64 protein-coding genes, 1 tRNA gene, 2 pseudogenes and 1 riboswitch (1 of these 68 only partly in view) are annotated in these 56,748 nt (G+C 42.6%); of the genes and pseudogenes, 56 read left to right on the forward strand and 11 right to left on the reverse strand.

Annotated elements, in window-relative coordinates; genetic code table 11:
* Positions 1-230 precede the first annotated feature (230 nt).
* The 7 genes from J2S25_RS09105 to J2S25_RS09135 all read left to right on the forward strand — a co-directional run bounded on the left by J2S25_RS09105 (position 231) and on the right by J2S25_RS09135 (position 5,677).
* On the forward strand, positions 231-863 hold the full coding sequence (locus J2S25_RS09105) for a hypothetical protein (protein ID WP_307191744.1): 633 nt from the start codon (positions 231-233) through the stop codon (positions 861-863).
* A gap of 56 nt (positions 864-919) precedes the next feature.
* On the forward strand, positions 920-1,069 hold the full coding sequence (rpmG, locus tag J2S25_RS09110; RefSeq protein WP_084221782.1) for a 50S ribosomal protein L33: 150 nt from the start codon (positions 920-922) through the stop codon (positions 1,067-1,069).
* 188 nt (positions 1,070-1,257) lie between these two features.
* Complete coding sequence (locus J2S25_RS09115; RefSeq protein ID WP_307191745.1) at positions 1,258-1,827, forward strand: 5-formyltetrahydrofolate cyclo-ligase; 570 nt, start codon at positions 1,258-1,260, stop codon at positions 1,825-1,827.
* Positions 1,817-2,605, forward strand: coding sequence for a DUF92 domain-containing protein (locus J2S25_RS09120; RefSeq protein ID WP_307191746.1), 789 nt, complete (start codon positions 1,817-1,819; stop codon positions 2,603-2,605). Before J2S25_RS09115 ends, J2S25_RS09120 begins: the two co-directional genes overlap by 11 nt.
* A 129-nt stretch (positions 2,606-2,734) precedes the next feature.
* Entirely contained in the window at positions 2,735-3,682 is a 948-nt protein-coding gene (locus J2S25_RS09125; RefSeq protein WP_044393106.1) for an L-lactate dehydrogenase, read from the forward strand.
* 113 nt (positions 3,683-3,795) lie between these two features.
* Positions 3,796-3,993, forward strand: coding sequence for a protein YqgO (gene yqgO, locus J2S25_RS09130; protein WP_044393105.1), 198 nt, complete (start codon positions 3,796-3,798; stop codon positions 3,991-3,993).
* Positions 3,994-4,132: 139 nt separating this feature from the next.
* Complete coding sequence (locus J2S25_RS09135; protein ID WP_307191747.1) at positions 4,133-5,677, forward strand: rhomboid family intramembrane serine protease; 1,545 nt, start codon at positions 4,133-4,135, stop codon at positions 5,675-5,677.
* Here J2S25_RS09135 and J2S25_RS09140 read toward each other — a convergent pair.
* Positions 5,661-6,530 (reverse strand): hypothetical protein, encoded by an 870-nt coding sequence (locus J2S25_RS09140; protein ID WP_307191748.1) that lies wholly within the window; start codon positions 6,528-6,530, stop codon positions 5,661-5,663. The two genes, J2S25_RS09135 and J2S25_RS09140, sit on opposite strands and share 17 nt — an antisense overlap.
* Positions 6,531-6,696: 166 nt before the next feature.
* Here J2S25_RS09140 and J2S25_RS09145 point away from each other — a divergent pair, with 166 nt between their 5' ends.
* The 5 genes from J2S25_RS09145 (at position 6,697) to J2S25_RS09165 (ending at position 13,123) form a co-directional block, all read left to right on the forward strand.
* Entirely contained in the window at positions 6,697-8,157 is a 1,461-nt protein-coding gene (locus J2S25_RS09145; RefSeq protein ID WP_307191749.1) for a spore germination protein, read from the forward strand.
* A gap of 365 nt (positions 8,158-8,522) precedes the next feature.
* A complete protein-coding gene (locus J2S25_RS09150) occupies positions 8,523-8,738 on the forward strand; it encodes a YqgQ family protein (RefSeq protein ID WP_044393139.1) in 216 nt (71 codons plus the stop codon).
* Positions 8,739-8,744: 6 nt separating this feature from the next.
* Positions 8,745-9,719 (forward strand): ROK family glucokinase, encoded by a 975-nt coding sequence (locus J2S25_RS09155; protein WP_044393100.1) that lies wholly within the window; start codon positions 8,745-8,747, stop codon positions 9,717-9,719.
* A 239-nt stretch (positions 9,720-9,958) separates the two neighbouring features.
* A complete protein-coding gene (locus tag J2S25_RS09160; protein WP_307191750.1) occupies positions 9,959-11,833 on the forward strand; it encodes an LTA synthase family protein in 1,875 nt (624 codons plus the stop codon).
* 138 nt (positions 11,834-11,971) lie between these two features.
* Positions 11,972-13,123, forward strand: a complete 1,152-nt coding sequence (locus J2S25_RS09165) for a YqgU-like beta propeller domain-containing protein (RefSeq protein WP_307191751.1) — start codon at positions 11,972-11,974, stop codon at positions 13,121-13,123.
* Positions 13,124-13,183: 60 nt separating this feature from the next.
* Here the strand turns inward: J2S25_RS09165 and J2S25_RS09170 are convergent, their stop codons facing one another.
* The gene (locus tag J2S25_RS09170; RefSeq protein WP_044393094.1) at positions 13,184-13,357 is read right to left on the reverse strand and encodes a DUF2759 domain-containing protein; all 174 of its coding nucleotides are present in this window, start codon (positions 13,355-13,357) and stop codon (positions 13,184-13,186) included.
* A 266-nt stretch (positions 13,358-13,623) separates the two neighbouring features.
* Between J2S25_RS09170 and J2S25_RS09175 the strand changes: the two genes are divergently transcribed.
* Both J2S25_RS09175 and J2S25_RS09180 read left to right on the forward strand, forming a co-directional pair.
* Entirely contained in the window at positions 13,624-14,259 is a 636-nt protein-coding gene (locus tag J2S25_RS09175) for an MBL fold metallo-hydrolase (protein ID WP_307191752.1), read from the forward strand.
* A 180-nt stretch (positions 14,260-14,439) separates the two neighbouring features.
* Positions 14,440-15,531 carry a class I SAM-dependent methyltransferase gene (locus J2S25_RS09180; protein WP_044393090.1) on the forward strand — a complete coding sequence of 364 codons (1,092 nt, stop codon included), beginning with the start codon at positions 14,440-14,442 and terminating at the stop codon, positions 15,529-15,531.
* Positions 15,532-15,591: 60 nt separating this feature from the next.
* Here J2S25_RS09180 and J2S25_RS09185 read toward each other — a convergent pair whose 3' ends face one another.
* The 3 genes from J2S25_RS09185 to J2S25_RS09195 form a co-directional block, all read right to left on the reverse strand.
* Entirely contained in the window at positions 15,592-15,837 is a 246-nt protein-coding gene (locus J2S25_RS09185; protein WP_044393088.1) for a DUF2626 domain-containing protein, read from the reverse strand.
* 78 nt (positions 15,838-15,915) lie between these two features.
* Positions 15,916-16,617, reverse strand: coding sequence for a helix-turn-helix transcriptional regulator (locus tag J2S25_RS09190; RefSeq protein WP_044393086.1), 702 nt, complete (start codon positions 16,615-16,617; stop codon positions 15,916-15,918).
* A 212-nt stretch (positions 16,618-16,829) separates the two neighbouring features.
* Positions 16,830-16,901, reverse strand: a tRNA-Gln gene (locus J2S25_RS09195).
* 130 nt (positions 16,902-17,031) lie between these two features.
* Between J2S25_RS09195 and comGA the strand changes: the two genes are divergently transcribed.
* From comGA to J2S25_RS09240, 9 genes are read left to right on the forward strand one after another with little or no spacing between them, the layout of a single operon-like run.
* Positions 17,032-18,102: a competence type IV pilus ATPase ComGA gene (gene comGA / locus J2S25_RS09200; RefSeq protein ID WP_128721564.1), complete on the forward strand. Its 1,071-nt coding sequence runs from the start codon at positions 17,032-17,034 to the stop codon at positions 18,100-18,102.
* A complete protein-coding gene (gene comGB, locus J2S25_RS09205) occupies positions 18,089-19,120 on the forward strand; it encodes a competence type IV pilus assembly protein ComGB (protein WP_307191753.1) in 1,032 nt (343 codons plus the stop codon). The genes comGA and comGB overlap by 14 nt, the downstream gene beginning before the upstream one ends.
* Before the next feature lie 34 nt (positions 19,121-19,154).
* Positions 19,155-19,460 (forward strand): competence type IV pilus major pilin ComGC, encoded by a 306-nt coding sequence (gene comGC / locus J2S25_RS09210; protein ID WP_307191754.1) that lies wholly within the window; start codon positions 19,155-19,157, stop codon positions 19,458-19,460.
* Positions 19,457-19,909 (forward strand): competence type IV pilus minor pilin ComGD, encoded by a 453-nt coding sequence (gene comGD, locus J2S25_RS09215; protein ID WP_044395247.1) that lies wholly within the window; start codon positions 19,457-19,459, stop codon positions 19,907-19,909. The genes comGC and comGD overlap by 4 nt, the downstream gene beginning before the upstream one ends.
* Positions 19,910-19,922: 13 nt before the next feature.
* Positions 19,923-20,228 (forward strand): hypothetical protein, encoded by a 306-nt coding sequence (locus J2S25_RS09220; protein ID WP_307191755.1) that lies wholly within the window; start codon positions 19,923-19,925, stop codon positions 20,226-20,228.
* On the forward strand, positions 20,182-20,655 hold the full coding sequence (gene comGF / locus J2S25_RS09225; protein ID WP_307191756.1) for a competence type IV pilus minor pilin ComGF: 474 nt from the start codon (positions 20,182-20,184) through the stop codon (positions 20,653-20,655). The genes J2S25_RS09220 and comGF overlap by 47 nt, the downstream gene beginning before the upstream one ends.
* A gap of 59 nt (positions 20,656-20,714) precedes the next feature.
* Positions 20,715-21,026 (forward strand): competence type IV pilus minor pilin ComGG, encoded by a 312-nt coding sequence (gene comGG / locus J2S25_RS09230; RefSeq protein WP_157841634.1) that lies wholly within the window; start codon positions 20,715-20,717, stop codon positions 21,024-21,026.
* A 16-nt stretch (positions 21,027-21,042) separates the two neighbouring features.
* Positions 21,043-21,543: a shikimate kinase gene (locus J2S25_RS09235; protein ID WP_307191757.1), complete on the forward strand. Its 501-nt coding sequence runs from the start codon at positions 21,043-21,045 to the stop codon at positions 21,541-21,543.
* A 38-nt stretch (positions 21,544-21,581) separates the two neighbouring features.
* Entirely contained in the window at positions 21,582-21,767 is a 186-nt protein-coding gene (locus J2S25_RS09240; RefSeq protein ID WP_044395238.1) for a YqzE family protein, read from the forward strand.
* 50 nt (positions 21,768-21,817) lie between these two features.
* Here J2S25_RS09240 and J2S25_RS09245 read toward each other — a convergent pair whose 3' ends face one another.
* The gene (locus J2S25_RS09245) at positions 21,818-22,609 is read right to left on the reverse strand and encodes a YqhG family protein (RefSeq protein ID WP_044395236.1); all 792 of its coding nucleotides are present in this window, start codon (positions 22,607-22,609) and stop codon (positions 21,818-21,820) included.
* The gene (locus J2S25_RS09250) at positions 22,587-24,275 is read right to left on the reverse strand and encodes a DEAD/DEAH box helicase (protein WP_307191758.1); all 1,689 of its coding nucleotides are present in this window, start codon (positions 24,273-24,275) and stop codon (positions 22,587-22,589) included. The genes J2S25_RS09245 and J2S25_RS09250 overlap by 23 nt, the downstream gene beginning before the upstream one ends.
* Before the next feature lie 170 nt (positions 24,276-24,445).
* Positions 24,446-24,533, forward strand: a riboswitch (glycine riboswitch).
* A gap of 183 nt (positions 24,534-24,716) precedes the next feature.
* Between J2S25_RS09250 and gcvT the strand changes: the two genes are divergently transcribed.
* The 3 genes from gcvT to gcvPB are packed head-to-tail and all read left to right on the forward strand — an operon-like array spanning position 24,717 to position 28,647.
* A complete protein-coding gene (gene gcvT / locus J2S25_RS09255; protein ID WP_307191759.1) occupies positions 24,717-25,823 on the forward strand; it encodes a glycine cleavage system aminomethyltransferase GcvT in 1,107 nt (368 codons plus the stop codon).
* 21 nt (positions 25,824-25,844) lie between these two features.
* Positions 25,845-27,191, forward strand: a complete 1,347-nt coding sequence (gene gcvPA / locus J2S25_RS09260) for an aminomethyl-transferring glycine dehydrogenase subunit GcvPA (protein ID WP_307191760.1) — start codon at positions 25,845-25,847, stop codon at positions 27,189-27,191.
* The gene (gcvPB, locus tag J2S25_RS09265) at positions 27,184-28,647 is read left to right on the forward strand and encodes an aminomethyl-transferring glycine dehydrogenase subunit GcvPB (RefSeq protein WP_044395227.1); all 1,464 of its coding nucleotides are present in this window, start codon (positions 27,184-27,186) and stop codon (positions 28,645-28,647) included. Before gcvPA ends, gcvPB begins: the two co-directional genes overlap by 8 nt.
* Before the next feature lie 126 nt (positions 28,648-28,773).
* Here the strand turns inward: gcvPB and J2S25_RS09270 are convergent, their stop codons facing one another.
* Positions 28,774-29,091: a rhodanese-like domain-containing protein gene (locus J2S25_RS09270; protein ID WP_084221868.1), complete on the reverse strand. Its 318-nt coding sequence runs from the start codon at positions 29,089-29,091 to the stop codon at positions 28,774-28,776.
* A gap of 226 nt (positions 29,092-29,317) precedes the next feature.
* Here J2S25_RS09270 and J2S25_RS09275 point away from each other — a divergent pair, with 226 nt between their 5' ends.
* The 6 genes and pseudogenes from J2S25_RS09275 (at position 29,318) to J2S25_RS09300 (ending at position 36,650) form a co-directional block, all read left to right on the forward strand.
* On the forward strand, positions 29,318-30,154 hold the full coding sequence (locus J2S25_RS09275; RefSeq protein ID WP_307191761.1) for a lipoate--protein ligase family protein: 837 nt from the start codon (positions 29,318-29,320) through the stop codon (positions 30,152-30,154).
* A 582-nt stretch (positions 30,155-30,736) separates the two neighbouring features.
* A pseudogene (locus J2S25_RS09280) lies at positions 30,737-32,176 on the forward strand (vitamin B12-dependent ribonucleotide reductase); the annotation flags it as partial.
* Positions 32,177-32,367: 191 nt separating this feature from the next.
* Entirely contained in the window at positions 32,368-33,303 is a 936-nt protein-coding gene (locus J2S25_RS09285) for a PDDEXK family nuclease (protein ID WP_044393713.1), read from the forward strand.
* A 58-nt stretch (positions 33,304-33,361) separates the two neighbouring features.
* Positions 33,362-34,480, forward strand: a pseudogene (locus J2S25_RS09290) (ribonucleotide reductase barrel domain-containing protein); the annotation flags it as partial.
* Positions 34,481-34,633: 153 nt separating this feature from the next.
* Entirely contained in the window at positions 34,634-35,644 is a 1,011-nt protein-coding gene (locus tag J2S25_RS09295) for a DUF1646 family protein (protein ID WP_307191762.1), read from the forward strand.
* A gap of 121 nt (positions 35,645-35,765) precedes the next feature.
* Positions 35,766-36,650 carry a patatin-like phospholipase family protein gene (locus tag J2S25_RS09300; protein ID WP_307191763.1) on the forward strand — a complete coding sequence of 295 codons (885 nt, stop codon included), beginning with the start codon at positions 35,766-35,768 and terminating at the stop codon, positions 36,648-36,650.
* A 28-nt stretch (positions 36,651-36,678) separates the two neighbouring features.
* Here J2S25_RS09300 and J2S25_RS09305 read toward each other — a convergent pair whose 3' ends face one another.
* Entirely contained in the window at positions 36,679-37,044 is a 366-nt protein-coding gene (locus J2S25_RS09305) for an SA1362 family protein (RefSeq protein WP_044393716.1), read from the reverse strand.
* Positions 37,045-37,356: 312 nt separating this feature from the next.
* Between J2S25_RS09305 and J2S25_RS09310 the strand changes: the two genes are divergently transcribed.
* From J2S25_RS09310 to efp, 4 genes are all read left to right on the forward strand, one after another.
* Positions 37,357-37,872 (forward strand): YqhR family membrane protein, encoded by a 516-nt coding sequence (locus tag J2S25_RS09310; RefSeq protein WP_044393718.1) that lies wholly within the window; start codon positions 37,357-37,359, stop codon positions 37,870-37,872.
* A 78-nt stretch (positions 37,873-37,950) separates the two neighbouring features.
* The gene (aroQ, locus tag J2S25_RS09315; protein WP_044393720.1) at positions 37,951-38,400 is read left to right on the forward strand and encodes a type II 3-dehydroquinate dehydratase; all 450 of its coding nucleotides are present in this window, start codon (positions 37,951-37,953) and stop codon (positions 38,398-38,400) included.
* Between the two features lie 3 nt (positions 38,401-38,403).
* Positions 38,404-39,465 (forward strand): M24 family metallopeptidase, encoded by a 1,062-nt coding sequence (locus J2S25_RS09320; protein ID WP_044393721.1) that lies wholly within the window; start codon positions 38,404-38,406, stop codon positions 39,463-39,465.
* A gap of 21 nt (positions 39,466-39,486) precedes the next feature.
* On the forward strand, positions 39,487-40,044 hold the full coding sequence (efp, locus tag J2S25_RS09325) for an elongation factor P (protein WP_044393722.1): 558 nt from the start codon (positions 39,487-39,489) through the stop codon (positions 40,042-40,044).
* Positions 40,045-40,267: 223 nt separating this feature from the next.
* On the opposite strand, the gene J2S25_RS09330 is transcribed toward efp, so the two are convergent.
* Together J2S25_RS09330 and J2S25_RS09335 are read right to left on the reverse strand one after the other, a co-directional pair.
* On the reverse strand, positions 40,268-40,933 hold the full coding sequence (locus J2S25_RS09330; protein WP_307191764.1) for an SIMPL domain-containing protein: 666 nt from the start codon (positions 40,931-40,933) through the stop codon (positions 40,268-40,270).
* A 94-nt stretch (positions 40,934-41,027) separates the two neighbouring features.
* A complete protein-coding gene (locus J2S25_RS09335; RefSeq protein ID WP_157841624.1) occupies positions 41,028-41,180 on the reverse strand; it encodes a hypothetical protein in 153 nt (50 codons plus the stop codon).
* A 164-nt stretch (positions 41,181-41,344) separates the two neighbouring features.
* Here J2S25_RS09335 and spoIIIAA point away from each other — a divergent pair, with 164 nt between their 5' ends.
* From spoIIIAA to recN, 20 genes are all read left to right on the forward strand, one after another.
* Positions 41,345-42,268, forward strand: coding sequence for a stage III sporulation protein AA (spoIIIAA, locus tag J2S25_RS09340; RefSeq protein ID WP_044393725.1), 924 nt, complete (start codon positions 41,345-41,347; stop codon positions 42,266-42,268).
* A complete protein-coding gene (spoIIIAB, locus tag J2S25_RS09345) occupies positions 42,269-42,784 on the forward strand; it encodes a stage III sporulation protein SpoIIIAB (RefSeq protein ID WP_044393727.1) in 516 nt (171 codons plus the stop codon).
* Positions 42,785-42,802: 18 nt separating this feature from the next.
* Complete coding sequence (gene spoIIIAC, locus J2S25_RS09350; protein WP_044393729.1) at positions 42,803-43,009, forward strand: stage III sporulation protein AC; 207 nt, start codon at positions 42,803-42,805, stop codon at positions 43,007-43,009.
* A 14-nt stretch (positions 43,010-43,023) separates the two neighbouring features.
* Positions 43,024-43,413, forward strand: coding sequence for a stage III sporulation protein AD (spoIIIAD, locus tag J2S25_RS09355; RefSeq protein ID WP_128721531.1), 390 nt, complete (start codon positions 43,024-43,026; stop codon positions 43,411-43,413).
* A gap of 27 nt (positions 43,414-43,440) precedes the next feature.
* Positions 43,441-44,640: a stage III sporulation protein AE gene (gene spoIIIAE, locus J2S25_RS09360; RefSeq protein ID WP_307191765.1), complete on the forward strand. Its 1,200-nt coding sequence runs from the start codon at positions 43,441-43,443 to the stop codon at positions 44,638-44,640.
* 12 nt (positions 44,641-44,652) lie between these two features.
* Positions 44,653-45,282 (forward strand): stage III sporulation protein AF, encoded by a 630-nt coding sequence (gene spoIIIAF / locus J2S25_RS09365; RefSeq protein WP_044393734.1) that lies wholly within the window; start codon positions 44,653-44,655, stop codon positions 45,280-45,282.
* Positions 45,272-45,931 carry a stage III sporulation protein AG gene (gene spoIIIAG, locus J2S25_RS09370; RefSeq protein WP_044393735.1) on the forward strand — a complete coding sequence of 220 codons (660 nt, stop codon included), beginning with the start codon at positions 45,272-45,274 and terminating at the stop codon, positions 45,929-45,931. The genes spoIIIAF and spoIIIAG overlap by 11 nt, the downstream gene beginning before the upstream one ends.
* A 3-nt stretch (positions 45,932-45,934) precedes the next feature.
* The gene (locus tag J2S25_RS09375) at positions 45,935-46,480 is read left to right on the forward strand and encodes a SpoIIIAH-like family protein (protein ID WP_044393736.1); all 546 of its coding nucleotides are present in this window, start codon (positions 45,935-45,937) and stop codon (positions 46,478-46,480) included.
* Between the two features lie 204 nt (positions 46,481-46,684).
* Entirely contained in the window at positions 46,685-47,188 is a 504-nt protein-coding gene (gene accB, locus J2S25_RS09380; RefSeq protein ID WP_307191780.1) for an acetyl-CoA carboxylase biotin carboxyl carrier protein, read from the forward strand.
* 12 nt (positions 47,189-47,200) lie between these two features.
* Entirely contained in the window at positions 47,201-48,556 is a 1,356-nt protein-coding gene (gene accC, locus J2S25_RS09385) for an acetyl-CoA carboxylase biotin carboxylase subunit (protein WP_044393738.1), read from the forward strand.
* A gap of 15 nt (positions 48,557-48,571) precedes the next feature.
* The gene (locus J2S25_RS09390) at positions 48,572-48,982 is read left to right on the forward strand and encodes an Asp23/Gls24 family envelope stress response protein (protein WP_044393740.1); all 411 of its coding nucleotides are present in this window, start codon (positions 48,572-48,574) and stop codon (positions 48,980-48,982) included.
* A gap of 226 nt (positions 48,983-49,208) precedes the next feature.
* A complete protein-coding gene (nusB, locus tag J2S25_RS09395) occupies positions 49,209-49,601 on the forward strand; it encodes a transcription antitermination factor NusB (protein ID WP_044393742.1) in 393 nt (130 codons plus the stop codon).
* Between the two features lie 54 nt (positions 49,602-49,655).
* On the forward strand, positions 49,656-50,528 hold the full coding sequence (gene folD, locus J2S25_RS09400) for a bifunctional methylenetetrahydrofolate dehydrogenase/methenyltetrahydrofolate cyclohydrolase FolD (protein ID WP_044393743.1): 873 nt from the start codon (positions 49,656-49,658) through the stop codon (positions 50,526-50,528).
* A 129-nt stretch (positions 50,529-50,657) separates the two neighbouring features.
* A complete protein-coding gene (gene xseA, locus J2S25_RS09405) occupies positions 50,658-52,013 on the forward strand; it encodes an exodeoxyribonuclease VII large subunit (protein WP_044393744.1) in 1,356 nt (451 codons plus the stop codon).
* On the forward strand, positions 52,006-52,239 hold the full coding sequence (locus J2S25_RS09410; RefSeq protein ID WP_044393746.1) for an exodeoxyribonuclease VII small subunit: 234 nt from the start codon (positions 52,006-52,008) through the stop codon (positions 52,237-52,239). The genes xseA and J2S25_RS09410 overlap by 8 nt, the downstream gene beginning before the upstream one ends.
* A 2-nt stretch (positions 52,240-52,241) precedes the next feature.
* Positions 52,242-53,135 (forward strand): polyprenyl synthetase family protein, encoded by an 894-nt coding sequence (locus J2S25_RS09415; protein WP_044393748.1) that lies wholly within the window; start codon positions 52,242-52,244, stop codon positions 53,133-53,135.
* Between the two features lie 292 nt (positions 53,136-53,427).
* On the forward strand, positions 53,428-55,320 hold the full coding sequence (dxs, locus tag J2S25_RS09420) for a 1-deoxy-D-xylulose-5-phosphate synthase (RefSeq protein ID WP_307191766.1): 1,893 nt from the start codon (positions 53,428-53,430) through the stop codon (positions 55,318-55,320).
* A gap of 3 nt (positions 55,321-55,323) precedes the next feature.
* The gene (locus tag J2S25_RS09425) at positions 55,324-56,172 is read left to right on the forward strand and encodes a TlyA family RNA methyltransferase (RefSeq protein ID WP_044393752.1); all 849 of its coding nucleotides are present in this window, start codon (positions 55,324-55,326) and stop codon (positions 56,170-56,172) included.
* 102 nt (positions 56,173-56,274) lie between these two features.
* A complete protein-coding gene (gene ahrC, locus J2S25_RS09430) occupies positions 56,275-56,724 on the forward strand; it encodes a transcriptional regulator AhrC/ArgR (RefSeq protein ID WP_044393793.1) in 450 nt (149 codons plus the stop codon).
* A gap of 17 nt (positions 56,725-56,741) precedes the next feature.
* Positions 56,742-56,748: the 5' portion of a DNA repair protein RecN gene (gene recN / locus J2S25_RS09435; RefSeq protein WP_044393753.1), read on the forward strand. It continues 1,685 nt past the right edge of the window; only the first 7 of its 1,692 coding nucleotides appear in the window; the start codon lies at positions 56,742-56,744; its stop codon lies beyond the right edge, outside the window.

The following is a 56,748-nucleotide window of genomic DNA, read 5'->3' on the forward strand; positions in this document are numbered from 1 at the left end:
TATTATAATGTATAACGATGTAAAAGTCAACAAAAAAACGCTGAATCTATTGGTATTTCAACGTTTTTAGGATATATAATCGTTATACATCTCGGGAATCCAGGTTGTAGCTGTCATGAGAACATGCTAACATTAATTATATAAATTCCGTCTTCCCAATCGTGCAAGCAGCAACAGCAAATTTCAAAGTAAAAGCGGGCAATCGAACCATCACCGAAGGAGGGAATTGAATGAAGATGAATGCTTATCTCCAAATAGACAATGAAGCGAAATGTGAACCAGTTAGGAAACCGTGGATTTTCAATCCTGGTATATGGGTCGATGGGAAAGTTTACTGGCTAGGAAATAGAACAGAAAAACTTTTGCCACAGGAAGAATTGTCGGTAAAAATCAAACAAGCTAATGTTCATTCGAGAATTGAATTTTTTGACATTTATGTAACGAATCATTCAAAAAATCAAAAAAAAGCGAAGTTGATTCTGATGCAGCTATTTGCTGATGGTGCCAAGGAACAATTCAGTTTTGTGTCGCCAAATGAAACTGCCATTTATCATTTTGTTGATAAAAAAATCTATCTTGTCAACGGACTAAATAACAACAGCTTAATGAAGCAATGTACCGTTCAGCCAATTTGGAATGTAAGCACGGAACGTCTATGGAATTCCATGGACACAGGGAGGCTAAGTTACCAGCCAATGGCGAAAGGAGCAGCAGCCAGCCTATTCTCGCTTGATTTAACAATGTACCCAAGGGAAACCCGAAAAAGCAGCTGTTGGATCATTGAAGGAACGGAAAAAAATGCTGTAGAATATTTGAATAAGCTCCTTTTAAAAAACACACTAGCAATTCCCGATGAAAAGTGATACTATAGGTAAGTCGTATGCACGAACCTAGCTTGAATAGTTTGGAGGGAAAATACATGCGTGTAAACATTACATTAGCTTGCACAGAATGCGGAGAGCGCAACTATATTTCTAAAAAAAATAAGCGTAACAACCCAGATCGTCTTGAGCTTAAGAAATACTGCTCTAGAGATAAGCGCGCGACAGTCCATCGCGAAACAAAATAAGCAGCGGGAATTTTCCCGGCTGCTTGTTTTGTTGTTTTGAATTGTCGAGTGTTGCTGCATATAGGGATCCTTTCATATAAATCTTGTAAAAGCAGATAAAAATCAAAACTTCTCCACTGGGGTTTTGAATGGTATGGTTAATACATAATGAACAAAAAATTAGCGAATATTGTCTGGGGGAAAAAGGCATGGATGCCAAAAAGAATCTTAGAAAGTCGATAATGGAAAAACTTTTAGAACTAAAACGGCCAGAATACGAGGATCAATCCTATCAGATTGCCCAACAGCTATTTCAGTCTAAAGAGTGGCTGTCAGCTAACACAGTGGCCATCACTGTGTCGAAGCCGCCAGAAGTGGATACTTTTCAAATCATCAGAAAGGGATGGGAGCAAGACAAAAGAATCGTCGTCCCGAAATGCGAACCTGAAGCACGGGGTCTTGATTTCCGGGAAGTGAAGCGTTTCTCCCAGCTTGAAACAGTTTTTTATGGACTGCTGGAGCCAATTGTTGCCGAGACAGCTTCAGTAGGTCGTGAGGAAATTGATTTGGTGGTAGTTCCGGGACTTGCGTTTTCATCCAGCGGGTATAGACTTGGATTTGGAGGAGGCTATTATGACCGATTTCTGTATAACTACCAGGGAATGACTGTTTCCTTAGCTTTCACAGAGCAACTCGTTGCTGAAGTTCCTGTAGAAAACCATGATATTCCCGTACAGAAAATTATCCATAGCAAAGGGGTACTTACAATTGGAGATTGACCAGGTGTTCATCATTGGGTTTATCGCTGTAGTTGCTTCCGTCTCTGCCTATTTTCAGCTGCTTAAACCATCTGGAGCTATTGCGGCTTTTTTGACGGGCGTTTTTATTTGGGCGGGATTTGGAATCAAGGGATTGATCCTATTGGGAGTTTTCTTCCTTACTTCCAGCCTGCTGTCCAAATATAAAAGTCATCGCAAGCAACAGCTCAGTGAATTACATCAAAAGGGAGCTGCAAGAGATTGGGCACAGGTGGCAGCGAATGGTGGTACCGCAGCACTCGCTGGTCTAGGGAATTTCCTTTTACCTGACCCCATCTGGACCATTGTCCTGGCAAGCTCCCTTGCAAGTGCCAATGGAGATACATGGGCTTCGGAGCTAGGCGTTTTAAGCAAAGTCCAGCCATTATCGGTCAAATCCTTTAAAAGAGTGCCAACAGGAACTTCAGGTGCGATTTCTGCTGTTGGAACGGCTGCAGCAGCGGTGGGATCCTTGTTGATTGCTCTCACTGCAGCTTCCTTGTTTCCGTTAGGGCCGGGCTGGACAGGGATCATTTTTCTTTTAGGTGTGGTTGGAACGATGATCGATACCTTTCTTGGAGCCTATCTTCAGGCGGAATTTGCCTGCGTTACTTGCAATCGGCTGACTGAAAAAACAATCCATTGTTCTTTGCCAACCCGTCATGTTTCTGGGATAGTAAAGCTTGATAATGATGCTGTTAATTTTCTTTCCTGTTTTACAGCAGCATTGGCGGGAATAGTATTATACATCATTTTCTAAGTACGGCTAAAAAAACCGGATGGAATGGGAATATACTGTTAATAATGATAACCTGTGTACTATGTTAACATCATGATATATTCATTGTGAAATATTGTACAATTCATTAAAAATGAGGAGGAAATACGAATGAACAATCGTGTAAATCGTGTTGTACTGGTTGGAACCGGCTTAGTTGGATCAAGCTATGCATTTGCGATGGTCAACCAGGGTGTCACTGCGGAATTAGTTCTTGTCGATCTGAATAAGGAAAAATCCGAAGGGGACGCCATGGATTTAAATCACGGAATGGCGTTCGCCCCTTCACAGACGAAAATATGGTTTGGTTCATATGCTGACTGCCAGGATGCAGACCTGGTTGTACTTTGCGCCGGTGCAAACCAAAAGCCCGGCGAAACAAGACTGGATCTGGTGGAGAAAAACACGAAGATATTTAAAAGTATTGTAGAGGAAATTATGTCCAGCGGTTTTGACGGAATTTTTCTTGTTGCGACCAACCCAGTTGATATCCTTTCCTATGCTGTCTGGAAATTCTCAGGACTTCCAAAAGAGCGGGTAATTGGTTCTGGGACCATCCTTGATACAGCCAGATTCAGATTTTTGCTTGGGGACTATTTTAAGGTAGATTCGCGTAATGTCCATGCTTATATCATCGGCGAACACGGAGATACCGAACTGCCTGTGTGGAGTCATGCGGATATTGGCGGCAAGTCCATCGCCAAAATGATCAATCAGAAACAGTACAGTCATGATGACTTGGAGGAAATCTTCACGAATGTACGGGATGCCGCCTATCATATCATCAAGCGCAAAGGGGCAACTTATTATGGAATCGCGATGGGTCTTGTCCGCTTGACGAAGGCCATCCTGCAGGATGAGAACTCTATTTTGACAGTTTCCGCCCATTTGAATGGCGAATACGGACATGATGATATCTACATTGGAGTTCCTGCAATTGTCAATCGTAATGGAATCCGGGAGATCGTGGAATTATCGCTGGAAAAAGAGGAACAGCAAAAATTTGATCATTCAGTAGAGGTTTTGAGAAAGGTCATGGACCCTGTGCTGAAAGCTTAAGGAAAGGGCTGTCTACTATGCAGCCCTTTTCTTTTATTTAAAATATCTATCTTTTTTGGAATGAAAGGATAAAAAAGTGCTATTGTTCTTAAAATAAAGGGGGAGGGATCAATATGGTAAGAAAAGTGATTTCGATTTTTATGCTTGGTCTGGCAGGATACCTTGTATTCGAGAGTCGATACAGGGTAATGAATATGCTTCTGAGAAGCCGGCTTTTGCGCCGGGTGGCAGTTGGTTCAATCATGGGGCTACCGGGCATCAGAAACAAAATGATGAATTCTTTATTTTCAGGACATTCGGAGTTCCAGTAAAAAGACCTCATAAGGTCTTTTTTTCTGTTATTACTGCCTCTTTCTACCTGGCAGGGAGGTTTTAGTTTATAATATTTTGGAGAGAAAAAAACAGAATCCTACATAGTGGGTGGATCTGGGAGGGAAAGCAGGGGAGAAATTGGCTTTTTTAGAAGAGTATTTGTTTTGGAAATTGGCAAAATTCCTGGTTGGAAAGCAGGAGTACCGTATACTTCACGTATCCGAGGATCAACAGGAATTGTGGCTGGAAAAGACCGAAAACAAGCAAACGCAGGTTGTTCGCCTGCTACAATATAATCTGGAATGGAGCAACTGGATTCAGCGCGACATTGTCTTGCTTGCTGACAATGGAGAAAAAATTCGCAGGAAGTTGGCAAAACGAGAATTAACAATCTTAAACGTTTATTTTAGTGCCTATCCACCTGTGGACGATTATGAATTTCGACTTGCCAAGCCATATCTTTCTGTAAATGGAAAGGTAACGGTGGATTCCGTTTTAATAGAAAGGTCCAATGCAATGGAAGCTTTCGAGAAACTCGGGAGCAGATACGATCTTCCATTGCGAATGGATTTTTCCAAAGAGTATTCTGAAGAGGATATCGAGACGATTAAAAAAAACACCATACAAATTGCAGCAGATAGGGCAAAAGCAGAACAATCAGTCTTTCAATATGGGAAACCTTTTTTCACTTATGTATTCATTGCGATCCAGATAGGGATGTTTCTGATCTTAGAGGCAGCGGGAGGGAGCACGGATACTTCCACCCTGATTAAGTTTGGCGCGAAATTCAATCCGCTAATCCTTGAGGGTGAATGGTGGCGCTTTTTCACGCCAGTGATCATTCATATCGGTCTGCTTCATTTGTTTATGAATACCCTGGCTTTATATTATTTAGGAACAATGGTTGAACGACTATACGGGAATGGCCGCTTTTTCGTTATTTACATTTTAGCAGGTTTCAGTGGAGTGCTGGCTAGTTTTATTTCCAGCCCGAATCTTTCGGCTGGTGCTAGCGGTGCGATTTTTGGCTGTTTTGGAGCTTTGCTGTACTTTGGTGTAGCAAAACCAAAGTTGTTTTGGCGAACTCTCGGTCTGAATACCCTTGTTGTACTCGGAATTAATCTCGCATTTGGATTTACGGTTCCGGGAATCGATAATGCTGGCCACTTAGGAGGACTGGTTGGAGGATTTGCAGCAGCAGGGATCCTCCATCTCCCAAAGAAAAGACGCATTCCACTGCAAATTTTCTTCCTAGCAGGGACGATCGTGATAATCTTTTTTTCTTTACAATATGGTTTTAGCGACAAAGCGGCTAGGGTCGATGAACGGTCGATCTTGGTGCTTGCAGAGCAGCAGGTTAACGACGAGAAATATCAACAGGCAAATGATCTGCTAACCGAGTTTGGCAAATCAGAACCACTCTCATCAGAATCGTTGTTCATGCTTTCTTTTACAGAAATTAAGCTGGAGAGGCTGGAAGAGGCGAAAACCAATCTCCTTAAAGTGATTGAAATGGAACCGGAGTTTCATGAAGCGTACTATAATCTTGCCTTGATCTTTTTACAAGAAAACAATCTGGATCAGGCCATTATCTATGCTAAAAAGGCTGTTGAGCTGAATCCGGAAAAAGAAAGCTATAAAAAGATACTTGAACAGATTGCGGATCTTAAAGACGCTGCTTGAGAATAATGCTTTCCCTAGTATTCGTCTGCGTGACAACCAGCAGATGGCTTTTATCTTTGGCAATCAAAATCAAAGGCATGGTACTGCCAATTGGGTCAATGGTAGTGCCATCGCTTTTTTTTATGCCCAGATAATAATACTTATACAATCCTTCCCATAACTTTCCTAGTATATTTGCTGTTTCCTGCTTTGTAAACCCAGTGAAAGGCTGATCTTCATATCTCCTGATTGTGTCGAGCGGGATAGAAAGATAATCAGACACTTTGAACCTGAAGGTGTTTTCTGCATGTTTTAAACTTAGCTCAAGTCTGTTTCTTACACTTTGGTCAAGTACTCTTTTCCATTCTTTTTCCTGATTGCTTTTGGCTATGGTGAAGGATTGGAGCGGGCTGAATGGAGAGTCGATTACATAGATCATGTCATCCGACATTTTTTGGGCACTTGTGATCCTGTCCCCGTCACCATGCAGTTCAGCATAATGAAATAAAATTGCGTCATATTTAGCACTTTCTCGATAAGTGATCCGTTCTTCCTGCGATAAATCCGCAGTATCCTGCTCCCATTTGGCGAATTTCTTTTGTAAAACCCCATTTACGAACAAGAGTCCCATATCCTGCCGAAGATAAGCCTCTCGGTCCAAGCTTGAATGAACTCGCCAATCAACTAGATGCTGATTGTTCTTTTTATCTTGAAAAAGTGTTAAAGAAGTACTAGCACTTTTAAATTTCACTGCATCATTCAATGGAAAAAACGTGATTGTTTCGACTGAAGGGTTGCCGTTCTGGAATTGGATCATGATTGCAGAGATAGCAATTGCCAAGGCACTAATCGCTAATAACGATAATTTTTTCATCCTGCTCATCCTTTTTCCGATAATAGGTATGTCGGTATATTCACTATATGATCCTTGTCCTGATAACATGCCTTTAAGTATGTTTGTTGATTGTTTTGGCTAAGATGAAAAAAGGAATTAACAGGAAAATTATGGTCGTTGGGAATGAGAGGTGTTAGAAAAACAAATGGCAGATAAAAAGCGTCAGCTTGTCCATACAAATTTAAAAGAAAATATTGCTTACTTAAAAGAAGAATTAGGTATTGGCAAAAGTTTTGACGTGATCCAGCTTGATGTCGAATACGCCGGCAGAGAGATGGCACTCTTCCTTGTAGACGGATTAGTCAAGGACGATATCATGCTTCATATTATGAAGTTTCTGGCAAAGCTTGAGCCTGGGACTCTTGAAGTCGACACATTAAAAAAACTGGTAAAGACCTATATTCCATATGTAGAGGTAGAGACGACAGACAACCTTGATAAAGTTGTTGATATGGTACTTGCAGGACCGACTGCTTTAGCAGTAGATGGCCTAACAGAAATCATCCTGATCGATGCGAGGACATATCCTGTGCGTGGGCCACAGGAGCCGGATACAGAAAGGGTAGTTCGTGGATCAAGGGACGGCTTCGTGGAGACTCTGGTCTTTAACACCTCGCTAACGAGAAGGAGAATCCGCGACCGCACTTTGAGAATGGAATATATGCAGGTCGGCAGAAGATCTCAAACGGATATAGTCATTTGTTATATTGAGGATATTGCTGATCCGGAAATGGTTGGGAAAGTAAAAGACTCCATTAGCAAGATTGATACAGACGGGCTGCCAATGGCCGAGAAAACAATCGAGGAATTTATCTCGGGGCGGCATTGGAATCCGTTTCCGACGGTAAGATATACAGAGCGTCCGGATACGGCAGCTACTCATTTATACGAAGGCCATGTATGCATCTTCGTCGATGGTTCCCCAAGCGTTCTGATTACACCAACAACATTCTGGCACCATCTGCAGCATGCGGAGGAGTACCGCAATAAGCCGCTTGTAGGGGCTTATTTGAGGATCGTCCGCTACGTGGCAGTGTGGTCTTCTCTATTTCTGCTGCCGTTATGGTATTTGTTCGCCGTCCAACCGGAACTTCTGCCAAAAGCGATGTCCTTTATCGGACCAAATGATCCGGGAAAGATTCCGTTGTTTTTACAGTTTTTCCTGATTGAAATTGGCGTAGATGTGCTAAGGATGGCTGCCATTCATACACCAACCTCTTTGGCAACTGCCCTTGGCCTGGTCGCTGCGCTGATGATCGGGCAAGTCGCCGTAGAAGTCGGGCTTTTGACAAATGAAGTCATTCTGTACCTGGCAATTGCTGCGATCGGTACCTTTGCGACGCCAAGTTATGAAATGAGCCTGGCAAACCGGCTCGTAAGGCTTTTCTTGTTAATCATGACTGCAGCCTTTCAGCTTTATGGTTTCCTGATCAGCACTGTATTTTTTTTCATTCTCCTGACCAGGATGAAATCGTTTGGTGTTCCTTATCTATGGCCATTTATTCCTTTCAACCCCCGGGCATTCCGGGATGTGCTGATCCGGTCACCGATTCCTCTGAAAAACAGAAGACCGCGAATATTGAAACCACAGGACCCAGATCGGTAATCAAGTTCAGTGAAAAGAAGTATTTTGAGAATTAACTGGACATCTTTCCGCTTGAGAGATGCCCTTATAGAGGTGGAAATGCTTGCATAAGGGTATCTTTCCGCTTGAGAGATGCCCTTATGGAGGTGGAAATGCTTGCATAAGGGTATCTTTCTGCTTACTAAACAAAACTAAACTAGCTATATAATCAGGATGAGCGATAAAAGTCCAAAAAAGTACCGAATGTAGTTTGCCTGATTTTTCTTATGTAAACTTGTCCCGTTTTTGTCAGAAAATCTGTCCAGACTACTTGAGGGGGGAAAGGGGATCATTTATACTTAGTATGATAAAGCATGCTCTTATTTACACAAATGGTGGGGATTACATTGAAGACAATTTATGATATCCAGCAGTTCTTGAAAAAGTTCGGTACGTTCATTTACATAGGCGATAGAGTGGCGGATTTGGAGCTCATGCATGCAGAGCTCAAGGAAATGTATCATTCCCAATTAATTGAAACAAAAGATTACCAATCAGCGGTGCTGCTCTTGAGGCAGGAAATCCGTATGGAACAAGAAAAAATAGCAAAAGAGAAAAGGTGACGCATGATGGCTGAAAAATGGCTTGTTGGTGTAGATTTAGGAGGAACGACAACAAAACTTGCTTTCATCAGTTTGTATGGAGAAATCCTACATAAATGGGAAATTCCTACTGATGTTTCGAATGAAGGAAAAAACATTACTGTCAATATCGCAAAAGCAATTGACGCAAAGTTGGAGGAGATTGGACACTCCAAAAGTGAAATCCTCGGAATTGGCATGGGAGCTCCCGGACCTGTTGACCTGGCTACAGGAGTGATTTTTGAAGCGGTTAATCTTGGCTGGCGAGAGCCTTATCCGCTAAAGGATTTGCTTGAAGTGGAAACCTCGCTGCCAGCAGTAGTCGATAATGATGCAAACTGTGCTGCGCTCGGGGAGATGTGGAAAGGAGCCGGAAATGGCGCCAAAGATTTAGTCTGTGTTACTTTGGGTACAGGTGTAGGTGGCGGAGTCATCACCAATGGGAATATTGTTCATGGTGTGAGTGGGGCTGCTGGTGAGATCGGCCATATTACTTCCATTGCCGAAGGAGGGGCACCATGTAACTGCGGAAAAACAGGCTGCCTCGAAACGATTGCATCGGCTACCGGAATTGTAAGGATCGCTGTTGAGTTATTAACTTCCCATCCTTCTGAAGGTGTTCTGTCAGCAGTTTTCAATGAAACCGGTATTGTCACAGCCAAAGACGTATTTGATGCGGCGCAACGAAGGGATGAATTGGCATTGAAGGCCGTTAATACAGTTGCCTTGCACTTGGGAATTGCCCTCGCCAATATTGCGAATACTCTCAATCCGGAAAAAATTGTTCTTGGAGGCGGAGTTTCTAAAGCAGGTGCTGTCCTGCTGGATCCGGTAAAAGAGCAATTTTTGCGTCATTCATTTCCACGTGTAGCGCAATCAACCGAAATCAGCATTGCGACTTTAGGAAATGATGCCGGTGTCATTGGTGCCGCCTGGCTGATTAAAAAAATGGAACAGAACTAAATCAATTAAGAAGTTTTCCATCGGAAAACTTCTTGTTTTTTATTCCAAAAAGACATTTATGAAACTTTTCCAGGTTTAAGTCGTCTAAGATAGTGGGAAATTACAATGAATCCAACATGATTTTTTGGTTGCTTTTTCAAAAAAAAAGGATTAAGATTATCTTTGATTCTTCAGAAAATGGAAAAATAAACCTGATAAATCCCGAATTTTTTTTGTATAAGTGGGAGGTAGTAAACCGGATGAAAAACAAAAAATGGCCTAAAGTTTCTTTAGTCGCCATCACCACCATACTGCTATGGCTGAAGACGTATATAGCCTATAAGACCAGCTTCGATATAAAAATCGAAAATTGGCGACAGGAACTGATCCTGTTTATCAATCCAATAGGATTCCTGATGATCGTGTTTGGATTCAGCATGTTTATGAAAGAAAAAACGCAAAAACGCTATATCCTTGTTGCTAGTTTCATAGTATCAGCAGTGTTGTTTGCGAATATCGTGTTTTATCGTTTCTTTAATGATTTTTTAACGATTCCCGTTCTTTTTCAAACGAGCAATATGAGTGATCTGGGAAGCAGTGTGACTGAGCTGATCAACTTCAGTGATTTATTTTACTTTGCCGATTTCATCCTTTTAGCTGCGATCATGAAATTCAAACCGGCTTTACTTACATGGCGTGAATACAGCACAGTGGACCGACGAGTTTATTTCCTTGCTGCTGCCGCAATTGCTTTTTTCAACATGGGAATGGTCGAAACAGAACGTCCACAGCTGTTGACAAGGACCTTCGACAGAGAAATGCTTGTCAAAAATATTGGGACATATAATTACCACCTTTATGATGTCTTCCTACAGTCAAAGTCATCTGCACAGCGAGCTATGGCCGATGGCAGTGAACTGGTTGACATTGACAATTATGTACGCGCGAATTATGTCCCGCCGAATGATGAGATGTTTGGAATCGCAAAAGGCAAGAACGTTATTATGATCTCGATGGAATCAACACAGGAATTTGTCATTAATAAAACGGTGAATGGTCAAGAAATTACCCCATTCCTGAATGATTTCATCAAAGAAAGTTATTATTTCAATAATTTTTATCACCAGACTGGCCAGGGAAAAACTTCCGATTCTGAATTTCTGGTGGAAAACTCTCTGTATCCACTGAGCAGAGGAGCAGTATTTTTTACTCATTCTGGAAATGAATACAACGCTACCCCTGAAATTTTGAATGAAAATGGCTATTACACCGCTTCCTTGCATGCGAATAACAAGAGCTTCTGGAATCGGGATATCATGTATCAATCGTTAGGCTACCAGCGTTTCTACTCGCTGCCGGATTACGAGGTGAACGAAGACAACTCAGTAGGCTGGGGGTTGAAGGATATTGACTTCCTGCAACAGTCCGTTGCTCACTTGAAAGCAATGCCGAAGCCGTTTTATTCCAAGTTCATTACATTGACGAACCATTTCCCTTTCGAATTAAACGAAGAGGATCAATTTATCCCCCCCTATACGTCTGATGACCAAACGGTCAACAATTATTTTCTGACGGTCAGGTATGAGGATGAAGCCATTAAGCAGTTCGTCCAGAAATTAAAAGATGAGGGCTTGTATGAAGATTCAATCATTATTTTATACGGAGATCATTACGGAATCTCTGAAAACCATAATAAAGCGATGAGTGAGTACCTTGGTAAGGAAATCACACCATTTGAAAGCATGCAGCTTCAGGAGGTGCCATTAATCATTCACATCCCAGGTCAAAAGGGTGGAACAATGACAACGGTGGGAGGACAGATAGACATCAAACCGACGATTCTACACTTACTGGGAATCGACACTAAGAAAAATATCGATTTCGGATCTGACTTGTTCGCTAAGGATCGAAGTGACTTTGCAGTTCTTCGCGATGGCAGCTTCATCACCAAGGATTATCTGTTTACCCGTGAGACCTGCTATGATAAAGCGACAGGTGAACCGACCGATCAGGAAGCTTGCAAACCATATTTTAAAGCTGCCAGTAATGAACTTAGTTACTCCGATAAAATTATATACGGAGACTTACTGAGGTTCTATGGTGAGGATTTGTCTGAACCAAAATCCAAAGAGTAAATACCTGTTAAAACCTGCGTCCCTAGTGGGCGTAGGTTTTTGTCTTGTAGTATCCGAATTTTTTGCTGATTGATTTGAAACATTTTAGCTATTCAGACCGTACAGATAGTTACATTGTAAAAAAAGGGGGTTGTAGGGATGAAGAAGCATGCATATCAAACAATACATACAAGATGGATCGTGTTCATTATCGCTTCTACTGCATTCCTACTATCCGGGTGCTCTCAACAGCAGGATGTAGTCCTCCACAAAGATGCCAGGCATAGCCTTGACCGTATGAAAGAAACTCCAGGATTGTCTTTTATGGCTTCCGAGGTCATTCCTATTCAGGATAATAAGAATGAGGAATTCAATAAGGCATCAGGATGGCTGAATAATACAGAGATTCTTTATATTTCAAATAGTATCGAAAACACATCAGTCCTTTATTCCTATAACCTTTTAACGGGCCAAGCCGAATTGCTGTTCCAAAGCAGCCTGCCAATCATCACGGCTGAAATTAGTCCAAAAAAGGATAAGATCATGATACATAGTTCTGCATCAGCGGAAGGTGTGCTGACTGTCATCAATTTATCAGGCAAAGAATTGTATTCCGGGAAAATGGAATCATATGAATTAATCATTGAATGGAATCCATTCAATGATGATTTGCTTATTGTTTCTGCTTTTACAGAAGAATGGGATTTCAGCACGTTTTTACTGGATCTAAAGCAAAACAGTCTAAAGTCCATTCAGCTGCCAGAGCCTTTTGTTAAGTGGATTTCGGAGGATATGCTTGTTTATCAACAGTGGGGAAAGAATGAACTTGCGTTAAACGCTCCGTTGAAATCTTTTTCGCTCAGCGGGAACCCTTCGCGAACACTATTTGAAAACGTGTATCAATTCGATTCGATTGGGAATTATTTATTGACGATTGAGGCAGGCGAAGAATCCACATCAGGAATGGGATTATATACCTTCACCAAAAATGGAGTCCAAAAAGCAACCAGTTTTCCTGTTCCTTTGCTGACAGATTTTTCTGGTTGGATTGTTCCTTTTTATGATTCAACGGAGGATGGAGAGGTCTTTCTGTATTTACGGGCAAAGAGGCAGGGCGAGGCTGATCTTTATGCAGACGGGTTTGAACTGGTAAGGTATCATGTAGAGGATAATAAAGAAGAAATCATTTTCTCGGAACTGGCAAATGAACCACTTTCTTGCTCCCCTTCGGGAGAAATGTGCCTGTATGGTTTTCAATTGGAAAAAGTGTTGAATATGGCTACTAGGGAAATCAATCAACTTATTCCATAATTTGATCAAAGCAAATATAAAAGACCACCTGTGATAGGTGGTCTTTTATTTTGAGGGATATCAATGTGCCGTCGGGAATCCTTGGTAAAGGATTGTCATGACCGTGAACCAACCAATAACGAGGAAAGTTCCTCCGCCAAAAACGATTCCCAGAATGTTTTTGTTTTTCAGTGCAGCGAAAGTTGCATAACCTGCTAGTAAAGTAACTAAGGCGAAAATAATGGCCAATCCCATGAAAAAGCCCCCTTCATTCATTAGGCAGACAGGAAGTCTGTTATTTGATAAATAGGTAGCTACCATGTACGCAGCAACCTGTATGCATTGAAAAGCATACACTCATCTTTATTTTATCTTTTTTTCTCCTATTTGTCGAGGTCTAATAGGCTACTTTCCCTCTACAGGTTTTTCTTATTTGTTTCTTTTCAAATCCTTAAAACTTGTCTTACATTAGTGTAAAATAAACACAGACGATGAACCAATTGAAACGGAGGCTGCTTTTAATGAAATGGAAACAGATTCCCCTTGGTCCTTTGCAGACGAATTGTTATCTTGTTTACGATGAAAGGAAAACATGTCTGATAGTGGATCCAGGTGAAAACCCAAGAAAGTTGACGGGAATTATAGAAGAGCTTGAACTCAAGCCTGAAGCAATCGTATTGACACATGCTCATTTCGACCATATCGGTGCAGTAGATAGAATAAGGGATAAGTATGGCATAAAGGTCTATATTCATGAAAAAGAAAAAGACTGGCTCACCGACCCAGCACTTAATGGGTCGAAACACTTTATGCAACACGAACCTATCAAAGCAAGAGAAGCAGACGAGCTATTCACAGATGAAGGACCAATATCTATTGCTAATTTCTACTTTGAAGTTTTGGAAACGCCAGGCCATTCTCCTGGCAGTGTTTCCTTTCATTTCCCAAAATCAAAATTCATCCTGGCCGGCGATGCACTCTTTCAAGGAAGCATCGGAAGAACGGACTTGCCTGGGGGAAACCATAATCAGTTAATTAAGAGCATTCACGATAAACTGCTGGTATTGCCTGAGGAAACGGAGGTACTGCCGGGACATGGACCTACAACGACAATAGGGATGGAAATGGAATCCAATCCATTTTTAAATGGATTTTAAATTCATTTTTTAAATGGATTTTAAGTGCTTGAACCAGAAAAGCCCTTCTCGGCTGAGAAGGGCTTTTCTAGGGGGATGTTCTATTCATATCATGGGAGGGGATTTAGCTAAGCTACTAGTAAAACTTTATAATAAAGAATACACTATGTCAATAGTGAAAACAATTTTTGAGGAGTCGTTATGAAAGAGATAATCAAAGAGGTTATTGAAGCCTCGCCAAAAAAGATGATCACCTATGCGGACTATATGCAGCTTGCACTCTATTATCCAAAAAAAGGGTATTATATGACCCAGCGCCAAAAAATCGGAAAAGGAGGGGATTTTTATACAACGAGCAATGTATCTGATGTGTTTGGCAAACTAATAGGCAAGTGGTATGCAAGGAAATACGATGAACTCGAACTGCCGCCAGCTATTTGTGAAATTGGAGCGGGAAGTGGCCGTTTTGCAAAGGCGTTCATCGAAGGTTGGCAGGAACAGAGTACAAAAACACTGTCCTACTATATGATCGAAAAAAGTCCTTATCATCGAAGTCTGCAAAACGGCGAACTGGCAGGACTTGAAAATGTCAACATTATTCATAGTGATACACTTGCAGAAACAAAAATGGAGCAAGGGCTGATTTTTTCAAATGAGTTATTTGATGCCTTTCCTGTCCATGTTGTGGAAAAGCGAGACGGTGTTGTGCATGAGGTGTTCGTTACGAGCGAGAATGATCAATTAAAGGAAATGAAAATTCCAGTTTCGGATGAACGAATTCGTGCCTTTCTTGATGATCAGCAACTCATGCTTGCTGAAGGTCAAAGAATCGAAATTCCGCTTGCTATGGAACCATTTATTGAATCGATCGCAAAATGCCTGCAGAAAGGCATCTTGATCACCGCGGATTATGGTTATACAAAAGAGGAGTGGATGCATCCATCACGGAGGCGAGGAAGCTTGAGAGGCTATTTTAATCATCAGCAGTACGATGAGATTCTCTTGTACCCAGGAGAGATGGACTTAACCAGTCATGTGCATTTTGATGCTCTCAAAGATTTTGGTGAAGTATACGGTCTGGAATTCGTCCAGAAAATGAGACAGGATGAATTCCTGATTGCTGCTGGAATCCTCGAAGAACTTCTTCCACATCAAGATCCAAATCCATTTTCAGAAGCAAGCAAGCGGAATCGAGCAATTCGCAGCTTGATCTTACCGGGAGGAATTAGTCAATCCTTTGATGTTGTCATCCAAAAGAAAGGGATGGGAAAACAGGTGCTCAAATTATTCTAAATTCTTTTATTGAAAAAAAGCGATGGAAGTCCATCGCTTTTTTGTTGCGCCCAGAGCGGATCAATTTCCAGCTCCTCCTAGTGGCATCATAAATGTTGACCAGTAAGTAAAACCTGCAAAGAAAATCGTTAAGTAGGCGCCAAAGACGTAGATGTACATCCGCTCAGACAGTTTCAAATAACTTAAAAGCAAGAAAAATCCAGTTTGACCAAAGAAAATCAAGGACGTAGTATACATGTCACCTAAGAAAAACATGACAGCAAAGATTCCCGTCCAGAAACCTAAAACTCTGTACATCCGATCCAAAGATATCCCTCCTTTACCCTTATGTCCATCATGGACTATTATAATGGAAAGGAGGATGAAAAGTAAATAAGGACCAAATTATTGACCAATTACTGCCTGGTAAGAGCAGGAGTTACAGCCTGTGAACATATTTTCTTTTTCAATCAGTTCGATTTCTCCAAACACGGATTCAAACATTCCACGCAAATATTCATAATGCATATTGCATACAGTTTCCGAATGCTCTATGGCAATCTCCTTGAAAGGACAGTTGAAAATCTGGAAATAAATTTTTGTCTTCTCACTATTCGGTTCGAATTCCGGATAAAAACCAGCAAGCGTCGCGGCATTTTTGATTGAATTCAGTTTGTGTTCAAACGTCATTTCTTCTGATAGCTGCGGATGGCGTGCCATCTCCTGTTCCATTAGTTCTGAGCCAAAACGCTTTCCAGTGATATATAAAGCTTTCTTGCCGGCTTCTCCGAGTGACATCATTGTCGTCATGGCGATTTTAGACAGAAGCTGATAATCCCGAAATGGGAAGTGAAGCTGGATGACTTCTTCAGACATCCGGTATAATCTGCTAGGACGCCCGCCTTTGCCAGTTTTTTTCGTCTCCGAAATCAGCATGTTGACGTCTTCGAGTTTGGATAAGTGCAATCTAGCCACATTCGGGTGAATTTCAAAATTGTCGGCAATTTCCTGCACGGTTACGTCTTTATGCCTTTTTGTAATGTATTGATAAATATAATAACGCGTTGGATCGGACAAAACACTTGTTATTTTTAATGTTTGCTCCACCTTATTTCACCTCAGACAACTGATTTGTCTTCATTATAATACAAGGGAAAATAAGGTTTACACTGTTTACACTATATGTTTAGAAAATGTTCACAACTAAATGGCGAAATAATGAACGAAACAAAAAAACTATAGGTGATTTGTTCGCCAGGCAGGAAACAATCGTTCAATTCATGTCACAAAACAAAAAATGCTTACTGTAAACAGATATACTGGGCTAGCTGGATTCGAACCAACGCATGACGGAGTCAAAGTCCGTTGCCTTACCGCTTGGCTATAGCCCATCGGGAATGAATACGATTTTTAGTATGAATGGAACTGTCACTAATTATACACACTTTATTTATATTTTTCGCAGGAAGAGGAGGTGTTCTGTAGAATCCTTTTGTATAACAAAAAAGGTGGTGCATTCCTATTGTAAAATCAATTGAACTGCTGGCAGAAAACATTTTAAAAGATGCTTTAAAAAGCGGCGCATCGGACATTCATATTATCCCGCACGAGAAAGACACCCTGATAAAATTCAGGCTAGGCAATCAGTTGCTGCCCCGATACACGCTTGATCAGGGGGATTGTGAACGGCTAATTTCCCACTTTAAATTTACCGCTTCGATGGATATAGGCGAAAAGAGAAGGCCGCAAAGTGGCGCCTTCAGCTACCAGGACCACGATCAAAAAATCGGTTTGAGAATCTCCACCCTTCCAGCCTATCTGAACGAAAGCATGGTCATTCGGCTTCTTCCCGAACAAAAGCAGATCCCTTCTTACCAACTATCATTATTCCCATCCACATCAAAAAAATTAATTTCCCTTTTAAAACATGCTCATGGTCTGATTATTTTTACCGGTCCGACAGGCAGTGGCAAAACGACTACATTGTATTCCATGCTATCGGAAACTTCGGAAATGGTCCATCGTAATGTCATCACACTCGAGGACCCTATTGAAAAACCAAGTGAAGCCGTGCTTCAAGTTCAGGTCAACGAACGAGCAGGTGTTTCCTATGCTGCGGGCTTAAAGGCGATCCTCCGGCATGATCCGGATATCATTATGGTTGGAGAAATCAGAGACAAAGAGACTGCGGAGACAGCGATAAGGGCATCGCTGACAGGGCATTTGGTATTGACGACGATGCACACACGGGATGCAAAGGGAGCCATATACAGGCTGAGTGAATTCGGGATATCTTGGCTTGAAATCGAACAGACATTGATCGCAGTAACCGCACAAAGGCTTGTTGAATTGACATGTCCTTATTGTGAAGATGCTTGCTCGCCGTTCTGCTACTCTTCTGGCAGCGGCAAAAGGGGAAATGTATTTGAAATTCTTACAGGAAGGGATTTATCGGCTGCATTGAAGGAAGCGAAAGGAGAACACCAGAATTACCACTACAAAACACTTAAGGATGCAATAAAAAAAGGCATCGCCCTGGGGTTTATCAAGGAATCGGAATATCAGAGGTGGGTGCTAAATGAAGGAGAATAAGTGGCCAGTCCGTGATCAGGCCAGATTCCTGAAAAGGACAGGGGAGCTTTTGGCGCAAGGATATTCTTTAGCAGAGGCAATTGAATCGATGACTTTTCATCTTGAATGGAAAAGGAAAGCAGATATTAAAAGAAGTCTCGATCAGCTTCGGGAAGGCTTTCCTTTTTATTTAATCCTAGCTGAATTGCATTTCAATAAAGAATTGATCAGCTATGTATATTTTGCTGAGCAACACGGTGGCCTAGTCCATGCCGTCACAGAAGGAGCCGATATGGTCTTAAAACGCGAAGCCGATTATCAGCGGCTGAAAAAGTTGGCTGCATACCCACTGTTCCTTGGTACCCTCACCTTTCTCTTGTTTTTCTTCATCAACAAGGTGTTGCTGCCGAAATTCACCTCACTTTTCTCAGACATGAACATGGCTCCGAATATTTTCATGGCAATCATTCGTGCTGCTGGTGACATTATTCCTTTCCTGCTTTACTTTCTGCTCAGCATTGCAGTGCTATCGGCCCTTTATTACAATTTGATATTCAGGAAACTGCCTGTTATGCAACAAAAAATGAAACTGGTGAAACTGCCGGTAGCAGGCAGATGGATCCAACTGCTTTCCTCCCATTCCTTCGCAGTCCAATTAAGCTATCTGTTTTCGGGAGGGATACCGGTTCATGATGCCTTGAAGGTTTTTGAGCAAAATCGTCATGAACCATTTTTAAGTGAAATCGGAAAGGATATTATCTCAAAATTGGCAGCGGGTGAGGATTTTGACAAGGCAGTAGATGATTATCCGTTTTTTGAAGCTGAATTGCCGAAAATTATCAGGCACGGGCAAAAGAATGGCAAACTGGATCAGGAGCTTTATTTTTACAGCCGGTATTGCCTTAAAGAACTAGAAGACAAATTGGAGACGTCGATGAAAACAATCCAGCCAATCTTATACAGTTTTATTGGCCTGCTGGTCATCTCACTGTATCTGGCTATCCTGCTTCCGATGTTCGACATGATGAAAGGGATTTAAAGTAATTAGATACGAGGAAAAGGAGAAGAAAATAATGAAAAATCAAAAAGGTTTTACGCTGATAGAAATGATGATTGTATTGCTGGTGATTTCGGTCTTATTAATTATTACGGTGCCGAATATTGCAACGCATAACTCGAATATCAACAATAAAGGCTGTGAGGCATATATAAAACTGGTAGAAACTCAGGTACAGGCTTATAAAATGGATAAAAACACTACCCCTGATTTCCAGCTGCTTTACGACGCAGGCTACTTGAAAAGCCCGAATGCCGCTTGTCCCGACGGAACAAAGATTGAAATTTTAACTGACGGGACTGTCCAGAAGTCAGCATTATGAACGGCAGGCTGAAAAACACTGGCGGCTTTACTATGGTTGAAATGATCATTGTTCTGTCAGCTTTCCTGATGCTCTCCGTTACATCTGTCTTTCTGTTTGCACCACAAAATGATGTCCTCGCAAAAGAACTTTTCTTCAACCAGCTAGAATCCGATCTATTGTACAGCCAACAATACGCAATATCCCATCAGGAACAAGTAACTGTCCGCTTCCTGCCAGAGTACCATGCGTACTATATTCGCGGCACCGATTATCGTGCACCTTATCTGATCGAACGGTATTATTCTGCAGACGTTTTGGTCGAACAAGGCACGATGAAATTCCTGTTTCACTATATGCCGGATGGGAATATTGACAGTTTCGGGTCCTTCTATGTGACAGCTGGCTCAAAGAGGTTCCGAATGATGATCCTAATTGGGAAAGGTCGATTTTATGTTGTCGAAGAATGAAAAAGGCTTTTTTATGGCGGACATGCTTTTATCGCTTACAGCATTTCTTATGGCGACTACAGTTTTGCTGCCAATAGCAGTAGTGATAATCGAAAAGACGGCAGAAGTAAGGGCCGAGGAAGATGCAAACTCTATTTTATATGACGAACTGATGTACTTGAAAGTTGCGGGCACAACTTCGGGAACAAATTGGATTTCTCAAAACGGAATTCCATATGAAGTAACCGTGACTAAGGTTGAAAACAATTCTACATGGGAGGTATGTGTTCATTATGAGAGCAACCAGCAAGCCCATAAAAAATGTTCTGCGACTGAATGAAATCGGCTTTACCATGCTGGAGATGCTTTTATCGTTGTTGGTGTTTTCCATGATTGCCTCGATGCTTCCATTAAGTTTTAGAATCATTCTTGATGACACCCTCACAGAAAAAGGACTCACGAGGATGGAGTGGGATGTGTTCAGCAGCCAAATAAAAAAAGAGATCCGCACAGCAGAACAGATGACAGTTCAACCTGATAAGCTGCTATTGAAAGTCAATGGCCAAATCATCCTATACGAAAAGTATGCTTCTAGTATGAGGAGAAGAGTGGATGGACAAGGACACGAAATTTTGATGCAAAATCTGTCCAGCTTTGCTTTTGAAAAAATTGCGGATGGTGTGATGGTAACGGCCGTTGGTTTAGATGGAATTCATTATTCGGTTCGAATCCACCAGTTTTTGCAAACAGGAGGTGTTCAACTATAAATGAAAGAGGGTTTATCTATCCATTAACAATGATTTTTTTAGTTTTGATGTCCTTTTTTTTGCTGATAGGGACGGAACAGTATATTGCCGAGAAAAAGTTTGCCAAAGAGACAGAAACCATTCGACTCCAGGAATATTATATGCTGTGCTCGATGAAACAGGCTGAGCTTCTGTTAAAAGAAGACAATTTGCCCACTAACGGTATCCTTGATTACCATTTTGGAACAGTTGGCTTCCAAAAACAATCCTTATCTACGACTGTTGACGAAGTGACTTTCACTCTTGAACTCGACAGCGGTGAAAAGGGGATTGGTTTTGGCCAATATGACAAGGAAAAGGGCATGATGATAAAATGGAAGGAAAAGAACTGACAGGTGATGACGAGATATGAGAGCGATTTATTTAATTGGATTCATGGGTGCAGGAAAGACAACTGTCTCACAGGAATTGGCCCGGAGACTGAATGTGGCAGTGTATGATACAGACGAAGAGATCGTCAAAAGGACTGGAATGTCCATCAATGAGATCTTTGCTGCAGAAGGGGAAGAAAAGTTTCGCCATTATGAGGCAGAGGTTTTGCGATCGCTGCCTTCCACCAATGCTGTTATTGCAACAGGAGGAGGGATCGTAGGAAGGACAGGCAACAGGCTGTTTCTGAAAGGAAAAAGGAATGTTGTCTACTTGCATGCGGAACTTGAAAGCATCCTCGCAAGGCTGAAGGAGGATGATTCCAGACCGCTGTTGAAACAGGACAAAATGAAAACAGCTAAAGCGCTATACGAAAGTAGACTTCCTTTGTATCGGGAGACAGCGGAATTTGAAATTGATACATCTGTTAAAACGGTACAGCAAATTGTCGATGACATCATCCAGTGTATGAAAAAATGACACATGGGTATACTTTTACAGATGAGGATGGTGTAGCCATGAAAACAAATGAGTACGTGAAATACCTAACCCAGACCGTTGTACAATATATCGATCAGCCAAAAGAGGAACGGCGGAAAATCAAGCAGGAAAAAAAGGAGGCAGAAGCGACCTTTCTATTCAAATGGTTCGGCATCCTTCCGTTTATGCTGATGTCCGGAGTAAAAAAGAAAAAACGCTTATGAAGCAAAGCCCGGCGAACCAATCCGCCGGGCTTTGCTATGCGATGTGAACTTTAAGTAATGGCATTCTCGGTTAAATAAAACAATCCGCCATTGATGATGGAGAGTTGAATTTTCGGTTCATATTGTTCTTTTAAAGCTGTTTTTTCTGTTTCAAAACTTTCGGATTTTTCCTCATCATTTTCATAAAAATGATGAAGTAAATCGAGATCCTTCTGCCAGCGTTCTCTTGCCTCCACTGCCCATGTATGATCCTCTTTTTCAATAATGGAAGTAAGAAATGCCTGGATTCTATTCACCCCGCTCTTTGGTTTGATCAAAGGAGAAAGTGTATAGGCATAATCCGGTATTTTTGTCGTTAATGGAAGTTTTAGTAATCGTTCATGAAAGTTTTCCACCATTCTTCCATTGATCAGCTGGAGCCCAATTGAATGGAAAACCTCCCGTTTTCTGTCACATTGGTAAGATACTTTTCCATTGATTCCAATCCAGGGAATCAAAGCGGTTTGTTCATGATACTGGTCCTTTTGATATAAACGGATAAAACCTGCCAGGTTCTTTGTTGAATCAAAGATTTGATGAAGACGCGGAGAACCAAAATGGATGATTTCTCCTTGCAAATTGTCTGGTGCCTGCTGTTTGTCTGTTATAAAGGTAAGCTTCATTGGATTTGGTACCCCACCCGTTTTCTCAAGATAATGCCAGTAAAACGGACGGTTCATCAATTCCTTATCAAGCTCCACGGTGAGCTGGACAGTCATATATCCTTTGTCGTTTTCTATCAGTTCACAATGATTTGCCATGAAATACCTTTCTAAAAAATTATGGATTTCCTGTTGCTTCACGTTGAGATTCCCCCTTCATTTCTTCTGCGAACTGGATCATGGAGGTTAAGTTTTCCATCTTGATCCGAATTTCCCCTTCTGATGAGGACTTTCCAAAGATATCAACCAAGTGTTCTTCCATATTTCCAAACTCCCATTTTGTCAGGATATCATCAAGTTCACCGATTACTTTTTCAAACAGATTGATTTTCTCGTAAAGAAGCTTCATAACATGTTCTTCCACTGTATCCTTCGTTGCGAAGTTGAAGATTTTCACATCTTTTTCTTGGCCAAGACGGTGGATCCTGCCGATTCTTTGTTCCAGTCTCATTGGGTTCCAGGGAAGGTCAAAGTTGATGATATGACTGCAAAATTGCAGGTTGATCCCTTCGCCCCCGGCTTCCGTTGCGATCAGGACCTGAACGTTCTTCTGAAATAGCTCTCTCATCCAGTCCTTTTTTCCGCGTTTGAACCCGCCGCGGAACGGAACCGATGTGATGCCATTTTGCTTTAGAAACCATTGAAGATACAGCTGAGTGGCTCGATATTCGGTGAAGATGATCACTTTGTCATCAATTTGGTTGATCAACTCAAGCGCTTTTTCCGCTTTGGAGTTTTTTGTTACGGCCTCCACTTGTTTGATAAGCTGGGATATCGTATTTTGTAATTCAATGGAAGGGTTTTCCTGCCGCTGCAGCATATTTTTGAGTGTGTAAAAAACAGCTTCCCTGCTGCTGCATGCTTCCCGCTGGAGGGTCATTAGTGAAAACTGACTGGATGCAAGTCCGCTGGCAGAACCTCTTAAGTCCTCGATGGCGTTATATAAAGCTCGCTCCTCATTGGATAAATGGATCAGAATCGTTTCTACTTGTCGCTTTGTCCACTCGATGCCGGTATCCGAACGCCTATTGCGGATCATCACTTTGTTGACCAGTTCTCGCAGATGCTCATCATCATGGACAGACCTAGCATCTTTTTTATATTTATCAAAAAATGCTGATTCACTGCCGAGATGACCTGGCTTCAATAATGATACGAGGTTGAAAATTTCTTCAATCCGGTTCTGGATAGGAGTCGCCGTTAGTAGCAGGCAGAATCGTTTTTTAAGGTTTTGAACAAATTCATAGTTTTTTGTTTTATTATTTTTCAATTTATGTGCTTCATCAATGATAATCAGGTCATAATTTAATTGGTTGATGATATCCTTGTGCGGGGCACGCTTGGCTGTATCAATAGATGAAACGACGACATCGAATTGTTCCCACACATAACTTTTCTTTTGGGCAATTGCAGGGATGTGGAATTTGGTGTTTAACTCCATCTCCCATTGCGAAACTAGTGAAGCAGGAACTAAGATTAGCACCTTTTTCACCAAGCCTCTGATCATGTATTCTTTCAAAATCAGTCCGGCTTCGATCGTTTTTCCCAGTCCCACTTCATCAGCAAGGATCGCTTTTCCGTTCATATTTTCGACCACCTGCCTGGCCACTTCGAGCTGATGCGGCAATGGGGTTAGATCCGGGAGGTGACCAGGCGCTTGGAGACCTTCAAATTCAGGGATGATCGTATGTTTTTCGATTTCAACCGCAAGTTTGTATAGCTCCCAATTTCCCCATGGTCCGTCCTTCTCGATTCTTTCCGCCATTTCGTTTTGCCAGGAGGAATCTAAGTTTATTTCCGCGTTCATTTTCTCCACCTCTTTTAATATAAAAATATTGCCCAATCCCCCTTCTAATGGTAGGATGAAGTTAGCTTTTGAATGTTTTGAAATTTGTCATTTTATAGCCGGAAACATCAGTTTGCAGACATGGGTGATAACGTCTAGCGTGCCCAAATGTGAAAATAATATAAATGCGGATGACGACAAGAGGAGAGACTACCCCGGTAGCGCCGAAGGAGCAAGCAGAATTGTGAATCTCTCAGGCAAAAGAACTCTTGTTTGACGCATCTCTGGAGGGTGCTTCCATTCGTGTGAGCCACCAAAGAGGAAAACCTATACAGGTAAACTTTCAGGTGAAAGGACAGAGACCTTCTCGGATGAAGAGGGGGTGCTCTGTCCTTTTCTGCTTTTTGGATATAGAGGTGGATGCAAACTGATATTTTGGCTTGAGACAAAGGGGGATACATAATGTCGGAATTAAAACGAACACCACTTTTTGAAGTTTACCAGGAGTATGGCGGGAAGACAGTTGACTTTGGAGGCTGGGAGCTGCCTGTTCAGTTTTCAAGCATCAAGGAGGAACATGAGGCAGTAAGGACAAAAGCCGGTTTATTCGATGTTTCCCATATGGGCGAAATCGCAGTGGGCGGTCCCGATAGCTTGGATTTCTTACAAAAGTTGATGACAAATGATGTTTCAAAGCTTAAAAACGGGGGAGCACAGTACACGGCGATGTGTTATGAGAACGGCGGCACAGTGGATGATTTGCTTGTTTATAAAATCGAAGCGGATGATTACCTGCTTGTAGTGAATGCTTCCAATATTGAAAAGGATTTCGATTGGATGCAGAAACAACTTGAAGGCAATGTGGAAATGGAAAACTTGTCCGATCGCATGGCACAGCTAGCTATACAGGGACCAAAGGCGGAAGAAATCCTCCAAAAGCTGTCCGGAGAATTCGACCTCGGCACAATAGGTTTTTTTAAGTTCAAGCAAGAAGTCGATCTGAACGGTAAGAAAGCGCTTGTATCTCGAACAGGGTATACTGGAGAAGATGGATTTGAAATTTATTGCGATTCTAAAGACGCAGTCAGACTCTGGAAAGAAATTCTTGAGGCAGGCAAAGAAGAAGGCATTCTTCCTTGTGGCCTTGGTGCTAGGGATACACTCCGTTTCGAAGCAAATCTTCCTTTGTATGGCCAAGAATTGTCACCGGTAATTAGCCCGCTTGAAGCAGGGATTGGCTTTGCGGTCAAGCTGAATAAAGAAGCTGATTTCATCGGAAAAGAGGTACTCAAGCAGCAAAAAGAAAAAGGTCTGACTAAAAAGCTTATCGGGATCGAAATGATCGACCGAGGCATTCCTCGCCATGGCTATCCAGTTTACAAAGGGGAAGTCAGGGTTGGGGAGGTAACCACTGGAACGCAATCCCCAACGCTCAAGAAAAACATCGGACTTGCACTGCTTGACACTAGAGAAACGGAGCTTGGGAATGAAGTAGAAGTTGAAATCCGCGGAAAACGCTTGAAAGCTGCTGTTTCAGCTACACCATTTTATAAAAGAGCCAAAAAGTAAATGCCAGAGAGGGGAAAAGTTATGAAGCATCGCTATTTACCGCTGACGGAAAGTGACAAAAACGCAATGTTGGAAAGCATCGGTGTATCATCAATTGATGAACTGTTCAGCGATATACCTGAAAAGGTCCGTTTCACTGGAGAATATAACATTAAGAAAGCCAAGCCGGAAACAGCTCTTATGAAGGAGCTTGCTCAGATGGCAGCCAAAAATGCTGATTTAAAAAGGAATACTTCCTTCATTGGTGCAGGGGTATATGATCATTATATTCCGGTCATTGTTGACCATGTTCTGTCACGTTCGGAATTTTACACTGCGTACACACCCTATCAGCCAGAAATCTCGCAAGGTGAACTTCAGGCCATCTTTGAATTTCAGACGATGATCTCCGAACTGACTGGCATGGAGGTAGCGAACTCTTCCATGTATGATGGTGGAACTGCTCTGGCAGAAGCGGCCATGCTTAGTGCAGGCCATACAAGAAGGAAGAAAATATTGATTTCAAGCGCTGTTCATCCGGAGTATAAGGATGTCGTCAAAACCTATGCAAAAGGTCAGTATATTGATGTAGTCGAAGTGCCTTATAAAGATGGTGTAACAGACATAGATGCTTTGAAAGGGATGACAAGCGAAGATGTGGCTGCTGTTATCGTCCAGTATCCGAACTTCTTTGGCGGTCTGGAATCGATGAAGGAAATCGAAGCAATTGTCCATGAGAATAAATCACTTTTCGTAGTATCAAGCAATCCGCTTGCGCTTGGGACATTGACGCCTCCAGGGAAATTTGGCGCAGATATTGTGACAGGAGACGCACAGCCATTCGGAATTCCGACTGCATTCGGCGGCCCTCACTGTGGATACTTTGCAGTAACTGGAAAGTTAATGAGAAAAGTTCCCGGAAGACTCGTCGGCCAAACGAAGGATGATCAGGGACGAAGAGGCTTCGTTTTGACGCTGCAGGCGAGGGAACAGCATATTCGCCGGGATAAAGCGACGTCCAATATCTGTTCGAACCAGGCATTAAATGCCCTTGCCGCCTCTGTGGCAATGACAGCACTCGGCAAAAAGGGTGTACGGGAAATGGCTGTCAGCAATATCCAAAAAGCGCATTATGCTAAACAAAAGTTTAAGGAAAATGGTTTTGAAATCGCATTTGAAGGTCATTCTTTTAATGAATTTGTTGTTAAACTAAATAAGCCAGTAAAAGAAGTGAACCAGAAGCTTCTCGAAAAAGACATCATTGGCGGCTATGATCTCGGCCGTGATTTTTCCGGACTTGAGAATCATATGTTGATTGCAGTGACGGAATTAAGAACGAAAGAAGAAATCGATACTTTTGTTAAGGAAATGGGGGATATCAATGCATAAGGAAGATCAGCCACTCATTTTTGAATTAAGCACACCAGGCCGTGTCGGCTATAGCCTTCCGGAAATGGATGTTCCAGAAGCAGATTTAACAGACCTTTTGCCTGAAGGATTTCTTCGGGAAGACGATCCGGAACTTCCTGAGGCTTCCGAGCTTGATATCATGCGCCACTACACAGCATTATCCAAACGCAATCATGGAGTGGATTCCGGATTTTATCCGCTTGGATCATGCACGATGAAATACAATCCGAAAATGAATGAAAATGTCGCTCGCTTTGATGGTTTTGCACACTTGCATCCATTGCAGGATGAAAGTTCTGTTCAAGGTGCGCTTGAATTGATGTACGACCTGCAGGAACACTTGATTGAAATCACTGGTATGGATGAAGTTACCTTGCAGCCGGCCGCTGGTGCGCATGGGGAATGGACGGGATTGATGATGATTCGGGCCTACCATGAAGCGAATGGAGACCAAAGTCGGACGAAGGTCATTATTCCTGACTCCGCTCACGGAACAAATCCTGCATCTGCGACCGTCGCTGGTTTTGAAACGATCACAGTTAAATCCGATAAAAATGGTCTTGTTGATCTGGAAGACCTAAAGAAGGTTGTCGGGGAAGATACTGCAGCATTAATGCTTACAAATCCGAACACGCTTGGATTATTTGAAGAAAATATTTTGGAGATGGCCGAAATAGTCCACGGCGCAGGTGGAAAGCTTTACTATGATGGAGCCAACTTGAATGCTGTAATGTCCAAGGCACGGCCTGGTGATATGGGCTTTGATGTTGTCCACTTGAACCTTCACAAAACATTCACAGGACCACACGGCGGCGGCGGACCAGGTTCTGGCCCAGTTGGCGTAAAAGCAGACTTGATCCCCTTCCTGCCAAAGCCAATCGTCACAAAGCAGGATGGCGTTTATAAGTTCGACTACGATCGCCCGCAGTCTATCGGAAGGGTAAAACCGTTCTACGGAAACTTTGGCATCAATGTCCGTGCCTATACTTATATCCGCACAATGGGACCGGATGGCTTGAAGGCTGTAACAGAGTACGCGGTACTCAATGCCAACTATATGATGAGAAAGCTTGCTGACTATTATGATCTGCCGTTTAACAGGCATTGCAAGCATGAGTTCGTCCTAAGCGGCAAGCGTCAAAAAAAGCTAGGCGTGCGCACGCTGGATATCGCCAAACGCCTGCTTGACTTCGGCTATCATCCGCCAACCATCTACTTCCCATTGAATGTAGAAGAAGCGATCATGATTGAGCCGACAGAAACAGAATCCAAGGAAACGCTTGATGCCTTCATCGATGCGATGATCCAAATCGCGCGTGAAGCAGAAGAGAACCCGGAAATCGTTCAAGAAGCACCGCACTCCACGGTAGTAGGCCGCCTGGATGAAACAACAGCTGCAAGGAAGCCGATCCTCCGCTATCAGAAAGCGGAATAGTTTTTTGAAATCATGTCGATATACTCTGCATGATTTCCAGAAAGGCTTTCGTCAGCGTTGAAGGAAATAGCAAAAAAGCTAACCCCCCAGCTTCTGCTGGGGGGTGATTTTTATGGAAAGAGCAGATTACGCTTTAATTTTGCCGCCCCATTTTTTGAAGCCGCCTTCTAGATGGGATAAATCTTTACAGCCATTTTTGTGAAGCAGCTGTGCAGCACGGCCGCTGCGGGATCCGCTCTGGCAATAAAGATAGACTGGCTTGTCCGGTCTGATTTCTTTCAAACGTGCCTTTAGCTGGGTAAGCGGAATGTTTCTAGCACCTAGTATATGGCCGTTTGCGAATTCATTCGGTTCACGGACATCAATGAGCTGCGCTTTACGATACCCTGCTTTGAATTCTTCCTCTGACAAAGTCTTTAGGATTTTCTTTTGGCGGAAATACATAAACACATAGTACAGAATCACCGCAACTGTCAGAACGATTAACAAAATAAGTGTATACAAAACATATTTCTCCTTTCAAGCTATGCTGAGCCATCTTTAATTATATAAGCCTTCCTGGATAAGCGCAAAGATATTTACCAAAATTCTTTCAAACAAGCTGCTTTTCTTTTGAAAATTTATTTGTTAGACTAAAAAAATCTTGATCAAATGAAAATGGGGTAATGCAATGGAAAAAGCAGTATGGAGATTTATTGATTCAGGTGACAATTCACCGTCATTTAATATGGCGTTAGATGAGGCATTACTCGAGTGGCATGGTGCAGGAAAGATCCCACCTGTTGTCCGCTTTTATGGTTGGAATCCTGCGACCCTTTCAATTGGCTATTTTCAGAGGATTGAGCGCGAGATTGATATGGATGCTGTACAGCAGCTTGGCCTCGGGTTTGTGCGCAGGCCGACTGGTGGCAGGGGAGTCCTGCATGAACACGAACTCACTTATAGCGTCATTGTGACAGAAGATTATCCTGACATGCCAAAAACTGTCACAGAAGCATATCGCGTCATTTCAGAAGGGATTTTGCAGGGATTTCAGAAACTAGGACTGGAAGCTTATTTCGCTGTGCCAAAAACATCTGCCGAAAAGGAAGCACTAAAGAACCCGCGATCCGCAGTTTGTTTTGATGCACCAAGCTGGTACGAACTGGTGGTTGAGGGACGGAAGGTTGCCGGAAGTGCTCAGACCCGTCAGAAAGGGGTAATCCTACAGCATGGTTCCATATTGCTGGATTTAGATGAAGATAAACTTTTCAGCTTGTTCAAGTATCCGAATGACAAAGTCAAAGAAAGAATGCAGCGTGCTTTCAAGTCCAAGGCGGTAGCCATCAATCAAATCAGCAGCCGGAAGATTGAACTAGAGGAAGCAAAGAAAGCCTTCAAGGAAGGTTTCGAGGCTGGACTGAGGATAAAATTGGAACCTTACACCTTAAGTGAAGAAGAATTGGATTATGTAAATGCACTTGCAAAAAATAAATACGAATCTGAGGACTGGAATTTTAAAAGATAAAAAATTTATAAAGCGGATCAACCGCTTTTTTTGCTGTTTAGGAAATTACAAAATTATTTAGTTGTGGATAACTAATTGTGGTTTTCTTAATCCAGCTCCAGCGCCTAGCCCCTTGAGTCGCTTCGGTCCGCCCAATGAAGTCAAAGAACGACTTCACCGGTCGGCCCTCCAGGGCACAGGACGTGCTAGACCCGCCAGCCACAGGACGTGGCGTTTTAGGCGGGCAGCGCTTGTCGGGGCTGTTCGAGGCGCTTGCGCTTTTTGTTATCCAGTATTTTCTAGAGGTTGGGAAAAATGAAAAAAGTGCAACCCTCGAAATTTGTTGTTTTTGATCGTTTAAGGGAAAAATTCGATCTTTATCTCTTTTTCTCTCTGTTTTTTAATAATTTTCATGTTTGACAAAATAAAGTTCTTTTGGCCTTAACACCATATATAGTATTGTCGAAAATAAAAAATACACTATATATTGATTTTTGGTGTTTCGATATGATAACGTTAGGGTAATTCAAATAAGCAGCTAGAGTTTCTTTCTGCTAGTTTCACTGTAAAGAATAGTTTTAAAATCTTGAAGGAGTTGTAGAAATGTCTATTACTATTGGCGAAAAAAGGACTTTGAATGTGGAGAGTTTGAACGAGGATATTAAGTTGTTTCCTCCGGTTCACCCCATTACACCTGATATGAAACTCACCCACAAAGGGGTCTCTCGGCTTGTGATGCTAGACCGCTATACTTTTAAAGACACAGAAAAAATCACCTTGTCAAATGGAGATTTTGTTGTCCTCACCATTAAGGAGGATCCGAAATTCCCGGCACGCGGACTTGGATTCATACAAGCTATTGATTGGGAAAACAAGACAGCGACTGTGCTTGTAGAAGAAGAGTTTCGCGGAGTGCTTGATGATCCCGATGAATCCACTACGGGGATTATCAAACGTTCACTGGACGTGATGGAAAAGCCGCTCGAACTGTTTTACGAGCAGATCGCAAAACGAAATGCCACAGGACTTGCAGCAGTTGAAAAAACAGAACAAAAGCGCAAGGAATGGTTCGAAAAGTTTTATCAAGAGCTAGTATCCATGAATTTCATCCCGGCAGGACGAGTCCTTTATGGAGCAGGAGCTGGCACAGATGTTACCTACTTCAACTGCTATGTCATGCCTTTCGTTAAGGATTCCCGTGAAGGTATCTCCGAGCACCGCAAGCAGGTCATGGAAATCATGAGCCGCGGCGGCGGGGTAGGGACGAACGGTTCTACATTAAGACCGCGCAACACTCTAGCCAGAGGCGTAAACGGAAAATCATCCGGATCGGTTTCATGGCTTGATGACATCGCCAAGCTCACGCATCTAGTCGAGCAGGGCGGGTCAAGACGCGGTGCTCAGATGATCATGTTAGCGGACTGGCATCCTGACATTGTAGAGTTCATCATTTCAAAAATGCAAAACCCTAAAATCCTTCGTTTCCTGATTGAAAACACAAACGACGAGTCAATCAAGAAAACGGCAAAAGAAAAATTGAAATTCACGCCGCTAACCATTCAGGAAGAAGCAATGTACCAGGGGATCGTCAACTATAAGAGCATTCCAGGCTACGGTGGTTTCAGCGCAGATATCATTAGATCAGCAGAAGAAAAACTCGCAACAGGCGGAACTTATACAGTCCATAACTCAGAATTCTTAACGGGTGCAAATATCTCAGTCACATTGACAAAAGATTTCATGGATGCAGTCGAAAATAATGCTGAATATGAACTTCGCTTCCCGGACGTTGAAAGCTATGATGCTGAAACAATGAAAGTTTATAACGAAGAGTGGCATAAAATTGGGGACGTACGTGAGTGGGAAAAGCTCGGCTATAAAGTACGCACCTACAGAAAGATCAAAGCGAAAGAACTCTGGAACCTGGTCAATATCTGTGCGACATACTCAGCAGAACCCGGCATTTTTTTCATCGACAATGCCAACGACATGACGAACGCACAGGCATATGGACAGAAGGTTGTAGCGACAAACCCGTGTGGTAGAGCAGCTTAGTTTGCCTCACGTTAAAAATTGCGGAATAAAGCGGGAACCCTGAGATGGGAATCCGAACCGAAGGCCTTGAGTAAAAACAAGGACAGGGGCAACGCATAGATGGTGAACCTGCGAAAGCAGAATATAATCCATCCACGAGGCCGCAACATTACAACACTAAAAATAATGGAGAGGTTTTTATGAATAGAGGCTATGCAGGTTTCTATAAAGGATTCTATTTAAGAAGTTCATATGAGTATGCATACGCCATATATCTTGACTATCATAAGGTGAATTGGACTTATGAGGCTAAAACCTTTGATATAGGATATAAGATTTATAAACCTGATTTTTTCATTTTCGATCAAAACGGCTCTTTGTCAAAGATTGTTGAAATAAAATCTCGGAACAAAGAAGCTAAAGAAGGCGCTAGAATGGCTTTAGAAAAAATTAAAACTCTACATGGAATAGATAATGAATTGATTTCTTATGAAGAACTTTTAAACTTTTATGAATACCTACCTTTCACTTTAAACTCTGTTATAACGAAATGGATTAAATCAAAAGATACTACTATCAACAAATCGTTATCAGGGTCATTGAATGGGCACTTTAATATAAAACATTCTCCAGCTACTAAGAGGAAAATCGGGGAGCATACAAGGCAATTATGGAATTCTAATAGTGGAGCAAAACAAAGAATGTTAGACGGGTTAAAAAAATCAGGTCTTTCACAAAAAGGCAAGATCAAAACTCCGAGGGAAAAAAGAAGATGCTTGATTTGCAACTCCGAGTTTATAACCCTTGTAAGTTCCCCTAAGAAGTTTTGCAATAGAGTTTGTGCTGGAAAAAGTGCAATTCAAAATGCAACTAAAGTATATGTTAACAAGAGAAAGGTTCTTCATGGAGAAATAAAGCAATTCATTATCGAATGGTCAGTTGCCAATTCAAGTTTAGTTTTAAGTACTCCCTTAAATAAAGTCAGTACTACAATTAGTAGTATGCTTGACCAAATTGAAAATTCATTTGGAGTTAAAGATTTAAGGGTAATTTCTAAAGCTGTTTTTGGAGAAGATCGAGGAAGAAAAGATCTCCTATTATTTATGAAAAGTGTGTGTAATGAAAAGATATGCTGAACTAACGGGAAACGAACCGTTAGAACTAAGGGATAAAAAGCCTTTAGGATAACAATTGGAACAGCCTCTCGCACCAAACTCTGTCTGCAACCTCGCTGCTGTCAACCTTGCAGAAATGGCGGACAAAGAAACAAAAACAGTTAACTTTGAAAAATTGAAGCATACGGTAGAAGTTGGTGTACGTATGCAGGACAATGTCATTGATGCAACTCCTTACTTCCTGGAAGATAATAAGAGACAAGCACTAGGCGAACGTCGTGTTGGTCTTGGTGTGATGGGCATGCACGATCTCCTGATTTATTGCGAAACAGAATACGGTTCAGAAGAAGGAAACAAGCTTGTTGATAAGGTATTTGAAACCATTGCTACTTCTGCCTACAGAGCATCAGTAGAATTGGGCAAGGAAAAAGGCAGCTTCCCATTCCTTCAAGGTGGAACAGAAGAAGAGACAAACAGACTTCGCAAGGCATTCACAAATACTGGTTTCATGAAGAAAATGCCTGAAGACATCCGCGAGTCGATTCTTGAAAACGGAATTCGTAACTCACACTTGCTGACTGTTGCTCCAACGGGATCTACTGGTACAATGGTTGGCGTTTCAACTGGCCTTGAGCCATACTTCAGCTTCTCATACTTCAGAAGCGGCCGTCTAGGTAAGTTTATCGAGGTGAAGGCAGATATCGTCCAGGAATACTTGGATCGCAATCCGGAGGCAGATCCTGAGAACCTGCCGAACTGGTTCGTATCTGCGATGGAATTGGCGCCGGAAGCCCATGCTGATGTGCAATGTATCATCCAGCGCTGGATTGACAGCTCGATCAGCAAAACGGTCAACGCACCGAAGGGTTACAGCGTTGATCAGGTGGAAAAAGTATATGAGCGCCTATATAAAGGCGGAGCGAAAGGCGGAACCGTTTATGTGGACGGCTCCCGCGATTCTCAAGTATTGACGCTGAAAGCAGAAGAGAACTCAATGGACGATGAAGGGGAAAAGCAAGAAAAACAAAAGCAGCACGTTGTCCTTGTCGACACGATCAATGAATTACGTTCTACAAACGTGACGATTGGCTCTGAGATCGGCAACACTTGCCCAGTCTGCCGCAAGGGTGAGGTAAAAGAAATCGGCGGCTGCAATACTTGTACAAACTGTAACGCGCAATTAAAGTGTGGTTTATAAGTTACACTCAATAGAATAGCCACGGCCCAGGCCGTGGCTATTTCTTCTTCGTTCATTCTTATCGCCTTTCCATGTACCCAAAATTCTATGTTCTAAATTTTAGGATTGTTCCTATATATAGTAAAAGAAATAGAAAAAAGGACAGGAGAAACGATGATCGGGTTAATGATTATTTTGCTGCTGGTGTTATTTTTGCCTTTTTCCGTTAAAACAATTGAACACAATTTGGAGATTTTTTTGTTCACTATGGGCCTCGCGGCAGCAACGATTAGTGGTACGATGGATCGCCAGCTAATTGAAAAAGCGGTGACTGATCCTATTAATATCACGCTTGCGGTGTTAGCAGCTGGATTGCTGGCAAAGTGGTTTAAGGCGGAATTGGAAAAATCAATCCTCTGGAGCAGCAGATTCCTGTCTCCTAGGTTATTTTTCGGGTTGACAGTTGTTTTTCTTGGACTGGCATCTAGTATGATAACTGCCATCATAGCAGCGCTTATCCTTGTTATGATGATAAAGGTCCTTCCGCTTGACCGTAGATCGGAAGTTCGTTTTACCATCTTGGCATGCTTCTCGATTGGAATTGGTGCTGCCCTAACTCCGATGGGGGAGCCATTGGCAACGATCACCATCAGCAGACTGGACAAGGACTTCTTTTATTTATGGAGGTTAATCGGAAAAGAAGTACTTCCAGCTATCATTATTTATGGCGTGATGTCGATGATCCTTGTAAGACCCATTGTGGGAAAAAAAGCTTTAAAGTCTGCCTCCCTTCCTGAGTCGTACGAGGAAATTGCTGTTCGGTCTTTTAAAATCTATCTCTTTGTAATGGGACTTACATTCCTTGGACATGGTTTTGAGCCGCTGATCAAAGCATATGTTATCGGTCTATCTCCAAGGCTGTTGTATTGGATAAACATGATATCCGCGATCTTAGATAATGCTACCCTTGCTGCAGCAGAAATCAGTCCTGCAATGGAATCTGGAACAATTAAGGCGGTTTTGCTTGGACTGGTCATCAGTGGAGGCATGCTGGTCCCGGGTAATATCCCGAATATTATCGCTGCCGGAAAACTAAATATAACCAGCAAGGAATGGGCGGCATTTGGGGTTCCGGTCGGATTGGTCACAATGTTCCTTTACTATATTGTCCTGTTTAGTCGCTGACTGCTAGATTGTCCAGGAAACAATGGATGAAATCAAAATTTTTTACTTGTACGCTGTACTATTTTTCAAAGGAAACGCTTAAAGATGTATAGATGAGTTTACATCGACGGGAGTGACTCCTATGTACATTGATGGCGTTTTTTCCGGTGGAGGAATCAAAGGATTGGCGCTGGTTGGTGCCTGTGCCGCAATTGAGGAACAGGGGTTCCGGTTTAAAAGAGTCGCTGGAACCAGTGCTGGTTCCATAATTGCCGGCTTGCTTGCTGCCGGCTACACAAGTGCTGAGATGGCCGACATTCTGGATGGAATTGATTTAAAAAAACTCCTCGATCCAAGGAAAACGTTCTTTCCATCTGCCTTAACCAAGTGGCTCTTTGTATACTGGCGGCTCGGACTCTATAAAGGAGACGAGTTAGAATGCTGGATCGAAGAAGTCCTGGCTGCCCGAGGGCTTCGTACATTTGGCGATCTTGCTCCTGGTTGCTTACGGATTATTGCGTCAGATCTCACAAACGGAAGAATCTTGGTCTTGCCAGATGATTTGCCAAAGTATGGCATTGATCCATTGACTTTCCCTGTCGCAAAGGCGATCAGAATGAGCAGCAGTCTCCCGTTCTTTTTCGAACCGGTTAAGTTGCGGGATCGGGTTGGTACGAATATCGTGGTGGATGGCGGAGTGCTGAGCAATTTCCCAATGTGGTTATTCGACCAGGATAAAATGTTGAAAATGCGTCCGGTACTTGGAGTCAAACTAAGCCAAAACCTGATTCAGCAGCCTAAGAAAAACATTAAAAATGCGCTGCAATTGTTCGATGCGTTATTTGATACGATGAAGGATGCCCATGACTCCAGATACATTTCTCGAAAGCACGAAAAGAATATTATTTTCATTCCGATGGAGGAAAGTTTGACTACTGAATTTCAACTAACGGATGAGAAAAAACAAGAGTTGATCAAGCTGGGAAAAAACAGCGCGGAGAAATTTTTCAAATCATGGCATTACTGATCTCTTATAACCCGAAAAAAATCGAGCTTTAAAAGGAAGCCCGATTTTTTTTTTTGCTTTTTTTCCCGTCTATGACTGTTAAGTGCGGAGCATCCTTCTTTTTCCGTGCTGATGCTAGGGATTTTATCTTTGACCGCTTAGCAGATGCATTTGCATCTTTTGCCTGGAACCGTTTTTTGGAACGCTTTGCTGCCTTTTGGAAAGCACGTTTTTGTTCTCTTCCAGCACTTGATCCAGACATACGAGTCACCAGGAAATAGATTGCGGCCCCAATCAAGGCAATTGTTGCGATTGTTACGAGAATACTGACAGGATCGGTAAACAGCTTAACAGCGAAACCAAAGATTGCAAGGACAATCAGTCCTAAAAATAGATACTTGAAATTTCGACTCATCGAAGAAAGCCACCTCCCTACTAGCATCATGAGCAATTTTTCCAGCTTTTAAACTTACCAACGATTACTTTATACAAGTTCTTCAAAATTATACGCTTCTCCTGCCCTTTTTCCTTTTTAAAAGCAATTTAAACGAGAGAATGCCATTTTCATGGCTTATATGAATAGAAAAGCTTCGTTCCATTGCTGTTACTTTCATTTTACTAAATATCTGCAAAAACCTCTATATGGAGTGCAAGCATCTATAACATTTTTTCCAGAGATGCAATGGTTTTGCCGAACAGGGACATACTAACATCGGAGGTGCAACAAATGGCAGAAAATCATGAAAACTTAGAACAGAATCAAAGGGAAAAACCGATGTCCTTCCTTGCAATGAGCATCGTGACAGGATTGTTCGGCGGCATTTTTTGGAGTCTGCTCGCTTATTTGGCCTATCTATTTCATTTTACCGAAATCCGACCAAACGTAATATTGGAGCCCTGGGCTTTAGGAGACTGGAAGCAGCAGTGGCTTGGCACAGTTATATCCATCGTAGCGATTGGTATTTTTTCAGCAGGCGCAGCGATGATTTATTATGTAACCATGAGGAAGCTGAATTCCATCTGGGCTGGGGCAGCTTACGGGATTGCACTGTTTTTCCTTGTATTTTATGTGCTCAATCCGCTGTTTCCGGGCATCAAACCATTTTGGGATCTCTCAAAGGACACCTTGGTCACTTCGCTTTGTTTTTACGTACTGTATGGTGTTTTTGTTGGCTATTCGATCTCCTACGAGGAAAATGAGAATCGCAACGAGGAGAAAAATCGTCAGGAGATCACCTCTTGAGCGAGTTAGAGTAGTTCTCGCAAATAGTTATGGTAGAATGTTCATAGTGAACATTCTTTTTTACGGGAGTTTGAAAATGTGATGAAAATACTTATGCTCAATGGTCCAAACTTGAATCGTCTTGGGAAAAGAGAACCGGGAATATATGGTGTCAGTACATTGAAGAACCTGGAAGAACGGATGATTAACCTTGGAAAGGAAAGGAAGATGGAGGTAGTCTGTTTTCAATCCAATCACGAAGGGGAACTAATTGACAAACTTCATGAGGCTGAGGACACTGAAATAGACGGAGTAATCTTCAATCCAGGGGCATTTACGCACTATAGCTATGCCATCAGAGACGCAATAGCAGGAATTACCTGTCCGGTGATCGAAGTACATATCTCAAATGTTTACCAGCGGGAAGAATTCAGGCACAAATCGGTCGTTGCACCTGTTGCAAAGGGGCAGATTGCCGGTTTGGGGATTCTTGGCTATGAACTAGCACTTGAAGCTTTTAAAAGAGAAGCAGGAAAAGAGGAGGAATAGGTTATGGAAAAAATACAAAAATTGCGGGAAAGTTTCCAACGGCTTGGGGTGGATGGAATGCTCGTGACTAGCGAATATAATCGCAGGTATATGACAGGGTTCACTGGCTCGGCCGGGATGGTGTTAATCAGTGCTGACAAGGCGCTGTTCATCACCGATTTCAGGTATACAGAGCAGGCTGCCAAGCAATGTGTTGGATATGAAGTTGTGTTGCAAAAAGGGTTGATTCAGGATGAGGTTGCCGAGCAGGCTAAAAAACTGGGAATTAACAAGTTAGGTTTTGAAGAAAATCATGTTACCTATTCAGCGTTCAAAACATTCGATCAGACCATAGAAGCAGAATTAGTTCCTGTGGCGGATGAAATTGAAAAGTTACGCTTGATAAAGAATGATTCAGAGATTAAGATATTAAAGGAAGCAGCAGCCATCGCGGATGCTGCATTTACACATATACTTGAGTTTATCCGTCCTGGAAGAACAGAGCTAGAGGTATCGAATGAGCTTGAATTCTTCATGAGAAAGCAAGGGGCAACCTCATCATCATTCGATATTATTGTGGCATCTGGCTATCGCTCAGCCCTTCCGCACGGAGTAGCAAGTGACAAGGTGATTGAAACAGGAGACTTCGTAACCCTGGATTATGGGGCATATTATAATGGGTATGTATCGGATATCACTCGTACAGTAGCGGTTGGAAATGCTTCTGATAAGCTGAAGGAAATCTATGATATTGTGCTTGAAGCCCAGCTTCGTGGTATGGCGGGGATCAAACCTGGCATGACGGGCAAGGAAGCGGATGCTTTGACAAGGAACTTGATTACCGAAAAGGGATATGGCGAGTATTTTGGCCATTCTACGGGTCATGGAATCGGTCTTGAAGTACATGAAGGCCCTGGCCTCTCATTCCGCTCAGACACTATACTGGAACCAGGTATGGTGGTGACGGTCGAGCCAGGAATTTATATTGCCGGCCTTGGCGGGGTTAGGATTGAGGACGATACGGTGATTACCCTTGACCATAATGAGTCACTGACACATTCTACGAAAGAGCTCATTATATTATAAGACACATTAGGAGGACAAATAATGATTTCAGTAAACGATTTCCGTACCGGATTAACAATCGAAGTGGACAATGGTATTTGGCGTGTACTTGATTTTCAACACGTAAAACCAGGAAAAGGCGCTGCGTTTGTACGCTCCAAGCTTCGAAACCTTCGTACAGGAGCAATCCAGGAAAAAACTTTCCGCGCTGGTGAAAAAGTAGCGAAAGCCCAAATTGAGAATCGCAAAATGCAATACCTTTATGCTAGCGGAGATCAACATGTATTCATGGACAATGAGTCCTATGAGCAAATTGAACTTCCAGGCGCTTCGATTGAATATGAGCTGAAGTTCCTAAGAGAAAACATGGAAGTATACATCATGCAATTTGGACATGAAACACTCGGTGTCGAATTGCCGAATACGGTTGAATTGGAAGTAACAGAAACAGAACCAGGTATCAAAGGAGATACTGCTTCTGGCGGCACAAAGCCTGCAACACTGGAAACTGGTCTAACTGTACAGGTTCCGTTCTTTGTTAACCAAGGTGATAGACTCATCATTAATACAACAGACGCTTCCTATGTATCACGTGCATAAATCATTGAAAAAAACCTGCTGAGAAGCAGGTTTTTTTTATAATATCAGAAATTATATGTTGACCCTTTTTCATGCTCTGTTTGGTTTAAATAAACAGAAAAGCTCTGAAAATATTCTTTCGAAGACTTGTAGCGTAGGGTCAGTAAACTCATCCGGTGTACGGATATCCAGGACCTGAACTTCTCCACCAAAAATCAATTCTGGTTTGCTTCTTCGCATCTTTTCACCCAATATACGTTCCTGTCACAGTTGCTTTGAATTTCAGCTTGCCTGGTTCTAGGGGCGTTTCTTTTGCACTGCTTGTGTCCATTGAAGCAACCAAGAATGGGCTGGGAGATCCTATTTGGGTTTCTTCGGTAATGGAGAGATTGGAAATGGAAGTTTGAAACCCCAGCGTCTGTGCGATTGTTTGTGCTTTGTTATATGAATCGATGACTGCCAATGAAAGCGCCTTGTTATATAATGCTTTGGGCTCTGCGACTGAGAATTGGATGTTCATTACCTCATTCGCCCCATTAGCCACAGCCATATCAATGACCAATCCCGCCTGGGCAAGATTTTTGATGGTGACAGTATACAAATGTGTGACACGATATCCCTGAAATAACTGCTTGCCTTCCTCGTAGGTATAGATGGGGTCGATCCGGAAATCGGCTGTTTTGAAATCATCTTTTGCGATCCCTAGTTTTTGTAATGATCTTAACATCGAAATAGACTTTTCCGCATTCTCTGTCTGGGCGGCTTGAAGGTTAAGATTTTCTGTCCGAACTCCTATTGTAGCTGTTGCCATGTTAGGTGCAGAGTAAATAATCCCCTCCCCGCTGACGGTGATTTTTCTTTTGTTTCCAGCGTTGTTCGTATGGTAGGCGTCATATCCTCCAGTAACCATCCAGCATCCCTCCACATTTATCGTCTCTTACCAATATTTATGTAAGGAAAGAATAATAAATAACGAGGAGGGATCATATTGGTGGGAAAATCAATTACTCTCCGGCACCTGGTGCTTTGTCCGTATTTTGATTGTTATTATACTTTGGGTCAGTCGATGGCGATTTACTCGGACTCCTTCCTCCTCCAAGATAAGTAGCGCGGTCTGCTCTTTGAACCTTCTGGAACTTCTGATGATCTTCATTCATATGGAACAACTCCTTTCCCTACTAGTTTTTTCATTGACAGCAAAATTTATTTGCTTTTTTCGGGTTAGAAAAATGGTGGTAGATCGGTCTCGATGGAATGTGCAGGTCATAAAGTGGTCAAGCAGGCATACATATTAAGTAAGCGAAAATCAGGAGGATCAATGATGAATGATATCTTATCTTTTTTGCCGAAAAGGATTGCTGAACGGCTGAATGAAGTCCCTCCTAATGACATAGATGGAATCGAAGAGATTCGGATTCGGATCAACAGACCACTTGAAATAACGGTGAGAGGGAAACCAAACTTCCTTCCGTATATTGTTCATCCAGAGGATGCTGTCCAGCTGTTGAATAAGCTCGGACATTTTTCCATGTATACCCTGGAGGAAGAATTAAAGCGTGGTTACATTACTGTTGCTGGTGGCCATCGAGTCGGGCTTGCCGGAAAGGTGATTCTGGAAAATGGCTCTGTAAAAGCAATCAGGGACATTTCTTCTTTCAATTTTAGAATCGCAAGGGAGAAAATCGGGATTGCAGATCCGTTGTTGCCATATTTGTACCAAAACAGCTGGAAACATACGATGATCGTCGGTCCCCCGCAAACTGGCAAAACAACCTTGCTAAGGGACATAGCTAGGATCATTTCAAGCGGTATTCCAGAAAAAAAGGTTCCGCCATTAAAAGCGGGCATTGTCGATGAAAGATCCGAAATCGCCGGATGTGTAAAGGGAGTTCCGCAGCTAACGTTTGGACCAAGGGTGGATATCCTAGACTCGTGTCCGAAAGCAGAAGGAATGATGATGATGATCCGTTCCATGAGTCCAGATGTCCTCGTCGTCGATGAAATTGGCCGGAAAGAGGATGCCGAGGCGATTCTGGAAGCTGTAAACGCAGGAATCAAGCTGATTATGACCACTCATGGGGAATCGCTGCTGGATATCCAAAAAAGACCAACCTTGAAACCAATTCTAGACATGGGTATTTTTGACCGGTTTGTCGTACTTGGAAGAATTACTGGCCCTGGAACAATCATTTCAATTTGTGATGGGAGCGGGAAAGAAATCCGTCAAAAAGTGAGAGTGACATAAATGATAAAAATAATGGGCGCGATATTGATCATCCTGTCAACGACCTGGACAGGTTTTGAAGCTTCACGGCATCTTAGCGAACGGCCCAGGCAACTTCGGTTGTTGAAATCAGCATTGCAGTCGCTGGAAGCGGAAATCATGTATGGACACACACCTCTCCATGAAGCCTCGAGGAAGTTGTCTGAGCAAATGACGAAGCCGCTTTCCTGGTTTTTTAAAACATTTTCCAAAAAGCTGACTGAAACGGAGACCACAGTCCATATCGCATGGGAAGAGAGCTTAAGAGAAGTTTGGAACCTGACGGCCTTCAAACAAGGAGAATTTGAAATTATGAAGCAATTTGGAGAAACGCTAGGTAGGCATGACAGGCATTCTCAGCAAAAACAAATTCTCCTGACGATTTCCCATCTTGAAAGAGAAGAAGCAGATGCTAGCGAGAAGCAGATGAAATACGAAAAAATGGTGAAGAGCATCGGCTTTTTATCGGGCTTATTATTAATCATCTTACTGATGTAGCGTTTAGGAGGGGAAAAGATGGGTCTTGATGTGGATATCATTTTTAGAATAGCAGGCGTAGGCATAGTGGTAGCATTTTTGCATACAATTCTCGAACAAGTAGGGAAGAAGGAATATGCCCAGTGGGTCACGTTGTTTGGATTCATCTATATCCTTTTTATGGTTGCATCCATTGTGGATGATCTTTTTCAAAAACTTAAATCGGTCTTCCTATTTCAGGGGTAAGGGAGGTCTCTGCGATTGAAATTTTTCAAATAACAGGTGTAGCGTTGATTGCGACATTTCTGGCACTGATTGTCAAAGAACAAAAGCCGAACTTTGCCTTTTTGCTGATTGTGTTCACAGGAGCAGCTATCTTTCTTTTCTTGGTTGATCAAATCTATCAGATCATTGCCATGATCCAGAAACTGGCTGCCAATGCTAGAGTGAATGTTGTGTACGTGGAAACGATCTTGAAGATTATCGGGATCGCCTATATTGCCGAATTTGCGGCCCAAATCACGAAGGATGCAGGACAGGGTGCAATCGCCTCAAAAATTGAACTTGGCGGCAAAATCCTCATTTTGGCGATGGCCATTCCCATTCTTACGGTAATGATTGAAACGATCATTCGTTTGATTCCAGGCTGACTACCTGCTCGAAAGAGGTGAAAGAAGTTGAAGCAGCGTCTCCAGTTCCTCTTTGCAATTCTATTGTGCCAGTTATTTTTTTTTCTCCCAGATGTACAAGCTGTTGGGGAGGAACAAAAAACAACCCCAGTGATCAATCCGGACACAATCGCAAGAACCCAGCTTGAAGAATTGAATATCGATGAGCTTAAGCAGTTTTGGGAAGATATTACGACTAAATATGATGGGTATTTGCCAGAAAGTCAGAAAGGAAGCCTCTATGATTTTATAAACGGGGAAAAGAAGTTCTCCTTAAATGGTTGGTTTAAAGGTATTATGAATTTTGCCTTTCACGAGTTCATTGTTAACGGGAAATTGCTGGGATCGTTGATTCTGTTAACTATTTTCAGCATGTTTCTTCAGGCTTTGCAAAACTCCTTCGAAAAAAGCACCGTCAGCAAGGTAGCCTATTCCATTGTGTTCATGGTTCTGATCATCATTGCGCTCAACAGCTTTCATGTAGTCGTTGAATACACGAATGACACCATCGGGACAATGATCCAGTTCATCCTTGCTCTAATCCCGCTGTTATTGGCATTGATGGCCACATCAGGGGGGCTGGTTTCAGCAGCTTTTTTTCATCCGATCATTCTGTTTATGATGAACACAAGCGGGATGTTCATTCAATATGTCGTCCTGCCCTTATTATTCTTATCTACACTTCTGAGCATTGTCAGCATCCTGTCTGAACATTATAAAGTCACCCAATTAGCAAGCATGCTCCGTAACTGGAGCATCGGCTTGCTAGGAATCCTTTTAACCGTATTCCTTGGCGTCATTTCCGTTCAGGGTGCCTCAGCTGCGATAACGGATGGAGTGACTGTCAAGACAGCAAAATTTATAACTGGGAATTTTGTTCCTGTCATTGGGCGGATTTTTACCGATGCAACCGATACGGTGATCAGTGCTTCTATGCTTTTAAAAAATACAGTTGGAATAGCAGGAGTTGCTATTCTGCTGATGATCGCTGCCTTTCCAGCTGTGAAAATCCTCATGGTTGCCTTTATCTATAAATTTGCGGCAGCCATTCTCCAGCCGCTGGGTGGCGGCCCGGTCATCACCTGTCTTGATACTATCAGTAAAAGCATCATCTATGTTTTTGCTGCATTAGGCATTGTTTCCTTGATGTTTTTTCTAACGATAACCGTTATTATTGCCGCCGGGAACTTAACGATGATGGTGAGGTAGGGGGGGAGAGAGTTGGATTTTATAAAAGAATGGGTCACCAATATTATCGTCTTCATTCTTCTAGCGACTGTACTTGATATGCTTCTGCCTAATTCAAGCTTCCATAAATATACAAAAATTGTAACTGGGCTAATTTTGATTGCCATCATTCTTTCTCCAGTTATGAAACTATTCAATACTGATATGGAAACAGTAATTGCAAATGTTGGCGAGCTCAACGGCCAGGAGGTTGATGAGATAAAAAGTTCAATAGAATTTCAAAAAAAAGAAATACAAGCCTCTCAGCATGCATATATTTTAGAAACAATGGCTGTCCAAATGAAAACAGCCGCAGAGGAGGAGTTGATGGAACAGCAAGGAATGGAGATTGCTCATATCGAGCTTGAAGTAAATGAACAGGATCAGCGGCCTTTCCCAGAAAACCTAAAGCATGTCATCGTTCAGTTGAGGAAAGCAGGGGATAAGGGAGTGGCTGTGGCAGTAGTAAGAGAAGTAAAAATTGATACGAATGCACCTCTTCCATCAAAGCAATCCGCACAGAAACTAGCTGAACTATCTTCTCTTCTGTCAGAAAAATGGAATGTTCCTGAAAAGTCTATTCAAATAATGATAGAAGGAGGGAGTGAAGCGCATGGACAGTGAGAAAGGTCCGTTGAGCTGGCTGAAGAAACAGCTGAGCAGCAAGAATGGACCGCCGGCCAAGAAATCCGGCAAATACCAATACTTCTTAATTGTTGTCTTGTTTGGGGTAGCGATCATGCTAATCAGCAATCTAATCGGCGATCCGAAACCCGATATGGCTGTTACTGCCACGAAGGAAGCGAAGACAGAAGAGGATATAGCGGTATTCGGTCAGAAAAATTCAGCTGAGAACGATATCATTTCCAAATATGAACAAGCATATGAAGCCCAGTTGATCGAGATTTTGGAAGGCATCAATGGCGTAGGGGATGTCTCCGTTTTGGTGAACGTAGATGCTACTGAAAAGAAGATTTTAGAGAAAAATACCGTCATCCAATCACAGACGACCGATGAAACGGACCCTGAAGGCGGCAAGCGCAAAGTCCTGGATGCATCACAAGATGAGCAGCTAGTCATCATCAAAAATGGGGAGAAAGAGGTGCCAATCGTTCTCGAGACAAAGAAACCTGAAATCAGAGGGGTGCTCGTCGTAGCGAATGGTGCGGAAAATATACAAGTGAAAAAATGGATCATTGAGGCAGTCACAAGGGCATTGGATGTTCCAAATCACCGTGTGTCTGTCATGCCTAAAAAATCTAAGGGGGAATAATAGATGTTGTTGAAAAAGCAAACAGTCTGGTTGCTGACGATGTTGAGTCTAGTGGTTGTCTTATCAGTGTATTATGTCACTGCACCAGAACAGCAGAAGTCTGATCTTGCAGCGGTTGATGAGAAGCAAGCCGAACAAAAGGAAACAATGACGACTGAAACGAAAGATGGCACGACTGTGATTTCCGAAGTTGCGAACGATGAGAAGTTTGAAGCGCTGCGCATGAACCTGGAAGAACAGCGGACTAGACAAAAAGAAGAGCTGCAAACCGTAGCAGCAACGACTGACTTGCCAGCAGAAAAGAGAAGTGAAGCAATCGATAAGATGAATCAGCTTGATGAGATTTCGCAAAAAGAACAGATTCTTGAAACACTGATTACATCAATGGGCTATGACGATGCACTAGTGCGTGCGGATGGTGAAAATGTCAGAATCACAGTAAAAGCCAAAGAACCTTCAGCATCTGCAGCCAATGAAATCATCCAGATGGTTCGCACAGAATTAGGTTCTTTCCAACCGGTAGCGGTCCAGTTTGATCCAGCAAATTAAAATACATGAGAAAGGGAAGGCAAATGCCTTCCCCTTATTTTTGTAGTTTTTCGCTAAAATACCTGCTGTTCACATTTTTTTCAGAAAACAGTAAAATGGAGAAAGATGACCAGAAATAGTGTTAAATATTGAATTTCCTCATGGTAATATCGTATAGTGTTAGTATCTAGTCTTAATTATTATAAGGACAAGGGGTGCCGAATGGTGTTAAAAATACAAGAAATCAGAGAGTTAATTAAATTAGTAGACCAATCAAGCATTGACGAGTTTTCATACGAATACGAAGGATCAAAAATTAAAATGAAGAAGCATGGAGTCGAAAAGTCAGTGGTCGAATCTGTGCAGACAGATGTACCGGTCCAAACTCCGTCCCTGCCTGCAATGCCAGGAGGACAGAACTCTGAGCCAAAAATGGACGCAGCTGCAATGAAAGAATCGAAGCAAGAGGAAGATAAGGATACTGCAAATTTACATAAGATCGTTTCCCCCATGGTCGGGACATTCTATGCATCTTCCTCACCGGAAGCAGAAGCATATGTGAAAGCGGGAACCAAAGTGAGCAAGGATTCGATTGTTTGTATTGTCGAAGCAATGAAGCTTTTCAATGAGATCGAAGCAGAAGTGAATGGAGAAATCGTCGAAATTCTTGTTAAAGATGGACAGCTTGTAGAATACGGCCAGCCTTTATTTCTGGTTAAGCCCGAATAAGGAGCGATATAGATGATTGAAAAAGTACTAATTGCCAACAGGGGAGAAATAGCAGTCCGGGTCATCCGTGCGTGCAGAGAATTGGGCATAGAGTCCGTCGCTGTCTATTCGGAAGCTGACAAAGAATCTCTCCATGTACAGCTAGCTGATGAGGCATACTGCATCGGACCTAAGGCTTCAAGGGATAGTTATTTAAATTTCACCAATATAATCAGCGTGGCAAATTTAACAGGATGCGATGCCATTCATCCGGGATACGGCTTCCTTTCTGAAAACGCTGATTTTGCCGAGCTATGCAGAGAGTGTAATATCATTTTCATTGGTCCATCTCCTGAAGCGATCCAAAAAATGGGAACAAAGGATGTTGCGCGAGAAACGATGAAGCAGGCGAATGTGCCAATCGTTCCTGGTTCGCAGGGAATCATTGATAGTTTAGAGGAGGCTCAAAACCTTGCAAATGACATCGGGTATCCGGTCATTATCAAGGCAACGGCTGGCGGAGGCGGGAAAGGAATCCGTGTTGCCCGGAATGAACAAGAGATGATCAAAGGAATTACGATCACCCAGCAGGAAGCAATGACAGCGTTCGGAAATCCTGGAGTATATATGGAAAAATATATAGAAGATTTCCGTCATGTGGAAATCCAGGTCCTTGCTGACAGCTACGGCCACACCATCCACCTTGGAGAGCGGGATTGCACTATTCAAAGACGCCTGCAAAAACTGCTAGAGGAGACACCTTCTCCGGCGCTTGACGGGGAAACAAGGGCAGAAATGGGCATGGCAGCAGTCAAAGCTGCAAAAGCAGTTGATTATACTGGTGCAGGCACTGTAGAATTTATATATGACTACCACGAGCGCAAATTTTATTTCATGGAAATGAATACCCGCATCCAGGTGGAACATCCTGTAACCGAAATGGTGACAGGCGTCGATTTAATCAAGGAACAGATCAAGATTGCTTCCGGCGAAAAGCTAAGTCTTTCGCAGGAAGACGTTCAGTTCAACGGCTGGGCGATAGAATGTCGGATAAATGCGGAAAATCCAGCAAAAAATTTCATGCCATCAGCAGGGAAAATCAAAATGTACCTCCCGCCAGGTGGGTTTGGTGTTAGAATAGATTCAGCGGCATATCCTGGTTATACAATCCCGCCCTACTATGATTCAATGATTGCAAAAGTCATTACTTATGGAAGTAGCAGAGAAGAAGCAATTGATCGCATGAAGAGGGCGCTCGGTGAATTTTTGATTGAGGGAATCCATACTACCATCCCGTTTCATCTCAAGCTGCTGAACCATGAAAAATTCGTGGAAGGTCAATTCAATACGAAATTCCTGGAAATGTATGATGTAATGTCAGAAGAATAATAGGAGGGTCTAGCTATGAATGAACAGCAACACACATTGGAAATGAGCCATGACGAAAACGGATTAGGAAAAGTAGAAATTGCACCTGAAGTAATTGAAGTGATCGCAAGCATTGCTGCATCCGAAGTAGAGGGTGTTATGCAAATGCGCGGCAGCTTTGCTGCTGGGGTAGTCGAAAGACTCGGAAAAAAAAACCACGGCAAAGGTGTAAAAGTGGAGTTAGTCGAAGATGGAATCAAGGTTGATGTTTATTGCGTTATGAAGTTTGGTGTATCCATTCCTGTCGTTGCACAGAGGATTCAGGATAACATCCGTCAGGCATTATTAAACATGACCGCGCTTGATGCAACAGAAGTCAATATCCATATAGTCGGCATTCAATTCGAAAATCAAAAACCAGAAACAGAAGTCGACCAGGAAGTGTAATCACCAAAACCAAAGGCATAAAGATACATGCCTTTGGTTTTTTTAAGATAAAAAGTATAAAATTCACTTTGAGAATGGTCCAGCTCCAGCGCTTGTCGGGGCTGAACAAGGCGCTTGCGCTTTTCTTACTAATAAGTGAAAAATAATAGGAAACTATGCTTTATCCGATAGGATATGCTATTATTTTGTTAGCATCAGACAAGTGAAAAAGGAGCTAATGATTTCCATGAAAAGAAGAACAGCAAGAGAAAAGGCACTGCAAGCCTTATTTCAGATTGATATAAGCAAGGTGGATGCAGCCGATGCGATTGAACATGTGCTGGAAGAAGAAAGCGGAGATGACTATCTGAACATGCTTGTGAATGGTACATTGAAGCATCAGCCAGAGATTGATGAGGAGATCAAGATGTATTTGGAAAAGTGGTCCCTCGACCGCCTGGCAGCTGTTGACCGCAATCTGCTTCGCCTGGCTGTATATGAATTGAAATATTGCAATCAAGAAGTACCGGTGAATGTTGTTCTTGATGAAGCGATTGAAATTGCTAAATTATATGGAGATGACCAATCAAGTCGGTTCATTAATGGAGTTCTGTCGAAAGTGAAACAAAGTATCTCTTAACACCATTAGAAGCATATTGATTGGCTTTTTCACGATTACATAGGGGGAGAATGTATGGCTGCTACAATCATTGATGGGAAAGAAATTGCAAAAAAGAAAAGGTTAGAGATTGCGGACCAAGTCCAGGAGCTTAAAAAACAGGGGATCATTCCTGGTCTTGCTGTTATTCTTGTCGGAGAGAACCAAGCATCAAGAACTTATGTGAACAGCAAGCAAAAAACAGCCGGAGAACTGGGTATGCACAATGTGCTGATTGAGTTTCCGGTGTCGATTACGGAACAGGAGCTATTGGCTAAAATCGATGAACTGAATCATGATGAAGCCATTCATGGCATTTTGGTACAGCTTCCACTTCCAACACATATCAGTGAAAAGAAATTGATTGAAGCTATTTCTCCTGAAAAAGATGTGGATGGCTTCCATCCCCTTAATATTGGCCGAATGATGACCGGACAGGATGCATTTTTGCCATGTACTCCATACGGTGTGATGGTGATGATGGAGGAAATCGGAATCGACCTTTCCGGCAAGCATGTAGTTATTGTGGGCAGAAGCAATATTGTTGGGAAGCCGGCAGGTCAATTGTTTTTAAATGAAAATGCAACGGTTACCTATTGTCATTCGAGAACAAAAGATTTGAAGGAACAGACAAAGCAGGCAGATATCATTGTAGCTGCTGTTGGAAAAGCTGGATTGATTACAGCAGAACATATCAAGCCAGGAGCTGTGGTCATCGACGTAGGCATGAACCGGGACGAGCAAGGCAAACTTTGCGGGGACGTCGCTTTTGAGGAAGTAAAAGAAAAAGCAGGCTATATTACTCCGGTTCCTGGCGGTGTCGGTCCAATGACGATTGCCATGCTGATGTACAATACCTTGAAGTCGGCAAAAAATCATAGTAGCAAATTGCCAGATTCAAACCGTTAAAAAATGATTCTGCCTATATCTGTTCATCCACTTTGGATGGTGAGATACGAATCGGGTTTCTATACTTATTATTGATATGGGCAGCTTTTTCTTATCGATTAGATCAGTCTTGCCAAAGGAGTTTTTCCAATGGAGCAACAGCATTATCTTACCGTTCATGCGCTTACGAAATACATAAAACGAAAATTCGATGCTGATCCGCATTTGCAAGGTGTTTATCTAAAGGGGGAAATTTCCAACTTCAAAAGACATTCAAGCGGACACATGTATTTTACCCTCAAGGACGAGAAAGCCCGAATCCTAGCTGTCATGTTTGCTGGGTCAGCGCGAAGCATGAAGTTTATGCCCGAGAATGGGATGAAGGTACTGGTTAGAGGGGAAATCTCTGTTTATGAAGGCAGCGGCCAGTATCAAATATACATAAAAGACATGAAAACCGATGGAGTTGGCGATTTATTTGTTGCCTATGAGCAGCTCAAGAAAAAGCTTGAACAGGAGGGGCTCTTTTCTCCAAACAATAAACAATCTATTCCCAAGTACCCAAAGGCTGTCGGAATTGTTACATCCCCAACAGGAGCAGCGATAAGGGATATATTAACCACCATCAAAAGAAGATATCCAATAACAAAGGTACTGATCTTCCCAGCTCTTGTCCAAGGTGACCAGGGTGGCCCTTCCATCGTAAAGGCAATCGAGAAGGCAAATGAACAAGGCAATCTTGATGTGCTAATCATCGGACGCGGAGGTGGATCGATAGAGGAATTGTGGAATTTCAATGAGGAAATGGTCGCAAGAGCGATTTTTGCCTCGCGAATACCGATCATTTCAGCAGTTGGACATGAAACAGATTTCACGATTGCTGATTTCGTTGCAGATATGAGAGCACCGACGCCGACAGCTGCGGCTGAATTGGCTGTCCCTCATATCCAGGAATTGCTCGAGAAGATAATGAACAGAGAAACAAGACTGATGAGGGCTATGCGCGAAAAGGTGTTCTTCCAGCAGGAGCGCTACCAGCGGTTGATCAAATCTTATGCCTTTCGCTATCCGAGGAAATTGTATGAACAAAAACTTGAACAAGTGGACAAGTTGACGGAAGCATTGACCCGCGGAGCAAAGAAGCTCTATTCCAACAGAAACGAAGCGCTTATTCAATTAAAACGAAGATTGGAGCGCAGTCATCCAGAGGAAGTAAGGAAATTGTCAGCACAGAGATATATCAGAACAACGCGGGCATTAAACAGGGCGATGACAGCAGTTGTTTCAAAAAAAAGAAAAGAGTTCAACGGGACCCTGTCCACTCTTGAAGCATTGAGCCCCTTGAAAATAATGGACCGCGGATATAGTCTAGCCTACACTGAGGATGGAAATTTAATCAAGACAGTGAATCAGGTGAAGCCGGAAAGAAAAATATTCGTCAAGCTTTCTGACGGAAGCCTTCAATGCGTGGTTACCGATATAAAGGAGAGTGAGATAAGTGGCTGAAGAAAAAACCCTAAGCTTTGAACAGGCAATGGACCAACTGGAAAATATTGTTGAAAAATTAGAAGAGGGTGATGTGCCATTGGAGGAAGCCATTTCGTTTTATAAAGAAGGAATGGAATTATCCAAGCTTTGCCATGATAAGCTAAAGAATGTGGAAGAACAACTGGCTCAAATTATGAATGAAGATGGACGGACGGAAAGCTTCTTCATGAATGAGGAGGAATAGTATTGCATCCTGTTTCATTAGAATCTTTTACAAAGAAATATAAGACACTTCTTGAGGAGCGGCTCAGGGATGCAGTTGGTTCCCTGGAGACTCCGGAAAATCTTGCAAAAGCCATGCTCTATTCGCTGGAAGCAGGCGGGAAGAGAATCCGTCCGCTCCTGGTCTTTGCGGTGATTGACGCTTTTGGAAAAGACCCGATTCATGGACTTGATGCTGCTGCGGCAATTGAAATGGTCCATACTTATTCTTTGATCCATGATGATCTGCCAAGCATGGATGATGACGATTTAAGAAGGGGAAAGCCGACGAATCACAAGGTTTTCGGAGAAGCAACAGCCATTCTCGCAGGAGATGCCTTATTGACCTTGAGCTTTAGCATGCTTGCGGATATGCCAGAAGAAGCGGCATTAGCAACTGTCAAGTTTTCATTAATAAAAGGACTGTCAGTAGCAGCTGGTGCTGCAGGGATGGTTGGAGGCCAAATAGCCGATATGGAAGGGGAGCACAAGCAGCTGACTCTCGAACAATTGGAATATATCCATCTTCATAAAACTGGGAAGTTGCTTGAATATAGTATCATCGCTGGAGCAGAGATTGCTGGAGCAAATGAGGTGCAAAAGAAAATGCTGGCCAAGTTTGCGTATCATCTCGGTCTCGCTTTTCAGATACGTGACGATATCCTGGACCTAGAAGGGACAGAAGAAATGATCGGCAAACCAATCGGAAGCGATGCAATGAACGAAAAAAGCACTTACCCAGCCCTGCTTGGTCTGGAAGGAGCAAAAAAAGCCTTGCAAGATCACCTCATCCTTGCTAAAGATACTTTGAATTCAATGGGACTTCAAGTAGATGTCCTTTCACAAATTACCGATTTGATTGGGTTGAGGAACTATTAACAATCTGTGCGTCGTTGAAGACCTTTTTATCCATGTGCTATAATAAGCTGTTGGCACCTTGGTGTTGGCAGTTTTTTTACATTTGCAATGGATCGTGTGAAAAATAACCGCTGTCATCCAAGGAAAAGCTTGAAATCCGGTCTTTCTATACTATATGGTATTACTAACACCTATTTTATTATAGCCATGTGTAACTAATTTTTCTAAAACAGCATCCCTAAACAGAAGGATCGAAAACAGCCAAAAATAAAATGGCAGAATGATAAGTCAGAAATGAAAGCGAGTGGTCCGAATGGATCTTTTATCGATAAAAGACCCTTCCTTCTTGAAGAATCTTTCGAATAAGGAATTGGAAGAGTTAGGGAGGGAGATTCGGCAGTTTTTAATTGAAAAATTATCGGTCACAGGCGGACATATAGGCCCGAATCTCGGAGTTGTTGAATTAACGATTGCTCTTCATAAATGCTTTGACAGCCCGAAGGATAAATTTCTCTGGGATGTTGGACACCAGTCCTATGTTCATAAAATCTTGACAGGAAGAGCATGCCAATTCGATACTTTGCGGCAATATAAAGGCCTGTGCGGTTTCCCGAAAATGGCAGAAAGTGAGCATGATGTCTGGGAAACCGGCCATAGCTCGACCTCTTTATCGGCTGCCATGGGAATGGCAATTGCCCGAGATTTAAAGGGAGAATCTTCCTGTATCATACCGATTATCGGCGATGGTGCCCTTACAGGGGGGATGGCTTTAGAGGCGTTGAACCATATCGGACATGAGAAAAAGAAGTTGATCGTGATTCTGAATGATAATGAAATGTCGATTGCACCAAATGTCGGAGCTATGCATAATATGCTTGGACGCCTTCGCACGGCGGGCAAATACCACTGGGTAAAGGATGAACTAGAATACCTATTGAAAAAAATCCCTGCGATTGGCGGGCAGTTGGCAGCCACAGCTGAACGGATCAAAGATAGTTTAAAGTATCTTTTCGTTTCAGGAATTTTTTTCGAAGAGCTAGGTTTCACCTATCTTGGACCGGTCGATGGCCATGATTATGATGCGCTGTTCGAAAACCTTGCTTATGCGAAAAAGCAGGAAGGCCCTGTGCTGCTGCATGTCATCACCAAAAAGGGAAAGGGATACAACCCTGCTGAAAGTGATAAAATCGGAACCTGGCATGGAACCGGTCCTTATAAAATGGAAACAGGTGATTTTGTTAAACCAGATTTGTCGCCGCCTGCTTGGAGCAAGCTTGTTAGCGAAACGGTAAGGAAAATGGCCAGGGAAGACGAACGGATCGTCGCGGTAACACCAGCAATGCCTGTTGGATCAAAATTGGAGGGATTCGCTAGTGAATTCCCAGATCGGATGATTGATGTTGGCATTGCAGAGCAGCATGCAGCTACTTTTGCTGCGGGTTTGGCGACACAAAAAATGAAGCCATTTCTCGCGATCTATTCCACCTTCCTCCAGCGTGCTTACGATCAGGTGGTCCATGATATTTGCCGTCAAAATCTAAATGTGTTTATTGGCATTGATCGGGCAGGCCTTGTAGGAGCGGATGGAGAAACGCATCAAGGTGTATTCGATATTGCTTTTTTAAGACATTTGCCAAATATGGTTTTGATGATGCCGAAGGATGAAAATGAAGGACAACATATGGTAAACACTGCCATTCATTATGATGATGGACCAATTGCAATGCGTTATCCTAGAGGCAATGGTCTCGGCGTCCCTTTGGATGACGAACTGAAGCTGATACCGATTGGCAGCTGGGAAGTGCTTCGAAAAGGAGAAGATGGAGCGATCCTCACGTTCGGTACCACGATTGCAATGGCAATGGAAGCGGCAAATATTCTTCAAAAACAAGGCATATCCATCAAGGTTGTCAATGCCCGTTTTATCAAGCCGCTTGATGAAAAAATGCTCACAGAGATTCTCAACAAAAATATGCCAATCTTGACGATCGAAGAAGCTGTTCTTCAGGGCGGATTCGGGAGCTTCGTGCTTGAAACAGTGCATGACCTTGGCTTTGGGCACGTTGAGATCGACAGAATGGGCATTCCGGACAAGTTTATAGAACATGGCAGCGTGGACAAACTGCTTCAGGAAATTGGCATGACAACAGAAGATGTAGTTTTAAGGATGCAAAAGCTTGCAAGAAAGAAACAAAAAAGGGCGTAAGCAATGAAAATGAAAAAAGAACGTTTAGACGTACTGCTAGTAGAACGCGGCCTTGCCGAAACAAGAGAAAAAGCGAAAAGGACCGTGATGGCAGGACTTGTGTACTCAAACGAATCCAGACTTGACAAGCCAGGTGAAAAGATTAGCGTCGACCTGCCGTTGACGGTAAAAGGAAACCCTCTCCCATATGTAAGCCGCGGCGGATTAAAATTGGAAAAGGCTTTGGCAATTTTTGAACTTGATGTCAAAGGGAAAACGCTGCTCGATATTGGAGCTTCCACTGGAGGATTCACTGATTGCGCCCTGCAAAATGGTGCTAAAATGTCTTATGCCCTTGATGTTGGCTACAATCAGCTCGCCTGGAAGCTTCGCCAGGACGAAAGGGTTGTCGTGATGGAGCGGACAAATTTCCGTTATGTGAAACGAGAAGACTTTGCAAAAGGGATGCCTGATTTTGCGAGTATTGATGTTTCGTTTATTTCCCTTCGTCTCATCTTGCCGGTCCTTAAAACACTGATCGTAACTGGAAGTGATATCGTGGCGCTCGTAAAACCGCAGTTCGAGGCAGGAAGAGATCAGGTAGGCAAAAAAGGAATCATCCGTGACAGGAAGATTCACGAACAGGTTTTAAACAGAATCCTCTCTTTTTCCATGGAAGAAGGCTATGACGTCCTCAACTTAAGCTTCTCGCCAATTACCGGTGGCGACGGCAATATTGAATTCCTGCTCCATCTCCAGTGGAACAATCGTGAAGAAAAACCAGGGAAATTGATGGCAAAGCTCCTGCCTGAAGAAGTCGTGACGAATGCACATGATCAATTAAAATCAAAACAAACTAGTAGCGAAGAATAGACTGAAACGTCTGTTCTTTTTTTCTGAAAGATTGTACATTTTATTAAAATCGGCTAACATAAGGGTATAGGAATGTTCGGATTTTTCCCAGAGGTGATAGGAATGAATAAAGGACAACGACTAATTAAAATCCGTGAACTGATTGCGAGCAGAGATATCGAGACTCAGGATGAACTCGTCGACCGTTTAAAGTCAGCGGGTTATAATGTAACACAGGCCACAGTTTCCCGTGATATTAAAGAGCTGCATCTAGTAAAGGTGCCGTTGAGTGACGGACGATATAAATATAGCCTCCCCGCTGACCAGCGATTCAACCCATTGCAAAAATTAAAGAGAGCGCTAAAGGATGCTTTTACGCGTATCGATCAAGCTGGACATCTGTTAGTCATGAAAACCTTGCCAGGCAACGCAAATGCAATTGGCGCGCTGATAGACAATTTGGATTGGGATGATATATTAGGGACGATTTGTGGGGACGATACGATCTTGATTATTTGCCGGACTCCGGAGGATACAGAGCGAGTCACAAATCGTTTTCTAGAGATGCTGTAAATAGAGGTGACGTTTGCTTGTTAA

The sequence above is a fragment of the Mesobacillus stamsii genome, from assembly GCF_030814065.1.
GTDB lineage: Bacteria > Bacillota > Bacilli > Bacillales > Cytobacillaceae > Mesobacillus > Mesobacillus stamsii.

Excerpts from the sequence above, each read along its gene's own strand:
- J2S25_RS09105 (WP_307191744.1), top strand. The coding sequence starts at position 231 with ATGAAGATGAATGCTTATCTCCAAATAGACAATGAAGCGAAATGTGAA.
- rpmG (WP_084221782.1), top strand. The coding sequence starts at position 920 with ATGCGTGTAAACATTACATTAGCTTGCACAGAATGCGGAGAGCGCAAC.
- J2S25_RS09115 (WP_307191745.1), top strand. The coding sequence starts at position 1,258 with ATGGATGCCAAAAAGAATCTTAGAAAGTCGATAATGGAAAAACTTTTA.
- J2S25_RS09125 (WP_044393106.1), top strand. The coding sequence starts at position 2,735 with ATGAACAATCGTGTAAATCGTGTTGTACTGGTTGGAACCGGCTTAGTT.
- yqgO (WP_044393105.1), top strand. The coding sequence starts at position 3,796 with ATGGTAAGAAAAGTGATTTCGATTTTTATGCTTGGTCTGGCAGGATAC.
- J2S25_RS09140 (WP_307191748.1), bottom strand. The coding sequence starts at position 6,530 with ATGAAAAAATTATCGTTATTAGCGATTAGTGCCTTGGCAATTGCTATC.
- J2S25_RS09145 (WP_307191749.1), top strand. The coding sequence starts at position 6,697 with ATGGCAGATAAAAAGCGTCAGCTTGTCCATACAAATTTAAAAGAAAAT.
- J2S25_RS09155 (WP_044393100.1), top strand. The coding sequence starts at position 8,745 with ATGGCTGAAAAATGGCTTGTTGGTGTAGATTTAGGAGGAACGACAACA.
- J2S25_RS09160 (WP_307191750.1), top strand. The coding sequence starts at position 9,959 with ATGAAAAACAAAAAATGGCCTAAAGTTTCTTTAGTCGCCATCACCACC.
- J2S25_RS09165 (WP_307191751.1), top strand. The coding sequence starts at position 11,972 with ATGAAGAAGCATGCATATCAAACAATACATACAAGATGGATCGTGTTC.
- J2S25_RS09170 (WP_044393094.1), bottom strand. The coding sequence starts at position 13,357 with ATGGGATTGGCCATTATTTTCGCCTTAGTTACTTTACTAGCAGGTTAT.
- J2S25_RS09175 (WP_307191752.1), top strand. The coding sequence starts at position 13,624 with ATGAAATGGAAACAGATTCCCCTTGGTCCTTTGCAGACGAATTGTTAT.
- J2S25_RS09180 (WP_044393090.1), top strand. The coding sequence starts at position 14,440 with ATGAAAGAGATAATCAAAGAGGTTATTGAAGCCTCGCCAAAAAAGATG.
- comGB (WP_307191753.1), top strand. The coding sequence starts at position 18,089 with ATGAAGGAGAATAAGTGGCCAGTCCGTGATCAGGCCAGATTCCTGAAA.
- comGC (WP_307191754.1), top strand. The coding sequence starts at position 19,155 with ATGAAAAATCAAAAAGGTTTTACGCTGATAGAAATGATGATTGTATTG.
- comGD (WP_044395247.1), top strand. The coding sequence starts at position 19,457 with ATGAACGGCAGGCTGAAAAACACTGGCGGCTTTACTATGGTTGAAATG.
- J2S25_RS09220 (WP_307191755.1), top strand. The coding sequence starts at position 19,923 with ATGGCGGACATGCTTTTATCGCTTACAGCATTTCTTATGGCGACTACA.
- comGF (WP_307191756.1), top strand. The coding sequence starts at position 20,182 with ATGAGAGCAACCAGCAAGCCCATAAAAAATGTTCTGCGACTGAATGAA.
- J2S25_RS09235 (WP_307191757.1), top strand. The coding sequence starts at position 21,043 with ATGAGAGCGATTTATTTAATTGGATTCATGGGTGCAGGAAAGACAACT.
- J2S25_RS09240 (WP_044395238.1), top strand. The coding sequence starts at position 21,582 with ATGAAAACAAATGAGTACGTGAAATACCTAACCCAGACCGTTGTACAA.
- J2S25_RS09250 (WP_307191758.1), bottom strand. The coding sequence starts at position 24,275 with ATGAACGCGGAAATAAACTTAGATTCCTCCTGGCAAAACGAAATGGCG.
- gcvT (WP_307191759.1), top strand. The coding sequence starts at position 24,717 with ATGTCGGAATTAAAACGAACACCACTTTTTGAAGTTTACCAGGAGTAT.
- gcvPA (WP_307191760.1), top strand. The coding sequence starts at position 25,845 with ATGAAGCATCGCTATTTACCGCTGACGGAAAGTGACAAAAACGCAATG.
- gcvPB (WP_044395227.1), top strand. The coding sequence starts at position 27,184 with ATGCATAAGGAAGATCAGCCACTCATTTTTGAATTAAGCACACCAGGC.
- J2S25_RS09270 (WP_084221868.1), bottom strand. The coding sequence starts at position 29,091 with ATGTATTTCCGCCAAAAGAAAATCCTAAAGACTTTGTCAGAGGAAGAA.
- J2S25_RS09275 (WP_307191761.1), top strand. The coding sequence starts at position 29,318 with ATGGAAAAAGCAGTATGGAGATTTATTGATTCAGGTGACAATTCACCG.
- J2S25_RS09285 (WP_044393713.1), top strand. The coding sequence starts at position 32,368 with ATGAATAGAGGCTATGCAGGTTTCTATAAAGGATTCTATTTAAGAAGT.
- J2S25_RS09295 (WP_307191762.1), top strand. The coding sequence starts at position 34,634 with ATGATCGGGTTAATGATTATTTTGCTGCTGGTGTTATTTTTGCCTTTT.
- J2S25_RS09300 (WP_307191763.1), top strand. The coding sequence starts at position 35,766 with ATGTACATTGATGGCGTTTTTTCCGGTGGAGGAATCAAAGGATTGGCG.
- J2S25_RS09305 (WP_044393716.1), bottom strand. The coding sequence starts at position 37,044 with ATGAGTCGAAATTTCAAGTATCTATTTTTAGGACTGATTGTCCTTGCA.
- J2S25_RS09310 (WP_044393718.1), top strand. The coding sequence starts at position 37,357 with ATGGCAGAAAATCATGAAAACTTAGAACAGAATCAAAGGGAAAAACCG.
- J2S25_RS09320 (WP_044393721.1), top strand. The coding sequence starts at position 38,404 with ATGGAAAAAATACAAAAATTGCGGGAAAGTTTCCAACGGCTTGGGGTG.
- efp (WP_044393722.1), top strand. The coding sequence starts at position 39,487 with ATGATTTCAGTAAACGATTTCCGTACCGGATTAACAATCGAAGTGGAC.
- J2S25_RS09330 (WP_307191764.1), bottom strand. The coding sequence starts at position 40,933 with ATGGTTACTGGAGGATATGACGCCTACCATACGAACAACGCTGGAAAC.
- J2S25_RS09335 (WP_157841624.1), bottom strand. The coding sequence starts at position 41,180 with ATGAATGAAGATCATCAGAAGTTCCAGAAGGTTCAAAGAGCAGACCGC.
- spoIIIAA (WP_044393725.1), top strand. The coding sequence starts at position 41,345 with ATGAATGATATCTTATCTTTTTTGCCGAAAAGGATTGCTGAACGGCTG.
- spoIIIAB (WP_044393727.1), top strand. The coding sequence starts at position 42,269 with ATGATAAAAATAATGGGCGCGATATTGATCATCCTGTCAACGACCTGG.
- spoIIIAC (WP_044393729.1), top strand. The coding sequence starts at position 42,803 with ATGGGTCTTGATGTGGATATCATTTTTAGAATAGCAGGCGTAGGCATA.
- spoIIIAG (WP_044393735.1), top strand. The coding sequence starts at position 45,272 with ATGGACAGTGAGAAAGGTCCGTTGAGCTGGCTGAAGAAACAGCTGAGC.
- J2S25_RS09375 (WP_044393736.1), top strand. The coding sequence starts at position 45,935 with ATGTTGTTGAAAAAGCAAACAGTCTGGTTGCTGACGATGTTGAGTCTA.
- accC (WP_044393738.1), top strand. The coding sequence starts at position 47,201 with ATGATTGAAAAAGTACTAATTGCCAACAGGGGAGAAATAGCAGTCCGG.
- J2S25_RS09390 (WP_044393740.1), top strand. The coding sequence starts at position 48,572 with ATGAATGAACAGCAACACACATTGGAAATGAGCCATGACGAAAACGGA.
- nusB (WP_044393742.1), top strand. The coding sequence starts at position 49,209 with ATGAAAAGAAGAACAGCAAGAGAAAAGGCACTGCAAGCCTTATTTCAG.
- folD (WP_044393743.1), top strand. The coding sequence starts at position 49,656 with ATGGCTGCTACAATCATTGATGGGAAAGAAATTGCAAAAAAGAAAAGG.
- xseA (WP_044393744.1), top strand. The coding sequence starts at position 50,658 with ATGGAGCAACAGCATTATCTTACCGTTCATGCGCTTACGAAATACATA.
- dxs (WP_307191766.1), top strand. The coding sequence starts at position 53,428 with ATGGATCTTTTATCGATAAAAGACCCTTCCTTCTTGAAGAATCTTTCG.
- J2S25_RS09425 (WP_044393752.1), top strand. The coding sequence starts at position 55,324 with ATGAAAATGAAAAAAGAACGTTTAGACGTACTGCTAGTAGAACGCGGC.
- ahrC (WP_044393793.1), top strand. The coding sequence starts at position 56,275 with ATGAATAAAGGACAACGACTAATTAAAATCCGTGAACTGATTGCGAGC.